Annotated in this window: 52 protein-coding genes (1 of these 52 running past the window's edge); 32 read left to right on the forward strand and 20 right to left on the reverse strand. The window is 38.0% G+C overall.

All coding sequences use genetic code 11. The annotated features are described in order from the left end of the window. Positions 1 to 1,600 (forward strand): DUF4114 domain-containing protein (locus tag H6G68_RS00005; RefSeq protein WP_190904787.1); only part of this gene is annotated, 1,600 nt, incomplete at its 5' end. Between the two features lie 60 nt (positions 1,601 to 1,660). Here H6G68_RS00005 and H6G68_RS00010 read toward each other — a convergent pair. From H6G68_RS00010 to H6G68_RS00025, 4 genes are all read right to left on the reverse strand, one after another. Then, positions 1,661 to 2,824, reverse strand: coding sequence for a hybrid sensor histidine kinase/response regulator (locus tag H6G68_RS00010; protein WP_190904788.1), 1,164 nt, complete (start codon positions 2,822 to 2,824; stop codon positions 1,661 to 1,663). A gap of 77 nt (positions 2,825 to 2,901) precedes the next feature. Next, complete coding sequence (locus tag H6G68_RS00015; protein WP_127052409.1) at positions 2,902 to 3,348, reverse strand: response regulator; 447 nt, start codon at positions 3,346 to 3,348, stop codon at positions 2,902 to 2,904. Beyond that, positions 3,302 to 5,599, reverse strand: a complete 2,298-nt coding sequence (locus H6G68_RS00020; RefSeq protein ID WP_190904789.1) for a sensor histidine kinase — start codon at positions 5,597 to 5,599, stop codon at positions 3,302 to 3,304. The genes H6G68_RS00015 and H6G68_RS00020 overlap by 47 nt, the downstream gene beginning before the upstream one ends. 400 nt (positions 5,600 to 5,999) lie before the next feature. Next, the gene (locus H6G68_RS00025) at positions 6,000 to 7,505 is read right to left on the reverse strand and encodes a dolichyl-phosphate-mannose--protein mannosyltransferase (RefSeq protein ID WP_190904790.1); all 1,506 of its coding nucleotides are present in this window, start codon (positions 7,503 to 7,505) and stop codon (positions 6,000 to 6,002) included. Positions 7,506 to 7,830: 325 nt separating this feature from the next. Here H6G68_RS00025 and H6G68_RS00030 point away from each other — a divergent pair, with 325 nt between their 5' ends. After that, positions 7,831 to 8,235: a hypothetical protein gene (locus tag H6G68_RS00030; protein ID WP_190904791.1), complete on the forward strand. Its 405-nt coding sequence runs from the start codon at positions 7,831 to 7,833 to the stop codon at positions 8,233 to 8,235. Positions 8,236 to 8,377: 142 nt separating this feature from the next. Then, positions 8,378 to 9,430 (forward strand): tellurite resistance TerB family protein, encoded by a 1,053-nt coding sequence (locus H6G68_RS00035; protein ID WP_190904792.1) that lies wholly within the window; start codon positions 8,378 to 8,380, stop codon positions 9,428 to 9,430. Positions 9,431 to 9,516: 86 nt separating this feature from the next. On the opposite strand, the gene H6G68_RS00040 is transcribed toward H6G68_RS00035, so the two are convergent. From H6G68_RS00040 to rpsB, 8 genes are all read right to left on the reverse strand, one after another. Continuing rightward, positions 9,517 to 10,383 carry an Rpn family recombination-promoting nuclease/putative transposase gene (locus H6G68_RS00040; protein ID WP_190904793.1) on the reverse strand — a complete coding sequence of 289 codons (867 nt, stop codon included), beginning with the start codon at positions 10,381 to 10,383 and terminating at the stop codon, positions 9,517 to 9,519. A 132-nt stretch (positions 10,384 to 10,515) separates the two neighbouring features. Then, complete coding sequence (locus tag H6G68_RS00045; RefSeq protein WP_190904794.1) at positions 10,516 to 11,079, reverse strand: hypothetical protein; 564 nt, start codon at positions 11,077 to 11,079, stop codon at positions 10,516 to 10,518. Further along, positions 11,079 to 12,473, reverse strand: coding sequence for an AAA family ATPase (locus tag H6G68_RS00050; RefSeq protein WP_190904795.1), 1,395 nt, complete (start codon positions 12,471 to 12,473; stop codon positions 11,079 to 11,081). Before H6G68_RS00050 ends, H6G68_RS00045 begins: the two co-directional genes overlap by 1 nt. A 109-nt stretch (positions 12,474 to 12,582) precedes the next feature. Continuing rightward, positions 12,583 to 13,194, reverse strand: a complete 612-nt coding sequence (locus H6G68_RS00055) for a Uma2 family endonuclease (protein ID WP_190904796.1) — start codon at positions 13,192 to 13,194, stop codon at positions 12,583 to 12,585. Between the two features lie 112 nt (positions 13,195 to 13,306). Further along, positions 13,307 to 15,796, reverse strand: a complete 2,490-nt coding sequence (gene recG, locus H6G68_RS00060) for an ATP-dependent DNA helicase RecG (RefSeq protein WP_190904797.1) — start codon at positions 15,794 to 15,796, stop codon at positions 13,307 to 13,309. Between the two features lie 111 nt (positions 15,797 to 15,907). Then, positions 15,908 to 16,744 carry a hypothetical protein gene (locus H6G68_RS00065; protein WP_190904798.1) on the reverse strand — a complete coding sequence of 279 codons (837 nt, stop codon included), beginning with the start codon at positions 16,742 to 16,744 and terminating at the stop codon, positions 15,908 to 15,910. Positions 16,745 to 17,255: 511 nt separating this feature from the next. Beyond that, positions 17,256 to 18,197, reverse strand: a complete 942-nt coding sequence (gene tsf / locus H6G68_RS00070; protein ID WP_190904799.1) for a translation elongation factor Ts — start codon at positions 18,195 to 18,197, stop codon at positions 17,256 to 17,258. A 150-nt stretch (positions 18,198 to 18,347) separates the two neighbouring features. Continuing rightward, complete coding sequence (rpsB, locus tag H6G68_RS00075; RefSeq protein WP_190905084.1) at positions 18,348 to 19,136, reverse strand: 30S ribosomal protein S2; 789 nt, start codon at positions 19,134 to 19,136, stop codon at positions 18,348 to 18,350. A gap of 262 nt (positions 19,137 to 19,398) precedes the next feature. Between rpsB and H6G68_RS00080 the strand changes: the two genes are divergently transcribed. Together H6G68_RS00080 and H6G68_RS00085 are read left to right on the forward strand one after the other, a co-directional pair. Further along, entirely contained in the window at positions 19,399 to 19,650 is a 252-nt protein-coding gene (locus H6G68_RS00080) for a type II toxin-antitoxin system RelN family antitoxin (protein ID WP_190904800.1), read from the forward strand. Beyond that, on the forward strand, positions 19,640 to 20,002 hold the full coding sequence (locus H6G68_RS00085; protein ID WP_190904801.1) for a type II toxin-antitoxin system RelE/ParE family toxin: 363 nt from the start codon (positions 19,640 to 19,642) through the stop codon (positions 20,000 to 20,002). The genes H6G68_RS00080 and H6G68_RS00085 overlap by 11 nt, the downstream gene beginning before the upstream one ends. A 105-nt stretch (positions 20,003 to 20,107) precedes the next feature. Here H6G68_RS00085 and H6G68_RS00090 read toward each other — a convergent pair whose 3' ends face one another. Beyond that, positions 20,108 to 21,619 carry a DNA methyltransferase gene (locus tag H6G68_RS00090; RefSeq protein ID WP_190904802.1) on the reverse strand — a complete coding sequence of 504 codons (1,512 nt, stop codon included), beginning with the start codon at positions 21,617 to 21,619 and terminating at the stop codon, positions 20,108 to 20,110. Positions 21,620 to 21,816: 197 nt separating this feature from the next. On the opposite strand from H6G68_RS00090, the gene H6G68_RS00095 reads away from it, so the two are divergent. Continuing rightward, a complete protein-coding gene (locus H6G68_RS00095; protein WP_190904803.1) occupies positions 21,817 to 23,181 on the forward strand; it encodes a helix-turn-helix domain-containing protein in 1,365 nt (454 codons plus the stop codon). Between the two features lie 9 nt (positions 23,182 to 23,190). Here the strand turns inward: H6G68_RS00095 and H6G68_RS00100 are convergent, their stop codons facing one another. Both H6G68_RS00100 and H6G68_RS00105 read right to left on the reverse strand, forming a co-directional pair. Next, on the reverse strand, positions 23,191 to 23,691 hold the full coding sequence (locus tag H6G68_RS00100; RefSeq protein WP_190904804.1) for a DUF29 domain-containing protein: 501 nt from the start codon (positions 23,689 to 23,691) through the stop codon (positions 23,191 to 23,193). Positions 23,692 to 23,887: 196 nt separating this feature from the next. Beyond that, positions 23,888 to 24,853, reverse strand: a complete 966-nt coding sequence (locus H6G68_RS00105; RefSeq protein ID WP_190904805.1) for a glycosyltransferase family 2 protein — start codon at positions 24,851 to 24,853, stop codon at positions 23,888 to 23,890. Between the two features lie 255 nt (positions 24,854 to 25,108). Between H6G68_RS00105 and H6G68_RS00110 the strand changes: the two genes are divergently transcribed. Beyond that, complete coding sequence (locus tag H6G68_RS00110) at positions 25,109 to 26,308, forward strand: argininosuccinate synthase (RefSeq protein WP_190904806.1); 1,200 nt, start codon at positions 25,109 to 25,111, stop codon at positions 26,306 to 26,308. A 123-nt stretch (positions 26,309 to 26,431) separates the two neighbouring features. On the opposite strand, the gene H6G68_RS00115 is transcribed toward H6G68_RS00110, so the two are convergent. Next, entirely contained in the window at positions 26,432 to 27,061 is a 630-nt protein-coding gene (locus H6G68_RS00115; RefSeq protein ID WP_127052395.1) for a DedA family protein, read from the reverse strand. A 669-nt stretch (positions 27,062 to 27,730) separates the two neighbouring features. Here H6G68_RS00115 and H6G68_RS00120 point away from each other — a divergent pair. Then, on the forward strand, positions 27,731 to 28,051 hold the full coding sequence (locus H6G68_RS00120; protein ID WP_190904807.1) for an STAS domain-containing protein: 321 nt from the start codon (positions 27,731 to 27,733) through the stop codon (positions 28,049 to 28,051). Between the two features lie 411 nt (positions 28,052 to 28,462). On the opposite strand, the gene H6G68_RS00125 is transcribed toward H6G68_RS00120, so the two are convergent. Both H6G68_RS00125 and rpsF read right to left on the reverse strand, forming a co-directional pair. After that, a complete protein-coding gene (locus H6G68_RS00125) occupies positions 28,463 to 29,023 on the reverse strand; it encodes an Npun_F5560 family protein (protein ID WP_127052393.1) in 561 nt (186 codons plus the stop codon). A gap of 251 nt (positions 29,024 to 29,274) precedes the next feature. Continuing rightward, positions 29,275 to 29,601: a 30S ribosomal protein S6 gene (gene rpsF / locus H6G68_RS00130; RefSeq protein ID WP_190904808.1), complete on the reverse strand. Its 327-nt coding sequence runs from the start codon at positions 29,599 to 29,601 to the stop codon at positions 29,275 to 29,277. Positions 29,602 to 29,781: 180 nt separating this feature from the next. On the opposite strand from rpsF, the gene H6G68_RS00135 reads away from it, so the two are divergent. Continuing rightward, positions 29,782 to 30,555, forward strand: coding sequence for a fumarylacetoacetate hydrolase family protein (locus H6G68_RS00135; RefSeq protein ID WP_190904809.1), 774 nt, complete (start codon positions 29,782 to 29,784; stop codon positions 30,553 to 30,555). Between the two features lie 3 nt (positions 30,556 to 30,558). On the opposite strand, the gene H6G68_RS00140 is transcribed toward H6G68_RS00135, so the two are convergent. Further along, complete coding sequence (locus tag H6G68_RS00140) at positions 30,559 to 31,035, reverse strand: Tic20 family protein (protein WP_127052390.1); 477 nt, start codon at positions 31,033 to 31,035, stop codon at positions 30,559 to 30,561. A gap of 82 nt (positions 31,036 to 31,117) precedes the next feature. Continuing rightward, complete coding sequence (locus H6G68_RS00145) at positions 31,118 to 31,315, reverse strand: hypothetical protein (RefSeq protein WP_190904810.1); 198 nt, start codon at positions 31,313 to 31,315, stop codon at positions 31,118 to 31,120. Positions 31,316 to 31,715: 400 nt separating this feature from the next. Here H6G68_RS00145 and glyA point away from each other — a divergent pair, with 400 nt between their 5' ends. From glyA to H6G68_RS00260, 23 genes are all read left to right on the forward strand, one after another. Further along, complete coding sequence (gene glyA / locus H6G68_RS00150) at positions 31,716 to 32,999, forward strand: serine hydroxymethyltransferase (RefSeq protein ID WP_190904811.1); 1,284 nt, start codon at positions 31,716 to 31,718, stop codon at positions 32,997 to 32,999. Positions 33,000 to 33,247: 248 nt separating this feature from the next. Continuing rightward, positions 33,248 to 34,498 carry a competence/damage-inducible protein A gene (locus H6G68_RS00155; protein ID WP_190904812.1) on the forward strand — a complete coding sequence of 417 codons (1,251 nt, stop codon included), beginning with the start codon at positions 33,248 to 33,250 and terminating at the stop codon, positions 34,496 to 34,498. Positions 34,499 to 35,440: 942 nt separating this feature from the next. Next, complete coding sequence (locus tag H6G68_RS00160) at positions 35,441 to 36,865, forward strand: glycosyltransferase family 4 protein (RefSeq protein WP_190905085.1); 1,425 nt, start codon at positions 35,441 to 35,443, stop codon at positions 36,863 to 36,865. Between the two features lie 192 nt (positions 36,866 to 37,057). Then, the gene (locus H6G68_RS00165) at positions 37,058 to 37,483 is read left to right on the forward strand and encodes a hypothetical protein (protein WP_190905086.1); all 426 of its coding nucleotides are present in this window, start codon (positions 37,058 to 37,060) and stop codon (positions 37,481 to 37,483) included. A 54-nt stretch (positions 37,484 to 37,537) separates the two neighbouring features. Continuing rightward, complete coding sequence (locus H6G68_RS00170; protein WP_190904813.1) at positions 37,538 to 38,374, forward strand: ABC transporter permease; 837 nt, start codon at positions 37,538 to 37,540, stop codon at positions 38,372 to 38,374. A 287-nt stretch (positions 38,375 to 38,661) separates the two neighbouring features. Beyond that, on the forward strand, positions 38,662 to 38,784 hold the full coding sequence (locus tag H6G68_RS00175) for a DUF29 family protein (protein WP_242045084.1): 123 nt from the start codon (positions 38,662 to 38,664) through the stop codon (positions 38,782 to 38,784). A 146-nt stretch (positions 38,785 to 38,930) separates the two neighbouring features. After that, positions 38,931 to 40,187: an ABC transporter ATP-binding protein gene (locus H6G68_RS00180; RefSeq protein ID WP_190904814.1), complete on the forward strand. Its 1,257-nt coding sequence runs from the start codon at positions 38,931 to 38,933 to the stop codon at positions 40,185 to 40,187. After that, a complete protein-coding gene (locus H6G68_RS00185) occupies positions 40,177 to 40,701 on the forward strand; it encodes an acyltransferase (protein WP_190904815.1) in 525 nt (174 codons plus the stop codon). The genes H6G68_RS00180 and H6G68_RS00185 overlap by 11 nt, the downstream gene beginning before the upstream one ends. Then, a complete protein-coding gene (locus tag H6G68_RS00190) occupies positions 40,686 to 41,720 on the forward strand; it encodes a glycosyltransferase family 2 protein (RefSeq protein WP_190904816.1) in 1,035 nt (344 codons plus the stop codon). Before H6G68_RS00185 ends, H6G68_RS00190 begins: the two co-directional genes overlap by 16 nt. Before the next feature lie 87 nt (positions 41,721 to 41,807). Beyond that, positions 41,808 to 42,785 carry a glycosyltransferase family 10 domain-containing protein gene (locus tag H6G68_RS00195; RefSeq protein ID WP_190904817.1) on the forward strand — a complete coding sequence of 326 codons (978 nt, stop codon included), beginning with the start codon at positions 41,808 to 41,810 and terminating at the stop codon, positions 42,783 to 42,785. A gap of 42 nt (positions 42,786 to 42,827) precedes the next feature. Next, on the forward strand, positions 42,828 to 43,823 hold the full coding sequence (locus tag H6G68_RS00200; RefSeq protein WP_190904818.1) for a polysaccharide pyruvyl transferase family protein: 996 nt from the start codon (positions 42,828 to 42,830) through the stop codon (positions 43,821 to 43,823). 7 nt (positions 43,824 to 43,830) lie between these two features. Beyond that, a complete protein-coding gene (locus H6G68_RS00205) occupies positions 43,831 to 44,733 on the forward strand; it encodes a hypothetical protein (RefSeq protein WP_190904819.1) in 903 nt (300 codons plus the stop codon). Beyond that, complete coding sequence (locus tag H6G68_RS00210) at positions 44,730 to 45,827, forward strand: glycosyltransferase (RefSeq protein ID WP_190904820.1); 1,098 nt, start codon at positions 44,730 to 44,732, stop codon at positions 45,825 to 45,827. Before H6G68_RS00205 ends, H6G68_RS00210 begins: the two co-directional genes overlap by 4 nt. Before the next feature lie 88 nt (positions 45,828 to 45,915). Further along, complete coding sequence (locus H6G68_RS00215) at positions 45,916 to 46,872, forward strand: glycosyltransferase family 2 protein (RefSeq protein WP_190904821.1); 957 nt, start codon at positions 45,916 to 45,918, stop codon at positions 46,870 to 46,872. A gap of 118 nt (positions 46,873 to 46,990) precedes the next feature. Then, positions 46,991 to 47,812: a glycosyltransferase family 2 protein gene (locus H6G68_RS00220; RefSeq protein WP_190904822.1), complete on the forward strand. Its 822-nt coding sequence runs from the start codon at positions 46,991 to 46,993 to the stop codon at positions 47,810 to 47,812. A gap of 34 nt (positions 47,813 to 47,846) precedes the next feature. Then, on the forward strand, positions 47,847 to 48,704 hold the full coding sequence (locus tag H6G68_RS00225) for a polysaccharide pyruvyl transferase family protein (RefSeq protein ID WP_190904823.1): 858 nt from the start codon (positions 47,847 to 47,849) through the stop codon (positions 48,702 to 48,704). A gap of 30 nt (positions 48,705 to 48,734) precedes the next feature. After that, positions 48,735 to 49,646: a glycosyltransferase family 2 protein gene (locus H6G68_RS00230; protein WP_190904824.1), complete on the forward strand. Its 912-nt coding sequence runs from the start codon at positions 48,735 to 48,737 to the stop codon at positions 49,644 to 49,646. A gap of 67 nt (positions 49,647 to 49,713) precedes the next feature. Beyond that, positions 49,714 to 50,607, forward strand: coding sequence for a glycosyltransferase family 2 protein (locus H6G68_RS00235; RefSeq protein WP_190904825.1), 894 nt, complete (start codon positions 49,714 to 49,716; stop codon positions 50,605 to 50,607). Positions 50,608 to 50,850: 243 nt separating this feature from the next. Then, a complete protein-coding gene (locus tag H6G68_RS00240) occupies positions 50,851 to 52,206 on the forward strand; it encodes a calcium-binding protein (RefSeq protein ID WP_190904826.1) in 1,356 nt (451 codons plus the stop codon). 652 nt (positions 52,207 to 52,858) lie between these two features. After that, on the forward strand, positions 52,859 to 54,214 hold the full coding sequence (locus H6G68_RS00245) for a calcium-binding protein (RefSeq protein WP_190904827.1): 1,356 nt from the start codon (positions 52,859 to 52,861) through the stop codon (positions 54,212 to 54,214). A gap of 124 nt (positions 54,215 to 54,338) precedes the next feature. After that, positions 54,339 to 55,565 carry a glycosyltransferase family 4 protein gene (locus H6G68_RS00250; protein ID WP_190904828.1) on the forward strand — a complete coding sequence of 409 codons (1,227 nt, stop codon included), beginning with the start codon at positions 54,339 to 54,341 and terminating at the stop codon, positions 55,563 to 55,565. A gap of 36 nt (positions 55,566 to 55,601) precedes the next feature. Further along, a complete protein-coding gene (locus tag H6G68_RS00255) occupies positions 55,602 to 56,315 on the forward strand; it encodes a class I SAM-dependent methyltransferase (RefSeq protein WP_190904829.1) in 714 nt (237 codons plus the stop codon). Between the two features lie 357 nt (positions 56,316 to 56,672). Continuing rightward, on the forward strand, positions 56,673 to 57,671 hold the 5' portion of the coding sequence (locus H6G68_RS00260) for a glycosyltransferase family 4 protein (RefSeq protein WP_190904830.1). It continues 105 nt past the right edge of the window; 999 of the gene's 1,104 nt are visible here — the first part of the coding sequence; its start codon is at positions 56,673 to 56,675; its stop codon lies off the right edge, out of view.

Consider the following 57,671-nt stretch of genomic DNA (forward strand, 5'->3'; position numbering starts at 1 on the left):
TAATGGGATTGCCGTTAGTTCTGTTAATGTAGGCATTACTGATAATGATATTGCTGGGGTGAATATTACTCAATCAGGAGGTAGCACCTACGTTACAGAAGGTGGTGTAACTGATAGTTATGCAGTTGTGCTGAAGAGTCAACCTACTGGTAATGTGACTATTGCAATTAATAAAGGCACACAACTGACAACCAACGTAATTCAATTAGTATTTACTTCTCAAAATTGGAATATTGCACAAACGGTAGCTGTTTCTGCTGTGAATGATAATGTAGCAGAAGGATATCAGAACACAACTATTCAACATACTGCTACTAGCACTGATAGCAAATATAATGGGATTGCCGTTAGTTCTGTTAATGTAGGCATTACTGATAATGATATTGCTGGGGTGAATATTACTCAATCAGGAGGTAGCACCTACGTTACAGAAGGTGGTGCAACTGATAGTTATGCAGTTGTGCTGAAGAGTCAACCTACTGGTAATGTGACTGTTGCAATTAATAAAGGCACACAACTGACAACCAACGTAACTCAATTAGTATTTACTTCTCAAAATTGGAATGTAGCGCAAACAGTGACGGTGACAGCCGTTAATGATAATGTAGCAGAAGGATATCAGAACACAACTATACAACATACCGCTACTAGCACTGATAGCAAATATAATGGGATTGCCGTTAGTTCTGTTAATGTAGGCATTACTGATAATGATATTGCTGGGGTGAATATTACTCAATCAGGAGGTAGCACCTACGTTACAGAAGGTGGTGCAACTGATAGTTATGCAGTTGTGCTGAAGAGTCAACCTACTGGTAATGTGACTGTTGCAATTAATAAAGGCACACAACTGACAACCAACGTAACTCAATTAGTATTTACTTCTCAAAATTGGAATATTGCACAAACGGTAGCTGTTTCTGCTGTGAATGATAATGTAGTAGAAGGATATCAGAACACAACTATTCAACATACTGCTACTAGCACTGATAGCAAATATAATGCGATTGCCGTTAGTGCTGTCAATGTAGGCATTACTGATAATGATACTAGTTTAGCTATTAGTCAAAGCACAAGAAGTATCGCACCTATATCTACAAGTTTGTCGGTGTTAGAACCTGTGAAAATGATTGATTTACGAGGTTTTACAAGTTCGGTAAAAGCGGAGTTTGTAGTTAACCGCGAAGCTGCTAAAAACAATTTTGTTGGTTTCTATAAAGTAACTGATGTTAATGGTGGTATTGATAAGAATAATGATGGTCAAGCAGATATTCTCCCTGGACAAGCTGGTTATATTCAAGCTGCTGTTGGTGGAAGGCTGTCAGATATTAATTTGACAGTAAATAACGGTAGTACGTCAACTTTTAGTAGTGCTTTGACTGGTGGATATATCTACGCACCATTGATGATTGTGAATGGAGAAACATCAGCTATTGATAATAATCCATCTGTTTATTTTTCGTTTTTAGGCGCTAACTCAGATAATACAGATCATGTGCGGATGTTGGGAGATAACTTTTTTGGATTTGAGGATATGCCCAATGGTGGTGATTTTGATTTCAATGATATCACTGTGCAAGTTAAGTTAACGTCGGGTTGAAAAATTGCCAAAATTTGATTATTTTAACAAATGTGCGGCTCAATTAGTGAATTATTGAGATTACATTTTAATCAAAGGTAAAGTCACAGTAAATGTTGTGCCGACACCAACTTGACTATCAACTGAGATCTCACCGCCATGCGCCTCTACACATTTTTTGACAATTGCTAAACCCATACCAGTACCAGAAATACTGCCGACATTTTCTCCCCGAATAAAGGGTTGAAATAGCCGTTTTTGGTCGTGTTTAGAAATGCCAATTCCCGAATCTTGAATCCGAAAAGTGACTACTTTCTCTTGACTAATTACTTCAAATTTGACTTTGCTGCCAGGGTGGGAATACTTAATTGCATTACTGAGCAAATTTTCTAAAATGTGCCGTAATAAGCTTTCATCCCAAAGGGTGTCTTTAAAATCACCAAAACTGGTGAACTCTATGGTAACTTGCTTATCTAGAGCAGTTAAATGTAATTCTTCTAGGGTTTGATGGCAAAAAGCTTCTAAATCTAGGTGGCTGAGTTGACTGTGTAATTTACCAGAATCAGCTTTACCGATGAAGGAAACTTCATCTAATAACTGTGCCATATTTTTGATGGCAGAGCGAATCATCCGCAAATGATTAACTTTTTTCTCTTTAGTTAATTTTTCATCACTGTTTTGTAGCAATCCAGCAGCTAAGAGAATAGTATTTAAAGGATTACGAATGTCATGAGAAAGCATGGAGACAAATTCAGATTTGAATTGATTGATTTCTTTTGCTTTTACCAGTTCAGCAGTTCGTTCTTCAACCCTATTTTCTAATGCCTGATTGACTGTACGTAATTGTTCTAAAACCTGTTTTCTTTCAATTGCATATCGGACTGCACGCACTAATACATCTGGATTTACTTGCCTTTTAACTAAATAATCTTGCGCTCCCTGTCGCACTGCCTCAATTGCGAGTTCTTCATCGTTGGTGTTTGTGAGAACAACAATTGGTGTGCTAGGAGCCTGACTTATCAACAGTGGTAAAGATGATAATCCTTGACTATCTGGTAAGGTTAAATCCAACAAAATTACATCATAGATCTGTTGACTTAGTTCAGAAAATGCGTCTCGTAATCTTTGCACATGAACTAAACTAAACTCTTTGGTTTGGGCTTGCTTGAGAAACTCTTGTAACAACCTAGCTTCTGCCAAGTTGTCCTCAATCAACAAGATTTTCACTGAGTAGCTCGCAGCCATAATTTCCTGGTTTAATCCCCCTCTAATTTCTGATTTTTGAGTTCTGAACAATAATTTTCCTCCAATGCTTTCTGGCCTTAATCTGATGGTAACGTAGCGGTAGCAAACCAAAACTCCTCAATCCCTTTGACGATTTGAAATAGTTGGCTGAGGTTACGAGATTTGGTGATGTAACAGTTCACGTGCAAGTCGTAGCTGTGGTAGATGTCATCTTCGTTTTTGGAAGTTGTTAACACTACCACAGGAATGCGTTTGAGTTTGGGGTCTGATTTAATTTCCGCTAGTACCTCTCGTCCATCTTTTCTGGGTAAGTTCAAATCTAGTAAGATCAGGTCTGGGCGTGGTGCATCTGCATATTCGCCTTCTTGACGGAGATAAGCCATAGCGTCTATGCCATCTCTAACTGTCACTACCTGATGGGGTAATGTACTAGTTTTTAATGCTTCTTGAATAAGACGGATGTCGGCTTTATTATCCTCAACTAAAAAGATTATTTTGTGTGTTTCTTCCGTTTCTACGCTCACGCTCACGTCCTCCGGCTGGAATGGTAAAGTAGAAGGTTGCGCCCTGTCCGAGTTGGGACTCAACCCAGATCCGCCCCCGATGACATTCGACAATTTTCTTACAAATTGCCAAGCCCATACCTGTGCCGGGATATTCATCCCTTGTGTGTAGGCGTTGAAAGATAATAAAAATGCGATCGCTAAATCGCGGATCTATGCCAATGCCATTATCTCGCACTGAGAATAACCATTCATCTTCTAGTCTCTCTGCACCTATATGGATTTGCGGTGGTTCTTGACTGCGGAACTTAATGGCGTTACCAATCAGGTTTAGAAATAGCTGCATTAGTTGTGTACTGTCAGCCATGACTGTGGGTAAGGGGTCATGGGTAATAATAGTACCTGTTTCGGAAATGCGTTTGCGTAGATTGCTGAGAGCGCGTTCTAAGGCTGTGTCTACTTCTGTCACTTGAAATGCGATCGCTTGGGTATCAACTTTAGAATATGCTAGTACGTCATCAATTAACGTCTGCATCAAGCTCACTCCCTCGACTGCATAATTGATAAACTCTTTCGCATCTTCATCTAGTTCTGCCTCATAGCGCATCTCTAATAGTTGCACATAATTGGCTACTTGATTGAGTGGTTCTTGCAAATCATGGGAAGCGACATATGCAAATTTTTTCAACTCTGCATTAGAACGTTCTAAATCTTGCGCCAATTGAGCTAATTCATCAGCTTGACGCAGGACAATATTCACAATTCCCTTCCGCAGTTCTAAAGCTGCTCTAATTTCTACATATTTCCAGGGTAAAGATGTTAATCTAACTGTTTCTTTCCACAATTCAAATGATTTACGTGGACACAAACGCAAATTTCCATGTGATTGACTAACTTCAAATGCCCTATTAGGATCACCACCCCAATTTACAGTTTGAATCACTTCCGGTCGGAACCACAAAACATAATTCCGCTGGGAAATAGGAATAGCTAACAAACCACTTGCGACATTTTTGAAGCTCACAGCATCTGGATATAGACTAGGAAGAGAATCTGTATAAAATACCTCGTCCTCTATATTATTCTTGAGCCATTCCACTAAAAAGTTTAAGTCTTCTTCTTTGGGAGTTTCACCAATCAAGGTGTAATTTCCCCCAAAACAAACTGCTGCTCCTTTCGCACTAGTTAAATCCAGAAGATTGGGCTGTTTTTTCACCAAGCCATCAATAAAGTTATCTTCTTGGGACATATATTCAACTAATAGTGATTGAATAGATGTCAAATTCATCCGATAGTCATAATCTTCTGTTTCTTCTCTGGCAGAAATTTCCGAAAATATCAATCTTCCCAAGAATTCGCAAGCTTTCCGCAATTCATAAGAAACATATTTGGGTGTTTGATGATGACAAGCAATCAATCCCCAAAGTTTTTGGTCTTTAATCAAAGAGATAGTCAAAGAAGCGCCCACACCCATATTATGTAAATATTCTGTATGGCAAGATGCCGCACTTCTGAGACTAGATTGTGTTAAATCAACTGGACGCTCAGTTACAGGATTATTGACAGGAACAATTTCTATAGGTTGAGAATGAGCATCCGGGATTAATCTAATTGAATTGGAAATAAATAATTTTCTGGCAGGTTTGGGAATATCTGACTCTGGAAAGTGTAAACCCAAGTAAGGTTCTAAACTTTCGATTTTTTCTTCAGCGATAACAGAACCATGTCCATCATCATCGAATTTATATAACATTATTCTGTCAAATCCCGTGACTTTGCGAACTTCCTGGACGATGATTTGACCAAACTCCCGGAGATTTTTAGTAGTTTCTAGTTGATTTATGGATGCTCTTGCTAAATGATAAAAGCTTAAAAATGGAATATTTTCTTGGGAAATAGCAGGTTCTAATTCCAGGATTAAAAACCCTTCAGTATTCCGGTGAAATACCGCATCAAATACAGTATATTCATCACCTTTTTTTCTCACCCAAATTTTGGTAGGATTAATAAAATCTAAATTCTGTTCTGATAAACCTGATTTAATTCTTTCTATTTGGAAGGGGTCTACTAAATCTTCTAATTTTTTGCCCAGCATATTTTCCGGAGAAATTCCGAAAATATTTAAGGTGTTATTGCTAACTTGCAATACTTTTAACTCTGGTTCTTCTAAAACTAACAAAATACCATGAGGTTGAATTTTGCTCGAAATATGAATTGGTGCTTCTTTCAAGCTGGTAACATTCACATTTTGCACTTGTAACGCTATATCCATCTCGATTCCCCTCTTTATATATATCTAGGTGCGTCAAGATTATAGTTAGCGATAGATTTTCTCACCTGTCAGGGTTATTTTTCTACCTACATATAACTCTCTTAGCGCTTTTAATTAAATTAATTAGCAGATGATTTCCAAAATATGCCTAAGCTGTAAGAATTGTTCTATTTGTTTAGGCAAGAAATTAAATGAGCTATTTAGCTAATTCGCCATTTCCACTAAGCTTAATTTTGTTGTCCTGCTCAATATCATTTTACTTCTAATTTGTCATTGGGTATAGTTACCCTAATCTGCCAACTGGTTACAGTGTAACAGGGAGTTTTACTGACTACTGATAAGAAATGTAAAATACAGGCGATTAAATAAACAGTTTTTATGTAGCTATGTTAAGTAAAAATTAAATCCAAGAGTTAAACCACATCCGCATTCTATAACCATCACCAGAGATGGGTAAACCCAAATAAATAGGCATCCAGAAAATAAAAGCAGCGATAATCATGAAGGTGATTGTAACACCAAGCGCACGCAAACCTCGATAATAACTAAGAAGACATTGATCAACAAACCAAGCGATGGCTATAAACACAAATCCCACCGCACACATATAATGATAAATAAACACGCAGCGATTTACCTTCACCCAAGGTAAAAAATTAGCTGCATAATTAATAACTAAATATAAAGCAATCCAAGTATCAACACCCAGATTTTTAGGAACAAAAACACGTTTTTGCTGTATCCCTGGTAAAACCATTTTTACAAACAGCATTCCTATTAAAAATACAATTGCTGCCAAGCCAAACCACCATAAAAAAGGATTACCCATGGCATGGACATCATAAACTACTTTCCCAGCACCAGCAGGTAAAGGAGGACCAAATACAGGGAGGGGATCTTTAATACTTTGAGTAGTTTGGTAATAATAAGCCATTGGTCGAGTCAATAATGGCCATTTGTACCAAGCTGCACAATAAGGATGTACACTAGCGCTATTACCACCCAACTGAAGATGAAACTTCAAAATCTGTTGATGAACCGCTATAAATCCATACCTTGTATCTAGTTGGAGGTGAGGAATCCAAATTAGACTGTAGATGATGGCGGGGATAATTCCTAAATAGGATATCATCTGGAGAATATTAATTTGAGTGAGATTTTGCAGTGGAGTTTGAATAGTCACATCGTCTGTTTTTACTTGAGATTCAACAGTAGAATTTAAGAGATACAAATAAGAGAATAAGGGAACGCGGGGTGAGGGTGAAAAAGATTGCAGCCAACGAATTATCCAAGCTGCTATCCACATTCCATAAGCACCTGCAAGAAACCATAAGCCATTCCACTTAGTACCGACTGACGCACCAAAACTAACTCCCGTCAGAACTAACCACAACCAACGCTGTTGTTTCTGTTTTTCTAATGCTAATAATAAAAACCATTGCCCTAGTAAACCAAAGATAACTATATAGATATTACTGAGAGCATAGCGAGATTCTACCAAAAATAAGCCGTCACAAGCTGTAAATAAACCTGCGAATAAAGAAAAGCTACGGCGATAACTTAATTGATAAGTAAGTAAAACAACTATTAAAGGAATAAATGAACCTGTAAACGCATTTGCCCAACGATAACTCCAAGGGGATAATAAAGAACCTGTCAACCCATTGACTGTATCGTGCCAAAAGGGTATATGATTACCAATCCAAATACCAATACCAATGATATATTGACTTAGGGGTGGGTGAGCATTAAAAAATGGGGTATGAGTAAGATAGTTATTTCCGAATTGGGCAAAGTAAACTTCATCAAATACCAAAGTGTTAAATCGATTCAGTCCCCAAAAACGTAAGGCAACTGAGAGGATAAAAATCCCTGCCATTCCCATTCTGAATAATTTTTTGGTCATTAGTCATTAGTAATTAGTCATTGGTGATTTTATCAGAAATAAACGGGTTTAATACTCCTACCCTAGGGTAATGCCAAAGGCATACAGCAGAATTCAGGAGTCAGGAGTCAGGAGTCAGGAGTCAGGAGTCAGGAGTCAGGAGTAAAACTGGCTTTGTGTATAGGTTTCAATTTAGATTTTGTACCTCCTAACTAGGCAACCTGCTGTATGTCAACAAGTAGCTTGTGTTAACCAATTCAGAACTGTTTAACTTTTTGCTTCTTTAAGAAAAATTAACAATTATTCGGGATAATAGCTGTACAAAGAATAGTGAATCCCATACACCATGTCACAAATAGAACGATTGCAAAAAATGGCAGAAGATGAGCTAACTGAGTACAGCACCGATGCCCGGAAGATGGAAAAAATGCGGCGGAAAATCGGTTTATCAGTCTCATTAGCAGAACAGCGGCAAATTAAAGCAGAATTATTGGCTACTATGCCATCTAGTAAAATTGCAGAAATAGTGGAGGAACAAAGACAAGCAGCAGCTTTACCTTTTTGGGGAATTGCTGGATTGGGTTTGTTATTTGGGATTTCTCTCAATCAACCGATATGCTTATTAGCCGCCATACTGGGAACTGTGGCAGCTTTTAGAATTCAGAAATGGGGTTGGCAATTGCAAGCAACTCGTCTACTGTTACGCACATTGGAAGATATTGAAGCGCTTATTTCTCAACCAAATAAGTAATTAAACAGATACATACCTGATTTAGTTTGCAAAAAAAATAAGTCAACCTGATCTGGAGAATGTCCCGTGGGTTGCTAAACTAACAATTGTTACTTGTGCGTTATCGGTTATTACTAAAAAGCCATTGGTGGAGATAGAAATTATGACAAAGTATGATCAGGTGTTTAGCTCAAAAGAAACCACAGAAGAATCACTAAGTCCAGAAGAGGCAGTAGCAGCGATCGCAGTTATTACCGCTATAGTTGATTCTTCCATTGAAGATATAGATGCAGACAGTTTAGCAGATATTCTCTGGGAATTCGAGGTTTTTGACGAATACTCAGAAGAGGATATGACAGAGTTAGTTGATAGACTAATAGCGATCGCAGCAGCAGAAGGACTCGGACCTCTGTTTAATACCGCTAATGCTAGTCTGGCAGATGATGTAGTGCTGGATGGCTTTGCTGCTGGGGTAATTATGCTGTTAGACGAGGATCTGAGTATCCCCACACAAAAACAGCCTTACCTGAAAAAACTACAGATAGCTTTAGAGATGGAAGATGAAGAAGCGGAGGAAATTACCAAAGAGGTTATAGCCGCTATTCAAGAAGCCGAAGAAGATGAAGAATACGCAGAAGACGAATATCAAACAATCATAGTTGATGACCTGGGTCAGCAGGTGTATGAGTCTCCTTTGGGTAATTTTATCGTTCCCATACCGGTTAATCCAGAGCAAGGGGGAAAAATTCAAAGTCAAGAAGGAATAGTTGGCTTTTCTGATGATGTCGGAACTTTGCTGAGAATTGATTATTATCCTCTCCCTTCAGAATATGTAGAGGAAATCGAGTCTAAAGGACAGGAAAAATATTTGCACTCAATTCTTGTAGATAAGTATTTACCCCAGGCGATTTTTGCCAATGTCCCAGGTGCTAAGGTCAAGTATACCGAATATTTGCAAGATATTGCGGAGGGGTCTTACTATACCTTAGTCGATATGCCTAAAGGTTCCACGATTTCTAAACAAGAAAATAACGGAAATGCCATCAGATTAGATGCTTATCGAGGAATTTTAGCCTTTGTCAATGGGGAATTTTTGTATATAGTTAGCAGCCAGCGCAGCTTTTTTAATGGCGACACTCCCGGTTCTGTTGAGGAGGAAGCTGAGGACATCAAGCAGCATATTTTAGTGTTTTTGGATACTATCGAGTTTAGTTAAGGGGAATTTTTGCGGTTGTAATTAGGGGTGATGTCTGTGGACAAAACCCTTTTTTAATTTTTTTCAGTGATCCAAATACAGTATCTTTAATCTTTAACCGCTGCTAACCAACCCTGTAAATCAGCCAAACTAGTAAAATCTAACAGTGCTTCGCTCAAATTTTCTAGCACAGGTAATGGTAAAGCAGAAATTGAAGCGCGTATTTCGACCGATAATTCTCCAAACCGTTTAGTCAACTGTCGGATAACCAGATTAACTGTTGCTTGTTCTACCCCTTCTTCCCGTCCTTCTTCCCGTCCTTCTTCTTTGATTTCCCGGTAAACTCGCGTTTCCTTGAGTGTAATTCCTAGCATAGATTCTACCTCCCTGCGGCTGAGTTGTTCAAACTTGTACACCATTATCGTCGTGATCATCTCTATTATGGCGCGACTTGATGGTGATGGTATTTCCTGATTAGTTCTTGTTAACAAATACCTAGCTTCTTCTGGTGCTTGGCTTTCTTCTAAGGTAGTTAGTACCATCAATGCTACCCATACAGGTAATTGCCGAATATCTCCCAATTCATCTAAATATATTCGATGTACTTGGTCACTGTTGAGAAATCCCCGATGAGGATAAATATCGCTTTGTTCTGTATTGCGAGATGGATAAATTATAACTGCCTGCCAATCGCTAAATCTGGCACGGTTGCAGTAGAAATATAGTGCAGATTCGGCAAATACTCTTTCATAAAGTATTTCATCTTTCTGAAATTGTACCTCACAGAAATATACAATTCCTGCACCTTCTGTTTCTGGTGGTAAAAATACGCCGTCAATTTCAAATTTGGGTTCTTTGACTGCTACGGAATCAAATCGGTAAGCATCTGCATTTATTGGAGGATTTGTCAATAGTTCAAATAGCAGGGATGGGTATAGTTGGAATAATTTATAGAAGATTGAGTCTCGACGCATAAAGGATTTTATTTATTTTAAAATTCGTTGATATATTTAATCACACATCCCTTGAAAATTGGATTTTCTGTATATTATTTTCTCAGAACTTGCGTAAAGTAAATTGGAAAAGTCTTTATGCAGCGATCTTTTCTATTTACCTCCAATCAAACGATTAAATTGAAGACCCTTAGGAGAGCTAATTTTTAGCATCCTTTCGGGACTGTCATGAGTAACCGTTTTTTCCTCACGCGTTGGTCTCTTATGAATGTTGATATTTCTGATAGTGACGAAGCGATAAACATAACTGTCAAGGAATGTCGGTTGCTCCCAAAACTCTTTGCCAATTTTCTGACAATAGGCGGCAAAACACTTTGCACCCTTAAGTTGCTCAATAATTTTCTTCTCTGTGGTTGTCGTTGTCTTCGCCTTCATCTCAATGCAGAGAATGACCTGTTGCGTGTCAGTATCGGCGATGATGACAAAATCGGCACGCTTACACTCACCTTTTGAGCCAATAAACACTGTATCTGGTGACTTAAACTTATCTGCCTTGATGATAATGACATCATTATTATGGGGCATTCCATGAATTGTTATGAAACAGTCGGGGAGATCAGGCTCTATAAGCGTAACCATATTTTTGCCATTTTTCTCTTCTAATGGAACTGTAGCATCTTCCTTAATCATCTGTTTGAGGATAGCGATATCAGACATTAATCCTCACCCCAAACAATTGCTTCCTGAATCCGATTCATTGTTTCAATAGTTTTATCAAAACTGCGGGCTTCAATACCCAATTCCGGGCTGATGTCGGCTGGTATCAGAGTTTGTCCTTTAGTTCTTTTTGTCTTTCCCCCTACTGTTGTTCCTGTTGTATATGCTTCTTCTGCAATGTAGACTTTAATTTTTTCAGAAGAAATCAGTTCTTCTTGACGATAACCTTCTTGTTCAGCAATTCGCTGAAGATGAGGTTTATCATGATTTAGCATGATCAACGTATTCAGTTCTTTGATGATGTAATCACTGTGGGTAGTAATAAAAACCTTAATACCCAATTTAACCAGTCGAGCAAAAAGCCGTGCAACGCGGCGCATTATTTCAGGGTGTAGGTTCAGTTCAGGTTCATCTACCATCAACAAATCACCATATTGGGCTTCGTGTTTGAGGTAAAAGCCGATATCTAGTAAAGAACGCACGGCACTAGAACTTTCATCCATAGAAAGCTTAACCCGTTTACCCTTTGGCTGATAATAAAGTTCATCATTGCGAGTTACTGTGTACTCACCTCCTATAATGTCAGCGAAATCTGCCAGTACATCGGGGTGGTTCTCAGCAATGAAACTACTTTTTTTGACAATACTTTCAAGTTGCCGGATAAAATCTACATTTGTTTTTATTGGCAGGGCATAATCTCCATAATCTTTAAGTAGAAGTTCCATTCGATCAATATTTTGTCCAGCCTGACCTATTTCTTCAAACAAGCGATTGCGGTCAAAATTCAAGTCTTTACGAAAAATGGCTGCACCGGTTCGCTCACTACTGGCGATGAAAGGGCGAGGGAAAAGCGGAGCGAAAATGATATCTTTGAGAGCGTCGCCAATAATGCGCTTAAGAATTTCGGTGGGTATTTTTACTTTCTCTTTCTCAATAAGCAAAGTTGCAACTAATTCTGTGCTTTCTTCACTTTTAGTAATAGAGAACAGTGATACTTCACCAGAGCCAATTTCCAGATCAAATCTCTTTGATAAACGTATATTTTTTGTGTCCAGGCTTACTTGAAATTCTGATTCCTTGAATCGTTCAGCCGATGCAGCAAAAATCTTTGGTAATTCCTGGGTATATGCCTGACAACCTTGAGTCACAATCTGCTCAACCTGATTAACATATTCTTGTATATCAAGACGAATTACACCGTCAGCAAGCAGTTGCTCAATCTTGTCGTCGTTGATTTTAATCGAAAACATCTTGCGCCAAGTATATAAAAAGCCGAACAGCGCGTAAGTTGCGTAAGTTTTTCCAGTATTGTTGTATCCACAAATGATCGTTAGGTCGCCAAGTGTGAATTCGGCTTGTTTTAAAGCACCAAGATTTTTGACTTTAATTTTCATTGGCTTATAAGTAATTTATCTACGTTACAAAATGTAATTTTTAGCATTTGATTCCCTGATATACAGTATTTATTATAGTTAACATCTTAATAATCTGATTTTTATGCCCTTAAAATTTAATCCGGCGATAAATTTCATTCATCGGAATTTCTACATTTAAACTATGCAGACGAACTGACTTTTGAATCTGATCATAAACTTGCAATTGCCAAAGATTATTATTTTGCTCTTCCTGTTTATAATAATGCTCAATATAAGGTTCAGTTTGACTGACAAGCACATATTCACAAAAGCTAGAAAGAGAGCGATATTTTCTAAATTTCTCTCCTCTGTCATAACCTTCCGTAGAAGGAGAAAGAACTTCAATAATCAGTAAAGGATTGAGAATTTCATCAGTACGATTGCCGTTAAATTCCGGTTCACCATTAATCACCAGAACATCTGCATAAGTTCCATGATTAAAATCAGGAATCCAAACCCGCAAATCACTATTATAAAAACGAAAATCAGTATCTCTGAGTAAAAATCCCAAATAAATTAATATGTTACTAGCTATCGCACTATGAACTTCTGAACCTCCAGGCATAACAATAATTTCTCCATTACAATATTCATGGCGTTCTTCTGCGGTTTCCTCCATCGCTCGATACTCATCTGGAGTGAAGTCAGTTTTTGTCACCTCTTTTGTAAGGTTTGGCGGGTTGGTTTGAGAAATAACCACAATCACACCTCCTAGAATGATTAGACCTAGAACGATTATCACCTAGATAGAAAAAATTAACCCAACAGAAAGGCGATCTCTAATCCAAAAAAAGCCAATATCATCAATATTTTTACGTTAAAATCGCTCCACCCATTAACCGCGCATACCTATACTTCAACTCATCCTGCATCAACGGCCAACGCTCTAAATCCACATCCATATCAATCACTTTCTCTGCTGCTTGTCGCGCTAACAGCAAAACTTCCTCATCTTCCACCAAACTAGCTAAAGTAAAATCTGCTACACCTGATTGACGAGTTCCCATCACTTCTCCAGGCCCCCGAAAACGCATATCCATTTCCGAGATAAAAAACCCATCCTGAGACTGTTCCAACACCTTCAACCGTTGTTGAGCATCAGGACTTCTCGAACTGCTCATTAATAAACAATAAGACTGCGCTGCACCCCGTCCAACACGTCCCCGTAATTGGTGTAGTTGCGATAAACCAAATCTTTCCGCGTGTTCAATTAGCATCACCGTAGCATTAGGAACGTCTACACCGACTTCAACCACAGTAGTAGAAACTAAAATCTGCGTTTCATTATCGCGGAATTTGGTAATAGCTTCGTCTTTCTCTGCTGAATTCATGCGACCATGTAATAACCCAACTTGAAAGTCAGGAAAAATGCTTTCTTTTAACTTTTGATGTTCATCTACAGCAGAACGTAAATCTAATTTTTCTGATTCTTCCACCAACGGTAAAACCACATATATTTGTCTACCTTGGGCAACTTCTCGGCGCATCAAATCATAAGCTTGAGGTCGTTGTTGACCACTTAATAAAGTAGTTTTAATTTGTTGTCTTCCCGGTGGTAATTCATCAATTTGACTGACATCTAAATCTCCATGTACAGTTAACGCCAACGTCCGAGGAATGGGAGTTGCCGTCATTGTTAATACATGAGGTTGTTCGCCTTTTTGTTGTAACTTTGCTCGTTGTTCTACCCCAAAACGATGCTGTTCATCAATGACAACTAAACCTAAACGTTGAAAATTGACTTTATCTTGAATTAAGGCATGAGTTCCCACTAACAAAGGTAATTCACCTGTTTCTAATTGAGAGTGAATTTCTCGTCTTTTTGCTATTTTTGTCGAACCTGTTAATAATTCTACGGGCAAATGTAGCAAGTTAAACCAACTAACTAATTTGCGATAATGTTGTTCTGCTAATACTTCCGTCGGAGCCATTAACGCCGCTTGATAACCTGATTGAATTGCTGCCACAATAGCCACAACCGCAACCACTGTTTTACCTGAACCTACATCACCCTGTACTAACCGATTCATGGGTGTAGATTTTTGCAAGTCGTTGAGAATATCGTTGATAACTCTTTGCTGTGCGCCGGTAAGTTGAAAAGGAAGAATTTTGTGGAAATTTTCTAATAGTTGTCCTTTGGGGGCAAGAATGGCGCTGGTTTGAATTTCTTTAGCTTTTTTCTGACGTTGCAGTAAACCCAGTTGCAGATAGAAAAATTCATCAAATACTAAGCGGCGACGGGCTATTCTTAAAGCATCGCTATCTTCAGGGAAATGAATATTAGCGATCGCATCCTTCAATTCCATCAAACCATACTTTTCCCGCAAACCACCAGGTAAGGGGTCTTTCAAATTAACCGCAGCAGGTAAAGCCGTAATCACCGCTTGACGTACCGTATTCGCCACCACTCCTTCAGTCAAAGCATAAATCGGCACAACCCGCCCAATAGTCAGGGAATCAATGGTATCCCCTGGATTTGCCAAAACCTCTAATTCTGGGTTATCCAGCGTTAACCCATATTTACCTCCCTTTACCAACCCACAAGCCGCAATTACACTACCTACCGGATAGCGGCGTTTTAAACCTTCTTGCCAACCACGACTGCTAAAACGCGCCCCTGCATAAAAACGGCTAACTTTAATTTGACCTGTATTATCTTTAAGGATTAATTCTAAAATTGATAATTTCTTATTTTTAGGGCTAGTAAAAAAATTGCACCGTTTTACCGTCGCTATTATCGTTACTGTTTCACCCCCCTGCAACTCTTGAATATTCACTTGACGCGCATAATCAATATGGTCACGGGGATAGTAAAACAATAAATCACGCACAGTATGTAAATCCAACCGCCCTAAATTTTCAGCATTTTTGATGCCTATTTCTGGCAATTCACTGAGTTTTTGCTCAATTTTTGGAGCTAATCGCCGACTCACTTCGGCCACAATTGGGGTTGTGAGATTTATGGTTTTACTTGGATATATTCTCCCCTGCTCCTCTGCTCCCCTCCTTCCCTGCTCCCGCTCCTCCAGTTCTTGCTGTAGTTGGTAGAGATATCTTCGGACTTCGGCAATTAAGTGTTGTCTTGCTTCCACTCCCAAATTTGGATAACTGGCAAATTGCATCGCTATTTCGTGCCAGCGAGAGCGTTCTTTGGGGGGCAAAGCTTGGGGGAATTTCCCAAAAGTCAAACTCAGAAATTCACTGAAGCGGTATTGCTTACCCACCAAATCCACAAAGCGATATTCAGCCTCTACCGCCAAGGCTTTATGCAATCTTATCCAATCGGGTGTGTCATTAGTCATTGGTCTTTGGTCATTGGTCTTTGGTCATTGGTCATTGGTCTTTGGTCTTTGGTCATTAAAGTTAATTGATTTTTATCTACACTCAGTACTCAGTACTCGGTACTCGGTACTCTATTCAAACCAACTAGCACGCCATGCAGCTTCAGCTTCAGAAATTTTGAGTTCTCGCTGCTTCTTTTGATAATCTCGTCCTAGCTTGTTGAGGTTTACCAAAATATTCCGAATTTGCTTGCGCCCTGACAAAAGTGTGGTATCAGCAAATTCAATTTCGCCTAGTCGCAAGTTAATAGTTATGATCTGCGTCAGGCTAGAATCTTCTGATTCTTGATCATTGCTAATTTCAATTACTATGTTCAATAAATTCGGTGGCCCTGGCATAACCTCCGCAGACGCTTCAGAGGCCGCTGCTGCCGCTGCTAAAATTGGTTCTGGTAATTTTTTGGGTAAAATCCCAGCTTTTTGGAGCAAAAAATTAGCATCATGGGAAACTTTTTTTAGTGTTTCCACAATCGCTTCCTCTAAATCTTGCTGCCATTCTGCCAATTCTATCGGGTTAGATGGATCTAAGTATTTGGGATTTTGGGTTTTGGATTTTGGATTGTTATCACTCTCGTTAACTTCCTCAACTTCCTCAACTTCCTCAACTTTCTCAACTTCCTCAACTTCTTCACCGTGAAGATAATTGAGCAACTGTACAGCAGCTTTTTGACCTAATTTGCGGATGCCTTGTTGCAATTGCTGCCGCTGATTCAGTGACAACCTCAGAAAGTTTTCCGCATATCCCTGAGTACAGAGGTGGTAACTTGCCAAAATCAACTGTTTCTGTAAGGCTGCTCCTAAAATAGTTAAATAACTGACATAAGCACTGTGAAGTTCTCTAGCGATCGCACTAATCGCCTCTTTCTGCATTGCAATATCCCGCTCTATTCGCTCAATTGCTCTGGCCATATCTTCTCGTTATTTTCCATCTGAACCTTATTATGGTACAAATGTACGACATTTGGGGCAAATGATTATTTATAGCAGTCAGCAGTCAGCTTTTTCAAACTCTTGTCTGACAAAGATTCCAGAATTTAAGATTGTCCTCAGCTACCTGGCAACTGCTATAGATAATTAAAAATTATAGATTATGTCAAGTCCGGCTAATTGCTTATCAAAAAAGCTCTCCGCGTCTGTGCGCGGTTCCCTCATGCTAAGTTTTCAACCGGACACCATATTACCTCGATTGTACTGAATGCCAATAAAATACAGGCCAGCAAAGCTTGCTAGACCTGTTATTTAACGGCTAACAGCCAACAGTTATCAGTTTCATTGCTGGGCAAAAACCATACCATAAAGCCTCAGGACTGTCTACTGTGTAGTGATTTAAGTATTTATCAGTCATAAGTCCATAATCAATAGTCACTAGTTAATTATATATTTTTAACAACTGACTACTGACCATTGACTAATGACTAAATTACTTAACGCCCATTTGAGCAGCGACTTCCTCAGCAAAGCTAATTTCGTTCTTTTCAATGCCTTCGCCTAGGACATAACGCACAAAGCGATTGACTTGAACTTCTTCACCTATTTTAGATTTAACTTGTTTCACCAAGTCTTCTACCGAGATACTTTGATCACGAATGTAAGGTTGATCCAGCAAAGTCATTTCTTTAAGGCGTTTGTCAATTCGTCCTTGAACAATCTTTTCTTTGATGTTCTCTGGCTTATTGGCTAAGTCATCCTTGCCCATTTCGATCTCTTTTTCTTTTTTGGCAAGTTCGGCAGGAATTTGATCTATGCTGACATACTCGACATTAGGACAAGCCGCAACTTGCATAGCTGCGTTTTTAGCCAAGTTTTGGAATTCTTCATTACTGGATGCTTCCTTGGTTTGGGTGTTCAGTTGAACCAAAACACCAACTCGGCCACCAGTGTGAATGTAGCTATCTACTACTCCTGGTGTGTCACCAAGATCAAAATTGACAAAGCGCCGCACCTGAATATTTTCTCCCAGGGTAGCAATAACTTGCTTAATGGCTTCGTCTACGGTAACGTTGGCATCTTCAACATAGGGTTGAGCTAGTAAAGACTCCACACTATCAGCAGTTGCGGCTTGCTTGGCTAGGCTCTTAACTAAAGCTTTAAAAGCATCGTTACGGGCAACAAAGTCTGTTTGACAGTTGACTTCTATCAGTACACCCACCTGGCCACCTGGCTGAATGTAGGTGTCTACTAGACCTTCTGCCGCAATGCGATCGCTTTTTTTACCCGCAGAAGCGATGCCTTTTTGCCGCAACCAATCCCCGGCTTTTTCTATGTCGCCATCAGTTTCTTTCAGCGCTTTTTTGCAGTCCATCATGCCGGCACCAGTTTTTTGGCGTAGCTCTTGGACGAGTTTTGCAGATATTTCCGCCATGTTGCCTCAATTCCTAACTTGACAAGAAGATTTGTAATCGCTCACGGTGTTGAGTATTTCTATCTTACTCACGACAATACAAAGTATGAGCCATGAATTATGAATTATGAAGGATGAAATCAGTTTTTTCATCCTGCATCCTTTCTTGACTTATGCTTCCTCTTCTTCGTCGGGAACCACTGCGTCAGCGTACTCACTTTCGTCGTAGTCGTAGTCTTCTTCAGAGTAATCTTCGTAATCCTCTTCCGCTTCCAGTTGACCGTGACGGCCTTCGTAAATAGCATCCGCTAATTTGCCGACAATCAGCTTAATCGACCTGATTGCATCATCATTGGCTGGAATGGGAATATCTACTACATCTGGATCACAGTTTGTATCCAACATCGATACAATGGGAATACTCAATTTTTGGCATTCTTGAACTGCGTTATACTCCCGGCGTTGGTCAACAATGATCACAACATCGGGTACTTTTCGCATATTTTTAATACCGCCCAAGTACTTTTGCAGCTTTGTCATTTCCCGACGCAGCATGGAAGCTTCTTTTTTCGGCAACAAATCTAACGCGCCCGTTTCTTCACGGCGTTCTAAATCTTTCAGCCTGTCTGCTCTGGTTTTGATTGTCGCCCAGTTGGTGAGCATTCCACCCAACCAACGTTGGTTAATGTAGTGAGAACCACAACGAGCAGCTTCTTGAGCAATAATTCCTGCGGCTTGGCGCTTTGTCCCAACGAACAGGAATTTTTTACCCTGCTCTGATTGGGTTCGCATATAGTTGTATGCATTATCCATCAACTGTGCTGTCTGCACCAAGTCGATGATATGTACACCATTACGAGAGGTGTAGATGTACGGAGACATCTTTGGATTCCAACGTCGGGTTTGGTGTCCAAAGTGAACCCCAGACTCCATCATTTGAGCCAATGAAACAACGGGCATTTTTGTAACTCCTATTCGGGTTAAACCTCCATCCAGGCGCATTTCCATTAAGGAAACACCCGAATCCCCGGATGTGCGGAATTTTAGTCAACTGTTCTAGGGTAGCACAATTGTGGCTAATGTGAAGGAAAGTTTATATTTTTTTTATTGCATCTACGCAACTAAAAAGTAAATGGAAATGCGAAAAGCAGCAATTGAAGCCAGGTTTTTAATATTTATTTATCTTGCTATAATTGTAACCATATCTATTTGAGGTCAAGTAATGAAAGCTTTTGAAGTCATGGGAAAAGTTGATGAAAAAGGTCAATTATTTTTAGATAAACCTTTAGAAATTCCTACATCTAGTCAAGTCAGAGTGATTATCCTTGTATCAGATGAAGATGAAACTGAATCTGATCCTGATGATACTCCGGTAGGGGAAATAAAAGAGAGTTTAAAAAGAGCATTGCAAGAAGCAAAAGGAGGAAAAAGAATACCTTTAGAAAAAATGTGGGAAGGAATTGATGCAGAATGATTCTTTTTTAATTAATATTGATTTAACTCCTGAATATCAAAGAAATTTAAAATCTTTAGCTAAAAAATACCGGAATATTCGTTCTGATACTCAGTCTTTCATTACAGAATTGCAAAAAGGAAATTTATTAGGAGATAGGTTAACTGGTTTTAGTAAAGATATTTATATTTATAAAGCTAGAGTCAAAAATAGTAATATTCAAAAAGGTAAAAGTGCTGGTTATCGGGTAATTTATTTACTGGAATCGGAAACCAGCATTTTATTGTTAACAATTTACAGTAAATCTGAACAAGAAGATATTACTGATCATGATATTAATTCTATTTTAGAGGAGTTTTATAGAGATGAATAAAAAAAGCCACTAAGAGAAATATAATAAATATTGGGTTATGGCTAACGCCACGCTCCGCGAACGTTACCTCAACCCAACCTCCTTAAAAGTTATTTGTTAAAGTTATCAAATATCTAAATCCATGTTTATTTGCACTCCCACTTCTTTTTGTTTCTCAGCACTTTTAACAACTTTATAACTTAAGGGAATATTTAACTTTTGTTTATTTTCAATAATATCTTGAACTGTGACAATCTGAATTTTATCACAACTATAATTACTATAATATTTACTCTGATAAAAGCCAGCAGATTTTGCAGTTTTCAGCATCTCTTTAGTGGGATTTTCTAAAGTTATGAATATCGCTACAGTTGCATTTTCTAGCGTCATTGTCCCTAATAAATCTCGGATATCTCCTGATTTGACCTTACCAGATTTTACTTGAAAAATCATCTTTTTGGGTTCATTTTTATCACCTTCAAAATAAACAATACCATCTATACCTTTATCTGCACCTTTTTTAGTATTAATAACTGCTTGGTTATTACTATAAGTTAAGATTGCCCATTTTTCAAATTCTTTACGAGTGCGGTCATCTGCTTTATTTGCTAATGCTTTTGCACTTTCTATATCTTTAGGAATACCATGAATTTTTATAGTATCTAAAACCCCTTCACCAAAGGTATCTTCTAATCTTTGTAAGATTAAACTAATACTTTGATAAGTAATATCAATTCCTATCCATTGTCTGTCTAATTTTTGGCAAACTGCAACAGTTGTACCACATCCACAGTAAGCATCTAATACTATATCATTTTCATTAGAACTTGCTTTAATTATTCTTTCTAGTAATGATTCTGGTTTCTGCGTTGGATAACCTAGTCGTTCTTTTGCAGAAGGATTAAGTGCTTGAATATCTATCCACCAATCATTAGGTAAAACACCTTTATCTAAATAGTATCTGTATTCTTTACCGTTTTTAATATTTCTTTGGTATTTATTGCCATACTCATCTTCTAAAACAGGTTCGTGCATACTGGAAGTATCTCTTTTCAGTCTAACTAAATTATCATTAAATAGCCTGTTTTTCGATTTACAATAATAAAATATTGTATCGTGTTTTCTAGGATAAAAATTATTTGATCTTCCACCAGTTTCATAACACCAAATTATTTCATTAATTGAATCTCCACCCTGAGAACAGAAAACAGCATCTAATATTAGCTTCAAATAATGACTAGCACTAGGATCACAATGTAAATAAAAACTTCCTGTAGGTTTTAAAACTCTGTGAATTTCTGTTATTCTTAAAGTCATACTCACTAAATAAGCAAGTAAACTTCCTTTTCCTAAAACATTACTTAAACCTGTAATTAAAGCAATACATTGTTGAGTAAATAGACCATGATAGTTAGTAGTAATTTCATCTATTCCATGAATAGCGTGATCATCCCATTCCCAAGTATCAATAAATGCTTGAGCTTGTGCTTTATCTTCTGAACCAATATTATTATAAATTTGATTGTAATTGCGTTTAGAATTAAAAGGAGGATCAATATAACACAAGTCAACAGACTCATCTTTAATGTAACGTCTTAAAACCTCTAAATTATCGCCATAATAAAGTTGATTAACCATTGTATTCTTCAAATTATTTTGCTTAAATAAACCCTGGTTAATCATTTTTATACTAAATTACCTTTTTGTCATACCAGAAAAGATTTGATATTACCTTATGCTTTATTAAGAAGAATTAAGAGAATACCTGAAAAACCCTGATAATCTGGAAACAGATTGAGTTATAATGGCTAAAACTATTAACTAATATAATTTTTATGACTGTTACAGAAATTTTACAATTTGTAGATAATTTAGTATTTACTAAGACTGATAAACATTTGGATGATCTCCAACAAAAGATAATTGAGGAACTATTTAAGGGTAAAACTTATAAGCAAATTGCAAATATTTATGATTATGATGAGGGTTATATTGGTGATGAAAGTAGGAATTTATTTAAAATTTTATCTGAAGGTTTAGGTCAAAATGTTAATAAATCTAATTTTTGTTGGACTATAGAAAGGATTACAAATTCAAAATTAGTTAATTCGTTAAATAATAATATTAATTGCATTCCTAATAATCAAACATCAAATCATTATCAACAACAGAATAATAATACAGAACAATCTAAATCTTCTTACCATGATTTAACTGTATCCCCTAAAATTACTCGTTTTTATGGACGAAAAAAAGAGTTGGAATGTTTATCTAATTGGATATTAAATCAAAACACTCATTTAATCTCTGTTTTAGGATTATCTGGAATTGGTAAAACTACCCTTGTGAAAAGATTTGTTGATCTCAACTTACAACAATTTGAAGTAATTATTTGGAGAAGTTTAAAATTCCCTAAATCCCTAGATTTACTTATTGATGATTTATTGAATGTTTGTAAACAAGAAGTCAAAAAAACTATAAATGATAAATTAAACCAATTATTTAATATATTGAGAAATAAAAAATGCTTAATTATTTTAGATGAGTTAGAAAATATCTTTATTAATTGCCAATTTGCCGGACAATATAAACCTGAACATCAAGATTATAAAACATTCCTGCAAATGATCACAGAAATTGAACACCAAAGTTGTTTAATTCTCATTAGTCCAGAAAAATGTCAAGAAATGATATCCTTAGACAGTGAACTTTACCCAATTCATTCTTTAGAATTATCCGGATTAGGTGATGCAGCTACAGAGAATTTAAAAAATCAAGGATTAAAAAATCAAGGATTAAAAAATCAAGAAACTTGGTTAGAATTAATTAACTTATATGAAAGTCATCCTAAATATTTACAGTATATCAGCATCTTAATTAAAGAAGTATTTCAGAGTGAAGTGTCAGAATTTATCAAAGAAAATAGTTTAATCTTAACAGAAGACTTTAAATCTCTGTTTGACTCAATATGGATAAGATTATCAGATGTTGAAAAAGAGATATTATTAAAAATAAGTCAAAATGATCACCCCATATCTAGAGATGAGATAAAACAGTCTTTATCATTGTCATCAATAGATGTAATTAACGGTTTACAATCATTAAACAGACGGTTTTTATTAACCAAATCAGAAACTGATGAAAAATCATTTAAGCTCTCCTCTGTTTTTAGAGAGTATCTAAAAATTTATCATCAGTAACTATAATTCTTACAATCCCATTAAATCATCACTTGCAGGTATACCCGGATAAAAACTATCGCTGATAATTTCTTCGTATAAATATAAACACTTATTAGGAAACGTCGAAAAAGGTAGATTAGTTTCTCCTGCTGCTAAATCTCTACCATTTTGATATGCTTCTGTAATTGCTTCTACTAAATAAGATTGTAAACTAGGATTCTCATTTAGTAACTTTAAAATATCCCGTCTTTGTATTCTAATAGTTGCTAACCAACTCCGACTGCGTTTATCTGGTTGATATTCCCACTTCAATAAATGAGCAAGTAAAATCCCAAGACGATTTCTCAATTCTTGACGTTCCCTTCTCCCCAAAGATGAAATCTCCTCAACCAAATTTATAATATCAAGCTGACTCCATTGTTGATTAAGCAACACATTAACCTGTTGTTGAGTCCAAGCGTAAAAATCACATTCATAGAGATTTTCACCCTCTTCTAACTGCGCTTCTTTAACTTGCGGTGTTTGCATAATCAAACCCTACTAATTTGTCTGATTTTATTATATCCTCAAAATGCCTTAATCTTTTGATTCTATACGTAGGGGTTTAGCACTGCTAAACCCCTACATATCTAGAGTTTTTCGTAATCTTATAAAAGTTCAAATCTCACCCGTTTTGGGTATATCCTTCTTACTCTCTGTGTCTCTGCGTCTCTGCGTGAGAAAATCATTTATTCTGAGATGCAGAATAAGCCGCATAAACCCCTTTCACATTATACCAATTCAAGAAAATCCGTGCAATTTCCAACGCCAATTGCGGTTTACCCAAATCAATCAACCATTGCAAAAACGGAGCCATCGTTCTTTCATTTAAAGCCCCATTTAAAGAAAGAATCCCCCACAGTAAACGATGAAGCCAAGTCATTTGAATCATCATCTTTACTTCCCAAGTAGGATGCTTTTGATAAAACAAAACTCCCATGCGTCCCCGTTGAATTTCTTGATCAATTAACTTAGGAATTTGCTTTAAACTAAAAGGTGGATGCCAATGATAACCAACAGCTTCAGGACATTTAATTAATTGCAAACCTAATTTTTTTAACCTTACGCCTAATTCTAAATCTTCCCAACCATAAAGTTGAAAACCAGTATCAAACAAACCTGCTTCTTCTAACCAATGTTTGGGAATAGCCACATTACCCGTAGCAAAGAAAGCAGCAGAAAAATCTGTGATTTTATATGGTTCAGCGGTGGGATTTTCAAAATTACAAGTATTAATTACAGCACCGTAAGTAAAAAAGTTGTCGCTTCCTAATTTCTCCCTTCCCTGTACTAAAGCATTTGTATGAGCTTGCAGGAAATTCGGCAAAACCACTAAATCACTATCAATAAAAATAATTGTGTCACCTTGTGCTTTTTCTACCCCCAAATTTCGTGCCGCAGCAGGCCCAGCATGATCTTGTTCAAAACAGCGCACATGGGGAAACTCATCTTTGTGTGTTGCTAACCAGTCCAAAGTTCCATCAGTAGAACCATCATCTACCAACACAACCTCATAACCTTGTATATGATTTTCGTCGATAAACACCTGTCCCTCCAAAGCACGGAGGCACTTTTGCAAAATTGGCAAGCGATTATAAGTTGGAATGACAATACTAAAAAACATAGTTTTACCCATATCACTATTATTCATATTTAGAATATGACAAAGAGAACATAGTTACGGTTTCTTGAAAAAACATCTGTATAAGTACATCAACTTGAATTTGAAGATACCATATTTGTACGTATAATCCAGCCCCTAAATCAATAAAAAGCTTATATGGTAGGGTTTTTTAACTTTTAATTTTTAATTTTTAATTGGATAGCTGTTGCATTAAGAAAATATACGCTGGTTAAGTCAGATATAATAATGACTCATTCTTTGTTTTCCTAAGTGGAGAAACTAATGGGTCGCGCCAAAAAGGTTGTTCTAGCATATTCTGGTGGAGTAGATACTTCTGTTTGCATTCCCTACTTAAAGCAAGAGTGGGGTGTAGAAGAGGTAATTACCCTAGCAGCAGATTTAGGTCAGGGAGATGAATTAGAACCAGTTCGAGAAAAAGCCCTGAAATCGGGTGCAAGTGAATCTCTGGTAGCAGATGTTAAAGATATCTTCATTAAAGATTACGCATTTCCCGCGATTCAAGCCAACGCCCTCTATGAAAATCGTTATCCTCTAGGAACAGCCCTAGCTCGGCCGTTGATTGCTAAAATTCTAGTAGAAGCAGCTGCAAAATATGGTGCTGATGCGATCGCTCACGGTTGTACTGGCAAAGGTAATGACCAAGTACGCTTTGATGTCTCCTGTACAGCCCTCAACCCTAATCTGAAGATCCTCGCACCAGCGAGAGAATGGGGAATGAGTCGGGAAGAAACCATAGCCTATGGTGAGCGATGTGGTATTCCTGCACCAGTAAAAAAATCTTCTCCCTTTAGTATAGATAAAAACTTACTGGGTCGTAGCATCGAAGCTGGTACGTTGGAAGATCCAGCCAACGAACCACCAGAAGAAATCTATGAAATGACCAAGGCCATAGTCGATACTCCCAACGAGCCGGAATATCTAGAAATTGGCTTCCAAAAAGGGCTTCCTACCACAATCAACGGTACATCTAAAAACCCAGTTGAGTTAATCGAACAACTCAATCAGATAGTAGGAAATCACGGTATTGGGCGGATTGACATGATTGAAAACCGCTTAGTAGGCATCAAATCGCGGGAAATCTACGAATCACCAGCAATGGTAGTTCTCATTAACGCCCATCGTGATTTAGAAAGCCTAACTTTAACAGCCGATGTCAGTCAATACAAGCGGGGTATTGAAGAAACCTACACCAAATTGGTATACAACGGACTTTGGTACAGCCCACTTAAAGCCGCATTAGATGCCTTTATTCAACAAACACAAGAACGAGTTTCTGGTGTAGTGCGGTTAAAACTTTTCAAAGGTAACGCCACCATTGTTGGTCGTTGGAGTGATAATTCCCTCTATACTCCCGACTTAGCAACCTACGGAGCCGAAGACCAATTTGATCACAAAGCCGCAGAAGGCTTTATCTACGTCTGGGGACTCCCAACTCGCATTTGGGCGCAGAGAGACAGGTAATAGGGGCAGGGAGCAGGGGAGCAGGGGAGCAGGGGAGGCAGGGGAGAGAATTATTTATAACCTCTTCCCAATTACGAATTACGAATTACGAATTACGAATTACGAATTACCAGTCCCCAATCCCTATTCCCCAGTTTCCTGTTTGATTTGGCGAGATTCCCACCAAATAGGCACAACAATCACAACAACCAAGATTAATAACGCCAAAATTGCAAATTTGCTCACCCAAGCAACTAATTGCTCTAGGGAAATAATTTTGCCTGCAAAGAAAGCTAAAGTCACCATCACACTAGCCCAGGCAGATGCCCCGGCTAAGTTGTATACCAAGAATTTCCCGAAGGACATTTCGGCGATACCCGCAAGTGGTGCAGCAAAAATTCGTAGCAAAGCAAAAAAGCGACCAAAAAATACAGCTTTAGCAGCGTTTTCACTAAATTGTTCTTTAATACTCAGCAGTCGCGCTTCAGATATGCGGAATATCTTCCCCACTTGTAGCAAGAAAGGCCAACCACCAACCCTACCAATCCAATAGCCGCAATTACCGCCAATTACAGCACCTGCAACAGCGTCACCGAGAACCAGCCAGTAATTCAGTTCATCACTGCCAGCTAGAAAACCGCCTACTAAAGTCACGGTTTCACCAGGAAGAGGAATGCCCAAATTCTCTAGCAAAATTCCTAAAAAAATTGCCCAATAACCGTAATTACGAGCAATTTCTTGGATGTTTTCTAGTGAAATTAGCTCAAGAGACATCCAACACCGCCGACTTTACAAATTTTTACTTTTACTATATCTTTGCTTGTTTTTGGTTAGGGTGTCAATGAAAACGCTACAAGAAGTCATGGGTTTTGAGTTTGATTCGCCTTCAGCGGTAGGTTGAGGGCAGAGGGCAGAAGGAAATCTTGAAGAAGAATTCAGGAGTCAGAATTCAGGAGTCAGAATGCAATCAGTGCAGGATTCAGACCCGCCACTGATTGTTCGCCCTTGGCGTTCCCGAAGGGTAGACCACCAAATTTTCAATTTGGAGGGGGTTTTAAACCCGTTTATTCATGCGCCAGTCGGACAAAATACCCAACTGAATTCTGACTCCTGACTCCTGAATTCTGTTCGATAAATTTTTAGATCAGCCTACCTGGCTTCAAAAATATTGTTCCCGTTTACTTATAAAAAAAATTATAACAATTCTTACTTTTTATAAAAATTTCGTAACAGATAAATTTGCTACCGAAATTCCCAGGATATTATGCTTATATTGAGAGAATCTATCATAAATTATACGAGATAAATACTGTATCAACTTAGATCGACTATAATTGCGGTAAGTCCCGAACAATCGTTTTAAATCAGTATATTTACTGTTGACAAAAACAGTATTAATACAAACTCCTCTTTTCATAGCGTTTCAACTACACACTTAAATTCATGACTATTACACAAGAACGTCAAGTGATTTTGTTTAAACCCCAAGGAAGTATAGACTTAGAGGGTGGTACAGCCTTAAGCGAACAGATGGCTAGAGTCAATCCCCAGTCTCAGCAACTCTGGGTTATCGATCTAGCAGAAGTGGATTTCATGGATAGTTGTGGGTTAGTTCCCCTTGTCAAAGGGCTGAAAGCTGTGCGTGAGACTGGTTGTCGCTTAGTTCTTTGCAACGTGCAAGCCCCTGTACGGTTAATTTTGGAACTCACTCACTTAGATTCGGTGTTTGAGATATTTAACAGTTACGAAGATATATTTGTCTAGCGTCAAGGGTTAAGTCTGGTATTACCTGACTGAATCTCAATGTTCTTCAGAAACGAAGATCAGGATTTGACACTCTCCGGGCTAAAGCCACGGAGATTATTTTTGGTTCAAGGAAATAAGGTTTTCTCTCTTGGTATTAGTTTAGCTTCCTGGCTTTGACTCATCAGTGAGGTGCTTATTTACCCTAAAGCGAAGCCTTGCCCATTCACGGATAGTTCTATAGGCAGGGGCTACGGCGTTTAATTCTGATATGCGTTTTATACCAATTTAATATGAGCTTGCATAGAATCATGAAACCCATTAACTCATGTGTATTTATCTGCGTGCATCTGTGGTAGTTGTCCTTGAAACCTTATTCTATACAGCTTCAGATTAAATTGGTGTTACTGGAATGGTGTTAAAGAGAATACATTATGCATTCTGGGGAGCGGACATATTACTTTGTCCAGATATAGTACTAGAGAAATTTGGTAAATCAATACCACTGTGACTTGCGTGACGAGTTTTTAGTGCTAACCTGTAACTCACACTTTGCAGTTCTGCCTGTAGTTGCCTATTTTCTCGTTGGAGAATTGCTACCTTATCTCTCACCGGAGCCATGCGTTCCTCAAATTTACGACGGTAAATTTGGGGCAATTCTTGCACAACTTGCTCTAACATTCGACTACGATCAGTTAGTTCTTGGACTGACTGTCGCAATTGGTGAATTTCGGTATCACGAGATGTAATTTGCTCTTGGTAGAACGTCACCTGTTGTTCAACAGCTTGGAGTTGCTCTCTTAACGCCTCTAATTGACTCAAATCGCACTCAGACTCAGACCGTTGAGGGATAAAATTGGTATTTCCCTTGACTAGCCGGAATAATTCTTGAGATAGCTGTTGCACTAATTGATCTCGAAGTTGCAACTCTTGGTGCAACTGGGATATTTCAGTAGATAAAGCTTGGGTGTTGGGTGTGTCAGATTGGCTCACAGTGGCTTACATCTTTTAGGTATAACTGCGATAATACTACTCTATACTTTGTATGTATGGGAAAAACAGTTCCCGCATTAATTTACGAAAAACATATCGCACTTAAGAGAAATTGACAACTGTTAAAATACACAAATTTCCCTAAAAGTGAATTACAAGATAGGACAGGTGTTTTGCCTGTCCTATAAAGAATAGATATTCTTTAGCGTTTTCGAGGGAAAATCCTGGAGGACTTATCCTCATGGACAAGTTTAAGCTGCAACAGTCTCCGTAGCTGATTCTTCTTCCTTGATGTCCTGCTTAATAGTCAGATAGCGAATGACTTCTTCACTCAATCGCATAGCGCGTTCCAGGGGAGCGATCGCAGTTGCAGGCGCTGTGTAGTTAAATTGGATGTAGATGCCGTCACGATGCCTGTTGATTTCATAAGCAAGACGGCGCTTACCACGATTCTGAATTTCGATCTTCTCAGCACCTTGTTCAGTCAGCAAGTTCTGGTATTTAGTAACTGCTTGATCTACCTGCTCATCTCCCAAATCAGGACGTAGGATGTACATTGTCTCGTAAACTGTCGTCATCTATTTTTGCTCACCTTATGGACAAAAAGGCCGCTAATGATATTTTTATACAAACATATTAAAAATGCCACTGATAAAAATAAACATAAGCAACAAGGAACTATAATCTTACCAGTTTTCAATTTAAATCATTAGCCAAATCTGCCGAATTTTGGATCTCTAAGGATAATAATCAAGGTTATGGCGCAGCGCTATGTGCGAGTTAAAAGTCAAGAAGGACAAATTTATTATGGGTTGTTGCAATTGTCCTTCAATGTGGAGGTTCTAGACGCTCCACCTTGGTTGGATGGTCAACCCACGGATTTAATCTTGGAGCCGGACAAATACCAAATCCTAGCTCCCTGTGCGCCTTCAAAAATTGTGGCCGTAGGCAAGAATTATGCAGACCATGCAGCCGAAATGGGAACTACCGTACCGGTTGAACCGCTGATTTTCTTCAAGCCGCCTACATCTATCATCGCTTCGGAAATAGAAATTAAGTATCCTCACCAGTCGCAACGGGTAGACTATGAAGGCGAGTTGGCTTTAGTGATTGGCGATCGCATTTGTGACTGTACACCAGAACAAGCACAAACTAAGATTTGGGGTTACACCATCGCCAATGATGTTACAGCCAGGGATTTACAAAAAAAAGATGCCCAATGGACAAGAGCCAAAGGTTTTGATACTTTTTGTCCTCTTGGTCCTTGGATTGTCCGCGAATTAAACCCAGGCGCTAAATTACAGACGTTTTTGAATGATAATCCTCATCCAGTCCAATCTGCCTGTATTGATCAGATGGTTTTTTCCCCAGATTTTTTAGTGTCTTATATCAGTCAAGTGATGACGCTCTTACCAGGGGATATCGTGCTAACAGGTACGCCCTTTGGGGTTGGACCCTTAAATATAGGCGATCGCATCCGTGTTGAAATAGAAGGTATTGGTCGCCTAGAAAATACCGTCATAGCCCGATAATCCCTAGCGCACTTGCATATGAACCGCGTCAGAAATGGCGGGAATTTCCGCATAGCGCCCCATCAGAGACTGGAATACAGAATAAGCCACTGCTGCAACTATCCCCATAAAAATGGTTGTATACAGTGTTTGCATAGCAAATCCACTACCGGGAAATAATCTCACCATATCAGTCACGATGCTACATAAAAATATAACAATATCCAAAATGATGGCTTGCATAGTGTTGAAACGAATAAAATGGCTGATTTTTTCATTTCTCACCACTAACAGCCATAAAGCAAAGAAAATAATTAGCCCAGCATAGCGGACACCATAGTAAATCCTTAACAATGGCAGCAGAGGTAAAAAGATGATTCCTAAGAATGGAAAATCTTTCAACAAAAACTGACCGAAGGCAAATACCTCAATCAGAGGCAGTAAATAAGGTAAAGAAGCGAAAATTCGATCAGGAACAGTTGTAGACCCGCGCCAAGACATATTGCGTTCTCCTGTGGCTTAAATTTCAATAGCTATTTGAGCCTAGGATAACGCAGTTGGTTAATATTGCTAGATAATTAGATTATTTTATATTGGCAATCCTAAAACCCATCACACACTCATACTGCTCTGGGTGCTGTTCAGTAAATTGGCGAATCGCTTGACCACAACGCAATTGACCCCCACCCCAGCGGGGTTTTCCGCTGCTGTTAGCAAGCAAACAAGACTGGCAAACTTGCTCAGGGGCAAGGATTTGCTCATCCATTAAAATTACTAACATCTCAATCCCTCCTGTAAATCCTCATTGCTACCCACATTTAACTTCGGGGAGGGTCAACTTTGTAGATACTTAAAGGGTGATGTGCAACAGACCCGCCAAAGTCTACACATTTTACATTTTGATGATTCTCTCTGGTGGAAAATGCCAACCGAGCCACCTAAATCACTCTTTTAGGCACAACATGGATGTGGACAATAGCAAAAAGTTGCTCACCGCATCCTACTTTATTGTATATTATCTATCCTAGAGATTTAGTTTTTTAGTAAAAAGTAATACACCAATTCTAATATCAACGTTGATTCGTGCCAAATGATTTAGGATTGCTATATTCAGACTGTTACTTCGATGTTGCTACCAACCAACATCTAGAATTTCACCAATTTGGACAAGGATATTTAACGTGAATAAGACTAACTCAGACTTGCTTAAATTTTCAGATTCGACAATTAGCGAGTTAATTAACCAAGAACTCCAGCGTCAACGTGACCACTTAGAATTAATCGCCAGTGAAAACTTTACCTCTGCGGCTGTATTAGCGGCTCAAGGTTCTGTTCTCACCAATAAATATGCGGAAGGCTTGCCAGGTAAACGTTATTATGGCGGTTGTGAATTTGTTGACAAAATTGAACAAATAGCAATTGACCGTGCCAAACAGCTATTTGGTGCTGCTCATGCCAATGTACAACCCCATTCGGGCGCACAAGCCAATTTTGCAGTTTTCCTGACCCTACTAGAACCAGGGGACACAATCATGGGGATGGATTTGTCTCACGGGGGACATCTCACCCACGGTTCACCGGTGAATGTGTCGGGTAAGTGGTTCCAAGTGCGTCACTATGGTGTGAGTCAACAAACAGAACAATTAGACTATGACCAAATCCGCGACTTGGCTTTGAAAGAACGTCCTAAACTGCTGATTTGTGGTTATTCTGCTTATCCCCGCGTGATTGATTTTGAAAAATTCCGCAGCATTGCTGATGAAGTCGGTGCTTACCTATTAGCAGATATTGCTCACATTGCTGGTTTAGTTGCCACTGGTCATCATCCTAATCCCCTACCTTATTGTGATGTAGTGACAACTACTACCCACAAAACTTTGCGTGGTCCAAGAGGTGGTTTAATCTTAACCCGTGATGCAGAACTTGGTAAAAAACTCGATAAATCAGTTTTCCCTGGAACTCAAGGCGGACCACTAGAACACGTAATTGCTGGTAAAGCAGTAGCTTTTGGTGAAGCATTGAAGCCAGAGTTTACAACCTATTCTGGTCAAGTAATTGAAAATGCTGGTGCTTTGGCTACTCAATTACAAAAGCGAGGATTTAAACTAGTATCTAATGGGACAGACAATCATTTAATGTTAGTAGATTTGCAGTCTATAGGCATGACAGGTAAAAAAGCAGATCAACTAGTTAGTGGTGTAAATATTACCGCTAACAAAAATACAGTTCCTTTTGATCCACAATCACCTTTTGTTACCAGTGGTCTAAGGCTAGGTTCTCCGGCAATGACTACAAGGGGCTTGGGTGTGGCAGAATTTACGGAAATTGGAGATATTATTAGCGATCGCTTACTGTCTCCAGATTCTGAGATAGTAGCCCAAGATTGTCGCCAGAGAGTGGCAGCATTGTGCGATCGCTTCCCATTGTATCCACATCTAGAAATTCCTGTCCCAATTCTAGCCTAAGCAATTTTGGATTTTGGATTTTGGATTTTCATCTAAAAACGTAAGTTGCTAGTTAGGGAAAAGGTGAGTCAGTGCGGTCTTGGGGAGCCAGTCCGTAGGGGTTTCTCCTTGGCGTAGGAGGTGACTATTGACCGGAAGACAACAGAGTTTAATCAGCAATTTTACCAATTACCTTTTTCCCTGCCTAAACTAGATAACTAGCAACTTGGGTTAAAATCTAAAATCTAAAATCTAAAATCTAAAATTCCATGAGTGCAGAAATTATTTGTGTTGGTACTGAATTATTGCTAGGTGATATCCTCAACAGTAATGCACAATACCTAGCCCAGCAGTTAGCAAAATTAGGCATTCCCCATTATTACCAAACTGTGGTTGGAGATAATCCGGAAAGACTCAAGCAAGTGATAGAAATTGCCGCTGCTAGGGTGCAAATTCTGATTTTCACCGGTGGACTTGGTCCCACACCTGATGACCTTACTTGTGAAACCATCGCTGATTTTTTTGGCGTTCCGTTGGTAGAAGATCCAGAAATTATTGAAGATATAACTGAGAAATTTGCTCAACGTGGCCGGGTGATGTCATTGAGCAATCGCAAACAAGCTTTAATTCCCCAAGGTGCAAAAGTTTTACCCAATCCCACAGGCACAGCACCAGGAATTATTTGGCAACCCCATCCAGGGTTAACTATTTTTACTTTCCCCGGTGTTCCTAGTGAACTTTACCCAATGTGGCAAGAAACAGCCGTACCTTTTCTCAAAAGTCAGGGTTGGGGTGAGGAAATTATTCATAGCCGCAGTTTACGATTTTGGGGAATTGGTGAATCAACTTTAGCGGAAAAAGTCTCTGACTATTTGAATTTACTTAACCCAACAGTAGCAACCTATGCAGGTAAGGGAGAAGTGAGATTGCGAGTTTCGGCAAAAGCAAGTTCAGAAACTGCTGCGGAGGCTTTAATTGCACCAATTGAGCAGAAACTGATAGAGATTGCTGGCTTAGATTATTATGGTGCTGATGATGACAACTTAGCTTCTGTGGTGGGTAAGTTATTGCGAAAGTCCAGGGAAACTCTCTCAGTAGCAGAATCTTGCACCGGTGGGGGGTTGGGACAAATGTTGACGGATATTTCTGGTAGTTCTGATTACTTTTGGGGTGGGGTAATTTCTTATGATAATTCGGTCAAGGTTGGGCTTTTGGGGGTCAACCCAGAAGATTTAGATAAATTTGGTGCGGTGAGTGCAACTGTAGCAGAACAAATGGCTATTGGGGTGAAAAATCGCTTAGGTACTACTTGGGGTTTAAGTATTACGGGAATTGCAGGTCCGACTGGGGGAACTAATGAGAAGCCAGTGGGTTTGGTGTATATAGGTTTAGCCGGACCAGGATCTGATGTGACAAGTTTTGAGTATCGGTTTGGGACTATTCGTGGTCGGTCTTTAATTCGTCATGTGAGTGCAAATGCCGCGTTGGATAATTTACGGCGCAAGTTGTTGACGAGGTAGGGGAAGCTTGAGGGCGATTTTGCAAGGTGTGCGATAAGTTCCATATTGAGTGAATCCTAGAGATAATTTGTATGAGGAGTCAGACCAGGCACAAATAATACGCGGGAACTTTTATATATATTTGAGTTCTTGTATATATAAGATCAGGAATTTATGAAGATTAGATGAAGATTTTTTTTAGATCCGCTTATTCCTTCAGTGTTTTTTTATCATTACCTTTTATGTGTTGTACTCAAGATAACATTTTAGTGCATACTAGTTTAAATTAATCACAACTAAGAAGATGTCTGAAAAGTTTTCGGTAAATTGTATTCGCTACTACACAAACAAAGTCCGCCTGCTCGGACTTACGGAAAATCAAGAATTTTCAACCCACCCAGTTGGTCTTCCCTCCGGGAAGCCGCTACGCGTTTAACCTGTGTAGCTGCGTAATGCTAAACCGTGTTTTTTGTCTGTTGCAAAGACACTAGGCGTTGGTGCAGACTCGCCTTTGGCGATAGAGAGCAGCTACGAAGACAGCGTAGCGAAAGCATCTTTTCAATCGCCTGCGACTCGGATGAAATTAGACTATTCAGATATCCTCAGAGGATTTGTAAAAAAGGAGCTTTAATTTAATATGAAACCTAACTCGCGATCTTCAGCTTTAAACACAATAGATAGATATTTGCACTATAAATAACTTGTTGTCATATATAATGCAATTGCTTGATAACAGGTACTAAAAATTCAATAATTAACAGATCGGGATTTCAAAAATTTTTTCCGAATAATCACTGTCAATCCTCAGGAGGAAGGCAATACCCATCTGTGTTTAGTTTTGTAAATTGGCTGAGACTTATGCAAAATATGGACTGGAGTCAGGTTTACACATCTTCACATGGCTTGGTTTTTCATAGCCGACTTACCTGTGAGCATAAAAATTTTCTACGGGAAACTACACTTATGGCATTCTGGCCGAAAAAGTCAACTACTTCTAATCCAAATACATCCCACAATCAAAATTTTAAAAATGATAGAGATTTACTGACAAGAAAAACAGCAGATATTGACATCAAGCGAGTTTACAACGACAAGAGTGGGACTACATCAGCATTATCTCCGGCAGAGCTATCTGACCCTAGCGAAATAAGGGAAAACTTGTATGATAAATTACTTAATATATCTGTAACTTCTGAGTTTTTCCCACCTGACTACGCTGCTACCGGACAGCTAATTGAAGAACTGGTAAAACAGCTAGAGCAGCAAGGTGTAAATATTGAAGTATTTACAGGACAACCAGGGTATGCATTTTCAACTGATAAGGCTCCGGCAGTTGAACACTCAGGTGCTATACGTATTCAACGATCACGCTCTACCCAAGTCTGGTCTGGAAGGATTCGTGGGAAAGCCTTCAATGGTGTCCTCTTCACCTTACGTGCTTTTATCCACTTAGTCAAAAATTTCCGTCGGCATAACGTATTTTTGCTAACTTCTGCACCTCCTTTTTTACCCATTGCCGGATATCTAGCTAACCTTTGTTTTAGAGTGTCTTACGTTTGCTTACTCTATGATCTTTATCCAGATATTGCGATCGCACTGGGAGTAGTATCTAGAAATCACCCTCTTACAGGATTTTGGCGGGAACTGAATCGTAAAATTTGGCGAAAATCAAAAGGGATTGTGGTTCTGAGTCCTGATATGAAAGAGAGAGTAATAGCAATCTGTCCAGAGGTGGCGGATAAAGTCTCTGTGATTCATAGTTGGGGAGATCCTGACTTAATTGTGCCAATGGCAAAAGAAAATAATTGGTTTGCCAAAAAACATAATTTAGTCAATAAATTCACAGTCCTCTATTCTGGTAATATGGGCAGGTGTCACGACATAGACACTATTCTAGAGACTGCCAAACAACTGCAAGATGAACCTATTCAATTTGTTTGTATTGGCGACGGAGCAAAACGAGAACGTTTGATCCAAGAGGTCAATCAATTAGGACTAACTAATTTCCTATTTTTACCCTATCAGGATAAACAAGTACTACCGTACTCTCTGACAGCTTGCGATCTTTCTCTAGTGAGTGTCGAAGCCGGGATGGAAAGCCTCGTTGCCCCAAGCAAGCTTTACCCGGCTTTAGCCGCCGGAAGACCAGTAGCAGTGATTTGTTCAAAGTACTCTTATTTGCGACAACTAATTGCTGATGGTAAATGTGGTAAAGCTGTTGAGAATGGAGACAGTTTGGCTCTAGCCGAGTTTATTCGTCGGCTAAATAGCGATCGCAAACTAGCAGAACGCATGGGCAAAGCATCTCGGCAGTATTTGCAGTCAAACTTTACACCGCAAATCATCGCTAAACAATATCTCAGCGTCCTACAACAGTCTAATTTGTAATCAGTTAGCTGCACTATTTATTAGTAATCACCGTTCATGTGCTAAGATGTCACACTGACAAAGCTTGGCTTTGAAAATTGAATAACCCAACTTTTGAATTAGGAGTTGGACTTTGATGGTCTTTTTGATCTCAGTCCCTCCAATGCAACCTTCTTATGATATTTTTGTATCAAATTGATGCGGGAGGCCAAAGTGCAGAGAAGGTGTGACCGAAATCGGAATCGATCTAAGCGTCGAGCTATCTACTGTCCGGTACATGGCTGCTATATGAATAGCATGAGTCAAAAATATGGGCTGTTTGCTGAACGAGCAGGACAACTACAGCAAAGAGGGATGAGACGAAAAGAAGCTCTGATGTTAGTAGCAGCAAAAACCGCAGTTCCTATAGAAGGAGAGTGGTTAGAGGCTTTTTGGTGTGAGGACTGCCAAGAAACTAAGTGGTATCACGTTCGTAAGCATGAATCCACTTATAGCTTGTCATTAGCACCTGCTGAACTTTGGCAGCAGGCAACAGGAGTAATTAATCCACATAGAAATCCTTCTGTAGGAGAGTTTACCTTCAGGAACTCCCATCTTGTGGGTGGCAATAATATAAAAGATTTTTGGGTGATTAACTGAGGTAATTTTCAGGTATTTGCATCCGTGTATTTAGATTAGCCTAAATGTTTCGATATGAAAGACACCATTTCCCCACCAGAATTACTGATAAAAGCCGGACGGACAGAACAACAATATTGGAGAGACCTCTGGCGCTATAGGGAACTATTTTATTTCCTAGCATGGCGAGATATTTTGGTGCGGTACAAGCAAACAGCAATCGGCATGGCATGGGCTTTGATTCGTCCATTTCTGACGATGGTGGTGTTTACAGTCGTGTTTGGGCAGTTAGCAAAATTGCCATCTCAGGGTGTACCTTATCCTATTCTTGTCTTTTCCGGGATGTTACCCTGGCAGTTTTTCGGCAATTCCCTCACGGAGTGCAGCAATAGTTTGATTAGCAATTCAAACTTAATTTCCAAAGTCTATTTTCCTCGCTTGATAGTTCCTACAAGTGCAGTGGTAGTAAGCTTTGTAGATTTTTTGATTTCAGGAATGATCTTATTGGCGCTAATGGCATGGTACAACTTCGTCCCTAGTTGGCGCATTTTGACTCTACCCGTATTTATTAGTATTGCTTTTGCCGCTTCCATGGGAGCAGGCTTATGGTTGGCTTCTTTGAATGTCCAGTATCGAGATTTTCGGTACATAGTGCCGTTTATTGTGCAGTTTGGTCTATATATCTCACCAGTAGGCTTTAGTAGCAGCCTGGTTCCCGAAAAGTGGCGATTTATCTACTCATTAAACCCAATGGTTGGGGTAATTGATGGTTTCCGCTGGGCAATTTTAGGCGGGGAGTCGCATTTATATTTACCAGGGTTTCTTCTATCCTTTGCACTAGTAATCTCACTATTATTCAGTGGTATTTGGTATTTCCGCAAAATGGAAAGGAAGTTCGCCGATGTAATTTAGATTAGCTGATAGACTCAAAAAGTCATGATATCTAATCCTAGATTTCTGAGTTATATCTCTAATAACAAGATTTTTTGGCTGGATTATCAGCAATCAGCCTTAGTTAAATAAACTGTAGGCGCGATTGAGAGCCACAAATTAAATCAAATCCCTGTGTGATTTAGACCAGTTGTTTGCTAAAATTTTGCTAAACAATATTGTTGTTACTTTCTGATCTCATTTGAATAGTATGCTTTATAAGCAAGACTTTGATAATTGGGCGCATCAGCAATCAAACCTGTTACCTCTTGGGTTGGCCACATTTGATTGAAGAGTTGGAAGGTTTGGGAAATCGTCACTATGATAAGTTAGAGTCTCGATTGACACAACTTGTAGCTGTAGCCCATTTACTAAAATGGCAGGTACAGTAATGCAACTGAGTGAATCATCATGAAACCTCCAACAGAAATTCTCAATCCTGAATGGTTGCCCTGATGAAATTTCAGTTTTTCAATGAGGCTTCTTATAGTATCGAAACTTTAAAAATACTAAAAACTAGATTAAAACCAGATTAATAATGACTGATACCGTTATTCGCGTTGAAAACCTAAGTAAAAAATATATTATTGGACACCAAAAACAAGAACGCCATACAGCCTTGCGGGATGTAATCGCTAATCAGGTTAAGTCTCTTGGTAGTTTAATAAATCCCAAAGCAAAAACCGAAAACCCTGAATTAGAAGAATTTTGGGCGCTGAATGATGTTGGGTTTGAGGTTAACCAGGGTGATAGAGTTGGGATTATTGGTCGTAATGGGGCAGGAAAATCAACGCTTTTGAAGATTTTAAGCCGGATTACTGAACCCACCCAAGGAAGCATCAAAATTAAGGGAAGAGTTGCTAGTTTATTGGAGGTAGGTACTGGTTTTCATGGTGAGTTAACTGGAAGAGAGAATATCTTTCTCAACGGTGCAATTCTGGGCATGAGTAAGGTAGAAATTACGCGTAAATTTGATGAAATTGTAGATTTTGCAGAGGTAGAAAAGTTTCTGGATACTCCGGTGAAGCGTTACTCTTCGGGGATGTATGTAAGACTGGCATTTGCAGTGGCTGCACATTTAGAACCAGAAATATTAATCATAGATGAAGTACTTGCTGTTGGAGATTCCGCCTTTCAGCAAAAGTGTCTGGGGAAAATGGAAGAAGTTGGGCAACAAGGCAGAACAGTCCTGTTTGTCAGCCATAATATGGCTACTGTAAAACAACTATGTACTAGGGCATTATTATTATTTCAAGGTACATTAGTTTTTCAAGGAAATCCCACTGAGACCATATCTCAGTATATGCAAAAAATCACCCAAGAGAAATCTGAGTCTGATGCAAAAACCTATAGACACATTAAAGGTGATGCTAGGGCAGAAATCCAAAAAATTATAGTAAATGATATTAACAATTCTGATATAGTAGTATCCATTTTTGAAAAACTAAAAGTTTCTATTGAATATACAATTAACGAGCCAATAGATGAACTAGATTTTTTTGTGCTTATCTACAATTTAGAAGATGGAGAAGTACAAGCTAGTTTATTTCAGAGAGATTTTGGTAGTAATACCCAACCATCCTCGAATATAGGTAGAATAAATGTGGAATTTATTAACCCTTTAATGCCAGGTAAATATACAATATCTGCTGGTATTTTTGATAAAAATAAACGCTTTGTTGATTGGGTAGAATTTGCTGAGTCATTTTATGTAGAACCAGCTTTTATAAATGGCAAAAAATACGACCAGCGTTTAGGTAAGATGAGTATTCAAGGCACTTGGTATGTTGAGTAAGAAAATTAGGGAGATGATCATACCAATTAGAGTAAAGTTTTTCCAGAAAATTAATGAATATCTTCTGGAAAGCCAAAAACATACTCTAATGCAGCAATTGAAAAGCTACGGTGACGAATGCCATTTCTATGTTCCATTATATATCAGTAAACCTAGTAATCTTGAGATCGGTAACGCCGTTTCAATTGGAACTTATGTACATATGTGGTGTCAAGGTGGAATCAAAATTGGTAACCGCGTATTAATTGGTTCTCACACAGCCATTACTTCAGTTACTCATGACTATGAGCAAGAGGATATGCGGAAAAACACTATTCTACAACAAGTAGTTATAGAAGATGATGTTTGGATCGGTACACATTCTGTAATTTTACCTGGTGTAAACATTGGCAAAGGCTCTGTTATAGGAGCTAATTCTGTAGTTACCAAAGATATTGAACCATATTCAATAGTTTTTGGTAGTCCTGCAAAACACTACAAGTATCGAGATAGCAAAGAATGCAACCAAATTTAAAAGAGCTACCTCCACCTATATCTAATCAATTAGGTTTGTATTGGAATGAACAGGAGTATTCTTTATCAGCCAAAATATTATTAAATGTTGCTGATTTACCTCGAATTAGTATTATTACACCCAGTTATAATCAAGGGCATTTCATTGAACAAACTATCCGCTCAATATTATTACAAGGGTATCCCAATTTAGAATATATAATTATTGACGGTGGTAGCACAGATAATACAGTAGAGATTATCAAAAAATATGAACCCTGGATATCCTATTGGATCAGTGAGCCAGATAATGGTCAAGCTCATGCTATTAATAAAGGTATTACCAAAGCAACGGGTGAAATCATAGCTTATATAAACAGCGATGACTATTATCTACCAGGAACACTGTTTAAAGTTGCTGAATATTTTCGCCAATTTCCTAACACTGACTTACTGCATGGAATTTGTCGTTATGTAAATGAGGAAGGGGAAAAAATTGGTGAACAATTTGCAAATATACAAACTCTAGCAGAGATTTTAGATGTATGGGATGTATGGTGGAAAAAACGCCAGTTTGTACAGCCAGAAGTTTTCTGGACAAGACGCATTACAGAAAAAGTTGGCTTCTTTAAAGAAGACCTAAACTATGTGATGGATTATGAATACTGGTGTAGGATTTTGCAAGAAAATAGTGTCGTTGGCAAAATTGATAGTGAATTATCTTGCTTTAGATTTACTAGTAATCAAAAATCAACTCATAAAACAAAAGTTGCTCAGGAATTACTCAAGGTTGTATTTCCTCAGATTTGGAGTGACTCCAAAAAATTAAAAATCAAAAGTCGTATGACTTTACAAGGCAAATGGTTGTATCATATCGTTCTCGATCAAGAAGTTCAAAAATCATTGAATGCAGGGGATACAAAATATTTCCGATTCATAAAAATGTTAATTCTCGTCTTCAGAAATCCCCAAATTTTATTAGTATCAAATCTTCAAGATAGAATTAAAAGATTTCTATTTCAGTCGAATTTAGCGCAATGAAAGTACTGACTGAGGAGTCAAATATCCTGTAAGTTTAAATCTAGAAGCCATTAAAAACTCAAGTTCATAAAATAAATTTAGTAATCCATGCGTATAAAAGTAACTGTTGGCTATCCAAATTGGATAGGAATACGCCAGACACCTAATTCTCAGGGAATTTGGGGAGACTGCGAATTTATCATTAATCAAGAATGTGATTCCTGCGATGCTTGGGTGGTATTGCAAAGTTCAAAAGGGTTGCTTAAACAAGAAACTACGCTTTGTCCATCAGAGAATCTGATTTTGATTACCCGTGAACCACCTGAAATGATGTCATGGGAAACCAACTATATTAAACAGTTCAATGTTGTAGTTACTTGTCATTCTGATATCAAACATCATAATAAAATTATTTCCCAGCATGGTCAAACTTGGCATCTTGGTGACAGCCATTCCTTTGATAAATTGGTCAACATAGAACCCCCACAGAAGCAGAAATTATTATCTGTTATTTGTTCTAACAAAACTTTTACTTCTGGTCATCGTGCGAGACTCAAACTGCTGGAGGCACTCAAGAACCATTTTAAAGAACTAGAATTTTTCGGCAGACCAATTAGGCCAATTGAAGATAAATGGGATGCTATTTTTCCTTATAAATACAATATTGTATTAGAGAATGGCAGCGTACCCCATTACTGGACGGAAAAATTGACAGATGCATATTTGGGATATGCTTTGCCTCTGTACTATGGCTGTCCCAATATAACTGATTACTTCTCTCCAGATGCATTTCTGCCTATTGATACGGAAAGAATTGATTGGACAATTCATACAATTGAACAAGCAATTAGTAATAATTTGTATGAAAAGTCTCTGCCAGCAATCATTGAGGCTCGTCATCAGGTACTATATCGCTACAACTTATTTCCTATGTTAGCTGAACTGTGTAGTCAGTTAACTGGTAGCGCAAAACAAAAAATCACACTTCGTCCAGATTTCGAGTTTAAAACTGAATCTAAAATCCCCTTACTAGCTAAAACTAATCAAGTATTGCGCTCGGTTGTGAGGAGTTTTATTAAAAACTAATTTAATGTTAATGTGTATCTTTTTAAAATTGTTTTATAACTCATGAAAATTGCGATTTTTGGATATTATAATGCCCTGAATGCTGGAGATGACCGCATTCAATACTGCATTACTAAATTACTTCAAGGTAACAATATTGTTTTTCTACCTCATTATCTATCTCCACCGCAAGAATACCTACAAAGCTTCGACTGGATATTAATTGGTGGTGGTGGACTGGTATTTGAAAGAGTAGGAATATGGGTTAATATAAAGCAATGGATTACAAAATGTAAAGCTAAAATTGGTGTCTTTGGATTAGGAGTCAATCGAGTTTCTCAAGATTTACTGCCAGAATTACTGGATTTAATCGAAAAAGCTGATTTTTTTTATGTGAGAGATGAAATAAGTAAGTCATTGCTCAACGAGCATCCTAAAGTAGAAGTGCATCCAGATTTAACTTGGTGTTTTCCTTTTCCACCAGTTGAACCAAATACCTCTAGTAGCAGCAATAAAATTGCTATTAATTTAGCACCATGTCACTGGAAAGATTTTGAGCCGGAAATGTGGATAAAAGCATTATCTCAATTTCAACTTAATCCTTTTCCTCTGAATTTTAATGTAAATAGAGATTTTGATTTACTAGAAAAATACTTAGGGAAAATACATTTTCAAGAATTTTCATTGCAACCACTAATAGATAGTGAAATACTCGTTGCTTGTAGATTTCATGCCATCATTTTTGCTATGCAAATGGGAAAACCTTTTCTAGCTATCAATTATGATGATAAGGTAGAAAGATTACTAAAAGAAAGTAATCTTTCAGAATGTTGCTTAGAAACTACAGAATATGCTGTTTTAGTAGAAAAAATCAATTTTATCCGCGAAAATCAGGTAGAAATTCAGAAAAAAATTAATGCATTTGCAGCTTTACAACAAGAACGGTCAATATACTTAAAACAATCTATTCAAAATCATCTTGTAAATAAAGAAAAAAGCGAAAGTAATTCATTTGCTACTTTGAAAGCAAGCGTCAAAAAAATCCTGATGAGGAGTTGAAAGAGTTATGTCTATTGGTTCAATAATTTATCAGATCCGCAAAAAGTATGAGCATGGTTTGCCCACAGCTTACTATAGGGATTCAGTTAGAAAAAGTATATTAGGTTCCAAACCAATTACTAACACTTCTGATATTAGTTGTGAAATTCATGTTTTTACTTCTGCCAATGATTGGCTAAATTTAGTCTGGGCTTTAAAGTCTTTTTATCATTTTTCTCAGCGTCATTATGCTTTGTGTATTCATGATGATGGAACTCTGACTGATGAAAATCGAGAAACTTTGCGGCATCACTTTCCCAATGCTCGCATTATTGACAAAAAACAGGCTGATGAAAAGGTTTTAGCATCTCTGGCATCCTATCCTCGCTGTTTGGAGTTTCGCAAAACAAATCTCCTCTCCCCTAAGGTGTTTGACTTTGCTCTATATTTGCAGTGCGATCGCTTATTACTGTTAGACAGCGATATCCTGTTTTTTGCAGCACCTACAGAACTTCTGAACCGCATCGACAATCCAGATTATCAACTAAATACACTCAACGCTGATGTGGAGAGTTCCTACACAGTTGAAGCGGATGTAGTGAAAAATCATCTGGGCTTTGATTTGTCTGGGCGAGTAAATTCAGGATTGGGACTAATTCACAAGCGATCGCTTAATTTAGATTGGATAGAAGAATTTCTGGCGCTACCAAATATTATTGGACATTTTTGGCGGATTGAGCAAACTATCTATGCCTTATGTAGCTCCAAGTTTGGAGTAGAACTGTTACCACCTGCTTATGACGTACATTTAGACGGAAGTATCAACGGTTCCCCATCTCGTCACTATGTCGGCAAAATTCGACACTTAATGTATAGCGAAGGAATCCGTCATTTAGTGCAGAATGGATTCCTCAAGGAGTTGCAGCGATGAATTTGGGTAATACTCCTAATGAAACCTTGAGGGTTTTAATGATGCCAGATTACCGCATTGATAACCCCTATCAAACACTGTTATCTAAAGCCTTAGAGAATCAAGGAGTGGAAGTCTTATTTCCTCGTGGTTATCGGCGAATATTTCCGATATTCAGAGCCGTTAAAACTAGTACCAATAAAATACATATTTTACATTTACACTGGACAACTCCCTATACCAAGGGAGCAAATATAGTAATTAGATTAGGCTATACAATCAAATTATTAGTTGACATTTTGTTAGCTAAATTAGCAGGTGTGAAAGTAGTTTGGACAAATCATGATCACATCGCTCATGATTCTAAGTTTCCATTTCTAGAACAGTGGCTTAAACAAAATTTGCTCAAACTAGCAGATAAAATTATTGTTCACCAGGCTTCATCTGTTCAGGATATTGAGCAAACCTATCAGGTAGAAAGTGGCAAATTTGAGGTTATTCCTCACGGACACTATCGAGAAGTTTATAGTAAAGCAATTTCTCAAGTTCAAGCCAGAAAAGCTTTAGAAATCCCACTATCTGGACGTGTTTACCTTAACTTGGGTATGTTACGCCCGTATAAGGGAATTGAACGCTTACTAAAAGTTTTTGAGGGAAAGCAGGAATTTCTAAAAGAAAGTATCCTATTAATAGCAGGAAAAGCATTAGATCAAGCCTATGGTAAAAAACTCAAAGAACAAGCTGCTAAAATACAGGGAGTTTTCCTTCATGATCAGTTTGTAGAAGATAGCAAAATACATCTTTTTTTTAGTGCAGCTGATGTTGTAGTTCTGCCTTTTAAAAGTATTTTAACTTCAGGTAGTCTGATTCTCGCCATGTCATACAATAAACCGATTATTGCTCCTCGCACTAAAAGTATTATAGAAACATTGGGTGGAGCAGATTGGTTGCTATATGATCCAGAAGATGAGCAGGGATTATTACAGGCTTTAAAAGTTAGTACTCAGGTTGATTTACACAAATTGGGTGATTTAGTTCAGGAGTCATGCGATCGCTTGGGTTGGGACTATATAGGAAGACAAACTCAAAAATTATATCAAAACTTAATAAGCTAATTGATTAATAGCTAAAAGTTTACATATTAAAATTAAATGTATCTATTCCATCAATTTTAATTGAATTTAATTAAAACAAAATCAAATTATGCTACCAAAAGTTAGTATTTTAATTCCCTGCTACAATGCAGAACAATGGATTGCACAAGCTATAGAAAGCTGTTTAAATCAGAGCTATCCTCACAAAGAAGTAATTGTTGTTGATGATGGCTCAACAGATGGAAGTTTAGAAAAAATTAAAAGTTTTGGTAATTCCATTCACTGGGAAACAGGAGAAAATCGCGGGGGGAACGTTGCTCGTAATCGTTTATTAGAACTAAGTACAGGAGAATGGTTACAATATCTAGACGCAGATGATTACTTACTTCCGAGCAAGATTGAACAACAAGTCAAATTTACGGCTCAGGTTCCCAGTGTAGATATAATTTACAGTCCCAGTATTTTTGAATATTGGGAAAGAGATATATCTAGACAAGAAATTTTACCTATTCCTGAACCTCACGATCATTGGATTTTACTAGCTCGTTGGTACTTACCTCAAACAGGTAGTCCCCTTTGGAGAAAGCAGGCTCTTTTAGATGTGGGAGGGTGGAAAGCTAGTCAATCTTGCTGTCAAGAACATGAATTGTATTTACGACTGTTAAAAGCAGGGAAACAATTTGAGTATTTTGCAGAATCTGGTTCAGTTTATAGACAATGGAGTGAGTCAACAGTTTGCAAAAAAGATAAATCAAAAAATTATCGTGAACGCTTAGATATTACAGATAAACTAGAAGAATTTCTCGAATCTATTGGTGAATTAACAGAGTCAAGACAACTAGCAATTAATCAAGCAAGGTTTGAGTGCGCTCGAATTATTTGGTTATCTAATCCAGATTGGGCAAATAAACTTATTCACCAAATTAAGATGAAGCAAAAAAACTTTATACCTCAAGGTAATTATGCTCCTCAAACTTATAGGTTAACTTACAAAATCTTTGGCTTTTCTCTAGCCGAAGAAATGGCTGCTTGGAAAAGAAGATTTCAAACCAAATTTATGACATGATGACTAACTGTGAGAACTTACATATTTCATCAAAAAATTAAAAGCTTGGCTACCATCCGTTTTGTCTTGGTGCCAAATGTGAGGTAAATAAAAAATCAGCATATTTAATGGAGAACTTATGTCAAATAATGAATTTAAAATTCACTCAATTTGTTTAGTTAAAAACGAAGTTGATATTATTGGATACTGCTTAGAACAAGCTTCTCAGTGGTCTGATTATATCTACGTTTATGATGGTGCAAGCACAGACGGTACCTGGGAAAAAGTCCTGTCTATGCAAAGCGAGAAAATTATTCCCTGGAAACAAGATGGTAAAGTGTTTCAGGAATCTTTACGAGGCGAAGTATTCAATGCTTTTAAGCATCAAGCCAAACCAGGTGATTGGTGGTGTCATCTCGATGCTGATGAATTTTACGTACAATCTCCCCGTGAATTTCTCTCGAAAATTAGTCAGTTTAATCACGTTTTATGGGGAATTGCTATCGAATACTATCTAACAAATAAAGATATAGATTTAATAGATTTCAATCAACCCATATCTGAAATATTATCATCCCTCAAGTTTTACCAAATAGAAAATTCCGAACCAAGATTTTTCCGGCATCGTGATGGATTAATTTGGGATAATGGTTCATGGCCACAGCACATGGGCGTAGTTAATAAAGAACGGATTTTGTATAAACACTACAAGTACAGAACTCCTGAACAAATTCAGAAAAGACTAGATACTCGTCGTCTTGCCAGAGAACGAGGCTTTCCCGGATGGGATCATGCTGTAGAAAAAGATTGGCGAGAAAAAATTACCAATCCTGATACATTAAATTACGATGCTCAAGATGGAAATTATATTATCCATACAGATAATCTCCCTAATCATTTAGAATCTTTACCTCGCAGAATTATGAAAAGATTCATGCATGGTGTTGGTATCTGGACTTAGTTATCATTTTCAACTTTATAACTGTGGAATAAAAATGAAATTATACTATGCCAACAAAACCAGAAGTTATGTTCCCTTTGCTAACTTTGGTGACGATCTAAATGGCTGGCTTTGGCCAAAACTTTTACCTGGAGTCTTTAATGATAGTGCTTCTGAAGCAGCATTTGTCGGATTTGGCACGTTGCTAAATGAAAATTTGCCTAAATTCAAGCAAACTATTATTTTTGGTACAGGCCATGGATTTGGTAATCTTCCCCAGATAGATGATACATGGACAATATATTGCGTGAGAGGACCTCTAACTGCTGCCGCTTTAAACATCTCACCAGCATTGGGAATTGCTGATACTGCTATTTTAGTCAACCGAGTTTATCGTCCCACTGATACGAAGAAAAAGTATAAATTGGCTTTTATTCCCTATGCATGGGAGATGGAAAGTAGCCCGGAAATATTTTTAGAAGTTTGTCAGCAATTAGATTACATTTGTATTGATCCACGCTGGGAGGTGGAAAAAGTTCTTCAGGAAATTAGCAAATCCGAACTTGTCGTCAGTGCAGCCATGCATGGTGCAATAGTCGCTGACGCACTACGTGTACCTTGGATTTCTCTAAAATCTAATGCGGGTATCCCTGATTTTAAATGGACTGACTTCTGTCAATCATTAAGTCTGGAGTACAAAGTCAATCGGTTTTATCGATTTAATAGTATTAGTCAGAAAATTCCCGGTTTAAAATTTATTGAAATCAAACGCATGGTTTCTTTTATTCGCCAACTTGTTCACAAAGCTCAGTTTCAGTTAAGTAAAGATAATATTATGGAGAATAAATTGGATCAATTAGATGAAAAACTGGATCAGTTTAAACAAGACTTGAAAGCTGGAAAATTTCAATAATTTCAATAATTGATATTAACTTAATTAAATATGGTATTCTTCTCCGTTGTTATTCCTGTTTTCAATAGAGTGAATATTATCAAGGCAACAATTGACTCTATATTTAACCAAGATTTTGATGATTATGAAGTGATTGTTGTCGATGATGGTTCCACAGACAATACTATTGATGTATTAGCACAGTATGGACAAAATATAAAAATTCTCCAACAGAAAAATCAAGGCCCAGGAAAAGCCAGAAATATGGCTATTCAAATTGCTCAAGGAGAATATATTGCCTTTCTTGATAGCGACGATATCTGGTTTCCCTGGACTTTAGGAGTGTACGCAGCAATCATTAGAGAAACAAATAAGCCTGCTTTTTTGGCAGGTAAAGCTATATTTTTTAGTAATGAAAATGAGATAAATTTTGATCAAGTTTCACAACTAAACTATACTGCCTATAAAGATTTGTATGCATCCAATAAAAATGCTAATTCATTTCTCACTAGTTCCGTTACCATTCGGCGGGATATTCTCCAACAAGTAGGTAGTTTTACAGATAAATGGATTAATTCTGAAGACAATGATTTGTGGTTGAGATTGGGAACAGCAAAGGGATTTATTTACATTAATTCTCCTTCTGTTCTAGCCTATCGTCAGCATTCTAATAGTGCAATTGCCATCACCACCAAAACTTATGAAGGAACTTGCTACCTCATACAACAAGAAAAAATCAGTCAATATCCAGGTGGTAAAATACGAGAGAGAGAAAGACTGGAAATATTGACAAGGCATATTAGACCTGTAAGTTTAGAGTGTCTACGTGAAGGTGAAATTAAAAAAGGTTGGGAATTATATCAAGAAACATTCAAATGGCATCTTGGGTTAGGGCGTTTTCGTTATTTAATCGGGTTTTTATGGCTGTTTTTACTAGCAAGACTGAGTGATAGCCGTAAATAAAATTAGCTAAGTTCCACTCCTCAAATCCTGACAGGATATTTGTCATAAATGATTAACAATTAATATAATGAATACTTGTAAAATTAGTGTAATAATTCCCACGTATAATCGCTTATCCCAACTCTTAGAAACAGTGGAGAAAATTTTAGAATGTAATCCTTGTCCCAATGAAATCATTATTCATATCGATGGTAATGACATCACAACTGAGCCAGGACTCAAAAACTTAAATTTGCCGTCTATCAAAATTATTAAGAGTTCTGTTCAAGTTGGTCCAGGTGGTGGGAGGAATATAGCCATTGTTCATGCAAATAACCCAATTATAGCTAGTTTTGATGATGATTCTTATCCTCTAGATACAGACTACTTTGAACGCTTAACAAATCTTTTTAATTCTTTCCCCACAGCAGCAGTTATAGCAGCTAGTATATTCCATATTAATGAAACAATTACACCAGCACAATTGACTGGTACATGGGTATCTAATTTCATCGGCTGTGGATGCGCTTATCGGAAAGAAGTATTTCAACAAACTACTGGATATGTTAATTTGCCAGTTGCTTATGGAATGGAAGAAGTTGATCTATCGCTGCGGCTTCATGATATGGGGTGGAGTATTCTCGAAAGTTCATGGCTGAGAGTATTTCATAACACCCAATTAGAACACCACAACAACCCACGCATTACTGCCGCAAGCATAGCTAATCAGATTTTATTAGCTTATTTGCGGTATCCTATCCTCTTTTGTTGGTTAGGCATTGGACAGTGTATGAGCCGTATTTTCTGGTTAATCAGGCACGGAAGAACGTCTGGCATTGTAGAAGGTTTGTTTCTTATCCCTAAACTGATTAGACAATATCATCAACAACGTCAACCGATTTCCGCCAAATCATTAGTTTCTTATCTCTATTTACGTAGAAATACTCTTCCTGTATCATCAGAGAAGATTTTACTATCCTGAAATTATTACCTCAAATAATTCCCATGAATTTCAATAATCATACGTTATACTCAATCAACAAAGTCAGTAGTTTAAGTAGACATTGGTAGATTTTTTGCAACTTTGCCGATGTGTAGTTTATACTGAATGAGTCTTAGCTAACAAGTTAAAATTCTGGTGGGGATATTTTTTTAGATCCTGACCAAAGACTAGCAAAATTGAGTTAAGTTCCAGACCTGGATAACAAAAGGAGTCTCTCGAAATATGGCAAATTTCATTATCTATAACGGCTATTACACTGTAGATGGAGTTGAAGTTGCTAATCCTACTAATGCAACGATTATCGGTACAGGCGCTAACGATGTCTTTGTTACTTCTACTCCCGCTGTCACTAACGTCAAAATCCGAGCCGGAGCCGGAGATGACATTTTAAAAGGAACAACAGATGGCAGACTCGACGGTGAAGCCGGCAATGACACTTTTGATCTCACCGCTACTTCAGGTGTTTATATAGGCGGTGCAGGCGACGATTTTTACAAAGTTTATGATTTTGCCTACACAAATCTGTCTATCAACGAAATCGGTGGTGGAACAGATACTATTTTTTCACAGCAGAACTTTTCGTTGTCAACAGGTGCCACTGGAGTAAATTTAAACACCAGTAGTATTGAGAACCTGACTTTTGACGCTCTCAGCGCCGCGATTGTAGGTGAAGGCAATAACCTTAACAACCAGATTATCGGCAATCAGCAAGATAATATCTTAATCGGATTAGCTGGTGCTGATACTATTTTTGGCGGTTCCGGCAACGATCTCATTTTAGGCGATGCTGATAATGATCAATTATTCGGTAATCAGGGAAATGATCTCTTAATTGCTGGAACAGGCACAGATACATTGACTGGTGGAGTTGGTAATGATAAGTACATTATTGATTCTGCTGACACTGTAGTAGAGCTTGCAGGCGAAGGCATTGATTCCGTTGACGTTACCGTTCTTACTGCTGGTGGTACTTGGGTTACAAATGCAGAGGTTCAATTCATTAATATCGGTGGCACTAACGCTGCCAATGTTACACAAAACAACGCTGATGGGTCCCTTATACTAGGAAACTCCGCTGCTAACACTCTTACAGGTGGCGCTGGCAATGACACCCTGAATGGAAAATCGGGAAATGATACTCTCATTGGCGGATCTGGCGCTGATGTTTTTGAATTTGGTGGTAATGCTTTAGCTGTAAATCCAGTCACAGGCTACTTAGAAGAAATAGGTGTAACTTTAGGGTTAACAGGAACAGCAACTAATACCATCGGCAAGGATACAATTACGGACTTTGTGTCTGGAATAGATGGTATTGATCTGGATGTTAGCACCTTTACAGCTGTAGCTGGTTCTGTGGGGTCTGATTTATCAGCAGTTGCTAATGGTTTTATCTCAGTCAACCAAGCTACCAATGCTGGTATTGATACTCAAAATGCGTTCTTTGTTTACAATCAAGGAACTGGAGACTTGTTCTACAATGTGAACTTGTCGGCTTTTGGTTCTGGAGGAGGCGGAATCTTCGCTAACTTGGGAGCCGGTACCACATTAGTCGCGACAGACGTATTCCTCATCTCTTAATAGCCATGCTTGACTTATAGTTAAGCGTCTTTTAAAAGAAAAAGTTGATATTTACTATTTAGATCCCCAATTTCTTTGAGAAGTTGGGGATCTTATTATTAGACATCTCCAATAAAGATTGTAGAGCCGAGAATCTCTACCCAGGTCACGTCTCTACAATGCCTCTAGGATAAGCATATTTAAATTCAGGTCGATGTCTAATAACCTCTGATTGCAAAAGATGAAATGAAGAATAGCCCCAGATGTGAGAAAATGTGTAAAATTTTTTAGGCGAATAGAATAGAGTCTATGATAAATTACCTATAAATAGCTTTTCGCATAATTACGCTAATACAAAAAACCTATACGAAGCCTTCCCCTTCCTGTAGCTTCTCCGATTCAGAGAAGGATAGTTCACCTAACCTAAATAAAAAAGTTATGCTTAAACTCGTATATATAAAGCTATTTTATATAAATGCTATTTAGTGTATCTAATGTTAGCTATTTAAATTTGTCAAACAACAAGTATGGTACACTCTCATATGTAAAACCGAATCAGTACTCCAACAGGATTTGAAATTCAAATCAAGCTAGGGATATTTTTCTATCCTGAGCATGAGTACCAAAGTCGAATTAAGTTTTACACCTAGATAACAAAAGGATTCTTCCGAATATGGCAATATTCAATATTTTTGACGGATTTTACACTGTCGATGGTACTGTAGTTCCCAATCCTAGCAATGCAACGGTGATCGGTACAGGCAGTAAGGATCTGTTTGCCAGTTTTACCACTAACACCAAAGTCAAAGCTGGAGCAGGGGATGATATTTTAAGAGGAGCCGAGGGTGCAAGACTTGAAGGGGAAGCCGGCAATGACAATTTTGATCTTACTGGTCCATCAGGTGTCTATATAGGCGGTGCAGGAGACGACTATTATCAAGTTTATGATGTTATTACCTATACAGCCTTGAATATCAACGAATCAGGTGGTGGAAACGATACTGTTTTTTCTACCCGTGACTTTTCTTTGTCAACTGGTGCGGCTGGAGTCACATTGATAAGTGGAACTCAGATTGAGTACCTGACTCTTGGTGGAAGCGCTGTAGTCGGTCAAGGCAATAACTTGGCCAATGAGATTAATGGCAACGGCAGCGACAATATCTTAAGTGGATTAGCTGGTGTTGATAGGATTAATGGCGGTTTGGGCAACGATATCATTGATGGAGGTGCTGATAATGATCAATTATTCGGTAATCAGGGAGATGACATTTTAATTGCTGGAACAGGCGCAGATCTCGTCAGTGGTGGACTCGGTGATGATAGCTACATCATTGATTCTCTTGATAATGTCATAGAGAATGGTGGTGAAGGCATCGATAGTGTTGACGTTAACGTCCTTGGCACTGGCAATACTTGGACTAATATTGCTAGTGAAGTTGAATTTATCAATATCTCTGGAGCTAATGTAGCCAATGTCAGACAGAACAGCAGTGTTGATACTACCATAATAGGAAATTCTGCTGCTAATATTCTCACTGGTGGCGCAGGCGATGACACCCTGGCGGGAAAGGCGGGTAATGATACTCTCATTGGTGGTAGTGGCGCTGATATTTTTGAATTTGGTGGTCAAGCTCTAGCTGTAGATCCAGTAACAGGGTTGTTAGAAGAAACAGGTAATACTTTAGGGTTCAGCGGACTTACAAGTACTACCGTCGGTAAGGATAAAATTACAGGCTTCGTCTCTGGAATAGATGGAATTGATTTGCAGGTTGACACCTTTGCAGCTTTAGCGGCAGCGGCTTCTGTGGGGTTAGATTTGTCAGCGGTTGCTAATGGTTTTATCTCAGTCAACCAAGCTAACAACTCTGGTCTTGATACTCAAGATGCGTACATTGTTTATAATCGAGGCACGGGAGACTTGTTCTACAATGAAAACTTGTCGGCTTTTGGAACTGGAGCCGGTGGAGTATTCGCTAACTTGGGAGCCGGTACCGTATTAGCAGCGACAGACTTATTTCTCATCGGTTAATAGCCATGCTTGACTTATAGTTAAGCATCTTTCAAAAGTAAAAGTTAATATTCAGTTTTTAGATCCTCGACTTCTTTAAGAAGTGGAGGATCTCATTTTAGAATTAGAAATAGATTTCTCATCCATGCCTACAGCACCTTATAATTGGATATCTTGCCAGATTGGCGCGCGTGAACATTACACCATACCCAGAGCTTTACAACAGCAGGGACAGCTTGCTCACTTAATTACAGATGCTTGGGTATCTCCTCAGTCTCCACTAAATTTTTTACCTAAATCTGTCTTAGCTAATTTACGGGAAAGATACCACCCAGACTTAAGTCAAGCATCTGTTCACGCTTTCAATAGTTCTTTAATTAGATTTGAATTAACTCAACGTCTGCAAAAAAAGACAGGATGGGATCGAGTTATTGCTCGTAATCAATGGTTTCAACAACAGACAATCAAGACTTTAGCAGGGCTATCTGACCAGATTACACATCCTCCCATACTATTTTCTTACAGCTATGCCGCTTTAGAGATTTTTCGATTTGCAAAACAACAGGAATGGTATACAATACTAGGTCAAATTGACCCAGGTTTGTGGGAAGAAAAAATGGTTACTCAAGAGTATGAACGATACCCCCAATATCGTGCAGATTGGCAACCAGCACCTCCTGAATATTGGCAAAGCTGGAGAGAAGAATGTACTCTAGCTGATGCTATTGTGGTCAATTCCAATTGGTCGCTTCAACTCTTAGAAAAAACAGGTGTTGAGCCTAAAAAAATCCATATCGTTCCCTTAGTATATACTCCACCACAAGCAGCTAGTAACTTTGTCCGCACTTCTCCAGAATTATTTTCTCAAGAGCGTCCTTTAAGGGTATTATTTTTGGGACAGGTAATTTTGCGAAAAGGGATTGCGGCTGTATTAGATGCAGTTCAATTACTTGAGGGATATCCTGTTGAGTTCTGGATTGTCGGCTCTGTGCAAATTGAGATTCCATCTCGTTTGCAAAACCATCCGCAAATTCGTTGGTTAGGCCATGTTAACAGGAGTGAAACAGCACAATATTACCAGATGGCAGATGTGTTTTTGTTCCCGACTATTTCCGATGGGTTTGGATTAACTCAACTGGAAGCGCAAGCATGGAAATTACCTATTATTGCTTCTCGTTCCTGTGGTGAAGTGGTTGTAGATGGTGAGAATGGTTGGATTTTGGAGGAAGTTAGTGGTAATAAAATTGCTGATTTGATACAGTCTATTTTGAGAGATACAGCACAATTACGATATTTGTCTAATGGTTTAGCTTCACAATTGAAATTTAGTCTTGAAAATTTATTTCAGTCATTAAAAACTTCCATTCTCTAAAGAGTTAGCCTCTATGACTACATAAGGTACAAATCGATGAAAAATAACTCTGAAGAAATCTTGAAAGATTATTACAGCAAAAAAGCTAATGATTATGATAAGTTGCAGCTTCATGAAAATGATGAACATCATAATGCTCTAAAACTACTCCTTGGTTTAATCATTAATGAAGATTTTCGTACTGTTCTAGATGTTGGAACCGGAACTGGTCGCGCACTTCTATATCTCAAGAATTTTTTACCAGATATCAATTATAGAGGAATTGAATTTATTCCTGAACTTCGAGAAATTAGTATATCAAAAGGACTTTCGTCTGAAAAAATTGATTTGGGTGACGCTAGGGAATTACCATATCCAAACAACTCTTTTGAATTAGTTACCGCATTTGGTGTTCTTCATCATGTAGCTAATCCCCTACTTGTAATTGATGAAATGTTAAGAGTTTCATCACGTGCTATTTACATCTCAGATCATAATATTTATGGTTGGGGATCTACAATTACTAAAACAGCAAAACAATTACTTCGCACAGCTTTTGGTCAAAAGGGAAGTGGTCTTATATTGACTGGATTTCGTGGATATTATATAACTGATTATGATGGAGTATTTTACCCATTTTCTTTATGCGACTATCTACCTAAACTCCAGCAGCATTCTAATATAGAGTTCTTATTTAGTACTAAAGGTCATACAACGAATTTGTATACTCAAGCATCGCACTTGGCTGTATTGGCAACTAAAAAAACCTGATTTATTGAGAGCATCTCTCCATTTATGTCAAATTGTATTCAAAGTTTTGACACTATTATTCTGTAGATATTTTAGAAGGTGAAGAATATGGATTTAGATACTTATTATAATAAATGGAATCATACAGATATTCATCCATATAGCCAAAACATTCTAGTAAATGCGGCAAAATCTGTACTCTATCACCAGCCAAAACGAATCTAAGATATTGTTTGTGGTAATGGATATGTATGCAGTTTACTTTCAGAAAATGGGGTTGAATGTGTAGGAATTGAATGATGTTAAATAAATTTACATAAAAAACTCCCTCTCATTTAAAATAATGATTATTTTTTATTAAATGTAAAAACGGAAGCTATGAAATATGCTCATGTTCAAAAAAAAATTAGTGTCATTTTCTATTCTATACTGCCATCTCCATATCAAAGAGATTTATTCTACGCCATATCTCAACATCCTGATATAAACTTGAAAATTTTCTACTTAGAACCAGCTTGTGCCGATTCTCCTTGGCCTGAAAAACCCTTACAACCTTATGAACACATATTACCAGGGTTTCATTTAGCTTGGGGTTTATCCCGATTTCATTTTAACTGGCATTTTCCATCAACGACTGAAACTGATGTGGTGGTGCTAAATGGCTATATGAATGTAACTACTCAGTTGTTACTGAGATTGCAAGCTCAAAAAATTCCTTGTATTTTTTGGGGTGAAAAAATGGTGGGTAGTTCACAGGGAATTAAAGGAAAATTACAAAAATACTTAGCCGATAGTTTAAAATATTGTCGAGCGATCGCAGCCATTGGCACTAAAGCACAACAGGACTATCAACAACGTTTTCCTGATAAACCTATTTTTAATATTCCCTACTATTGTGATTTAACTAATTTTAGCCAAGATTTACCCCAGCGTCCACGCAATCCCATTACTATTCTATTTTGTGGTCAGATGATTGCGCGGAAAGGAGTGGATGTTCTGATTCAAGCATTTGATCATCTGATTCAAGCTGGTTTAAATGCTCGTTTACTGCTGGTGGGAAGAGAAGCAGAACTTCCTCAATTGTTAGAATTATTACCCATTATGACTCGGCAAAAAATTGAATATGCAGGGTTTCAATCTCCTGAAAATTTGCCGCATTTTTTTCGAGAAGCTGATATATTTGTCTTACCTAGTCGATATGATGGCTGGGGAGTAGTTGTTAATCAAGCTCTTGGGGCTGGATTACCTATTATTTGTTCTGATACGGTTGGTGCTGCTTATGATTTAGTTGAACCAGGTAAAAATGGCTTTCTATTTCCATCAGGTGATGTTGTTAGTCTAACTGAAATTTTAATAAATTATTTAAACAATCCAGAA

Source organism: Anabaena catenula FACHB-362, assembly GCF_014698735.1.
Lineage (GTDB): Bacteria > Cyanobacteriota > Cyanobacteriia > Cyanobacteriales > Nostocaceae > Anabaena > Anabaena variabilis_A.

What these genes read in the sequence shown, in the direction of transcription:
- H6G68_RS00010 (WP_190904788.1), bottom strand. Translation starts at nt 2,824, where the DNA reads ATGGCTGCGAGCTACTCAGTGAAAATCTTGTTGATTGAGGACAACTTG.
- H6G68_RS00020 (WP_190904789.1), bottom strand. Translation starts at nt 5,599, where the DNA reads ATGGATATAGCGTTACAAGTGCAAAATGTGAATGTTACCAGCTTGAAA.
- H6G68_RS00025 (WP_190904790.1), bottom strand. Translation starts at nt 7,505, where the DNA reads ATGACCAAAAAATTATTCAGAATGGGAATGGCAGGGATTTTTATCCTC.
- H6G68_RS00030 (WP_190904791.1), top strand. Translation starts at nt 7,831, where the DNA reads ATGTCACAAATAGAACGATTGCAAAAAATGGCAGAAGATGAGCTAACT.
- H6G68_RS00035 (WP_190904792.1), top strand. Translation starts at nt 8,378, where the DNA reads ATGACAAAGTATGATCAGGTGTTTAGCTCAAAAGAAACCACAGAAGAA.
- H6G68_RS00040 (WP_190904793.1), bottom strand. Translation starts at nt 10,383, where the DNA reads ATGCGTCGAGACTCAATCTTCTATAAATTATTCCAACTATACCCATCC.
- H6G68_RS00045 (WP_190904794.1), bottom strand. Translation starts at nt 11,079, where the DNA reads ATGTCTGATATCGCTATCCTCAAACAGATGATTAAGGAAGATGCTACA.
- H6G68_RS00050 (WP_190904795.1), bottom strand. Translation starts at nt 12,473, where the DNA reads ATGAAAATTAAAGTCAAAAATCTTGGTGCTTTAAAACAAGCCGAATTC.
- recG (WP_190904797.1), bottom strand. Translation starts at nt 15,796, where the DNA reads ATGACTAATGACACACCCGATTGGATAAGATTGCATAAAGCCTTGGCG.
- H6G68_RS00065 (WP_190904798.1), bottom strand. Translation starts at nt 16,744, where the DNA reads ATGGCCAGAGCAATTGAGCGAATAGAGCGGGATATTGCAATGCAGAAA.
- tsf (WP_190904799.1), bottom strand. Translation starts at nt 18,197, where the DNA reads ATGGCGGAAATATCTGCAAAACTCGTCCAAGAGCTACGCCAAAAAACT.
- rpsB (WP_190905084.1), bottom strand. Translation starts at nt 19,136, where the DNA reads ATGCCCGTTGTTTCATTGGCTCAAATGATGGAGTCTGGGGTTCACTTT.
- H6G68_RS00080 (WP_190904800.1), top strand. Translation starts at nt 19,399, where the DNA reads ATGAAAGCTTTTGAAGTCATGGGAAAAGTTGATGAAAAAGGTCAATTA.
- H6G68_RS00085 (WP_190904801.1), top strand. Translation starts at nt 19,640, where the DNA reads ATGCAGAATGATTCTTTTTTAATTAATATTGATTTAACTCCTGAATAT.
- H6G68_RS00090 (WP_190904802.1), bottom strand. Translation starts at nt 21,619, where the DNA reads ATGGTTAATCAACTTTATTATGGCGATAATTTAGAGGTTTTAAGACGT.
- H6G68_RS00095 (WP_190904803.1), top strand. Translation starts at nt 21,817, where the DNA reads ATGACTGTTACAGAAATTTTACAATTTGTAGATAATTTAGTATTTACT.
- H6G68_RS00100 (WP_190904804.1), bottom strand. Translation starts at nt 23,691, where the DNA reads ATGCAAACACCGCAAGTTAAAGAAGCGCAGTTAGAAGAGGGTGAAAAT.
- H6G68_RS00105 (WP_190904805.1), bottom strand. Translation starts at nt 24,853, where the DNA reads ATGAATAATAGTGATATGGGTAAAACTATGTTTTTTAGTATTGTCATT.
- H6G68_RS00110 (WP_190904806.1), top strand. Translation starts at nt 25,109, where the DNA reads ATGGGTCGCGCCAAAAAGGTTGTTCTAGCATATTCTGGTGGAGTAGAT.
- H6G68_RS00115 (WP_127052395.1), bottom strand. Translation starts at nt 27,061, where the DNA reads ATGTCTCTTGAGCTAATTTCACTAGAAAACATCCAAGAAATTGCTCGT.
- H6G68_RS00120 (WP_190904807.1), top strand. Translation starts at nt 27,731, where the DNA reads ATGACTATTACACAAGAACGTCAAGTGATTTTGTTTAAACCCCAAGGA.
- rpsF (WP_190904808.1), bottom strand. Translation starts at nt 29,601, where the DNA reads ATGACGACAGTTTACGAGACAATGTACATCCTACGTCCTGATTTGGGA.
- H6G68_RS00135 (WP_190904809.1), top strand. Translation starts at nt 29,782, where the DNA reads ATGGCGCAGCGCTATGTGCGAGTTAAAAGTCAAGAAGGACAAATTTAT.
- H6G68_RS00140 (WP_127052390.1), bottom strand. Translation starts at nt 31,035, where the DNA reads ATGTCTTGGCGCGGGTCTACAACTGTTCCTGATCGAATTTTCGCTTCT.
- H6G68_RS00145 (WP_190904810.1), bottom strand. Translation starts at nt 31,315, where the DNA reads ATGTTAGTAATTTTAATGGATGAGCAAATCCTTGCCCCTGAGCAAGTT.
- H6G68_RS00155 (WP_190904812.1), top strand. Translation starts at nt 33,248, where the DNA reads ATGAGTGCAGAAATTATTTGTGTTGGTACTGAATTATTGCTAGGTGAT.
- H6G68_RS00160 (WP_190905085.1), top strand. Translation starts at nt 35,441, where the DNA reads ATGGCATTCTGGCCGAAAAAGTCAACTACTTCTAATCCAAATACATCC.
- H6G68_RS00170 (WP_190904813.1), top strand. Translation starts at nt 37,538, where the DNA reads ATGAAAGACACCATTTCCCCACCAGAATTACTGATAAAAGCCGGACGG.
- H6G68_RS00180 (WP_190904814.1), top strand. Translation starts at nt 38,931, where the DNA reads ATGACTGATACCGTTATTCGCGTTGAAAACCTAAGTAAAAAATATATT.
- H6G68_RS00185 (WP_190904815.1), top strand. Translation starts at nt 40,177, where the DNA reads ATGTTGAGTAAGAAAATTAGGGAGATGATCATACCAATTAGAGTAAAG.
- H6G68_RS00190 (WP_190904816.1), top strand. Translation starts at nt 40,686, where the DNA reads ATGCAACCAAATTTAAAAGAGCTACCTCCACCTATATCTAATCAATTA.
- H6G68_RS00195 (WP_190904817.1), top strand. Translation starts at nt 41,808, where the DNA reads ATGCGTATAAAAGTAACTGTTGGCTATCCAAATTGGATAGGAATACGC.
- H6G68_RS00200 (WP_190904818.1), top strand. Translation starts at nt 42,828, where the DNA reads ATGAAAATTGCGATTTTTGGATATTATAATGCCCTGAATGCTGGAGAT.
- H6G68_RS00205 (WP_190904819.1), top strand. Translation starts at nt 43,831, where the DNA reads ATGTCTATTGGTTCAATAATTTATCAGATCCGCAAAAAGTATGAGCAT.
- H6G68_RS00210 (WP_190904820.1), top strand. Translation starts at nt 44,730, where the DNA reads ATGAATTTGGGTAATACTCCTAATGAAACCTTGAGGGTTTTAATGATG.
- H6G68_RS00215 (WP_190904821.1), top strand. Translation starts at nt 45,916, where the DNA reads ATGCTACCAAAAGTTAGTATTTTAATTCCCTGCTACAATGCAGAACAA.
- H6G68_RS00220 (WP_190904822.1), top strand. Translation starts at nt 46,991, where the DNA reads ATGTCAAATAATGAATTTAAAATTCACTCAATTTGTTTAGTTAAAAAC.
- H6G68_RS00225 (WP_190904823.1), top strand. Translation starts at nt 47,847, where the DNA reads ATGAAATTATACTATGCCAACAAAACCAGAAGTTATGTTCCCTTTGCT.
- H6G68_RS00230 (WP_190904824.1), top strand. Translation starts at nt 48,735, where the DNA reads ATGGTATTCTTCTCCGTTGTTATTCCTGTTTTCAATAGAGTGAATATT.
- H6G68_RS00235 (WP_190904825.1), top strand. Translation starts at nt 49,714, where the DNA reads ATGAATACTTGTAAAATTAGTGTAATAATTCCCACGTATAATCGCTTA.
- H6G68_RS00240 (WP_190904826.1), top strand. Translation starts at nt 50,851, where the DNA reads ATGGCAAATTTCATTATCTATAACGGCTATTACACTGTAGATGGAGTT.
- H6G68_RS00245 (WP_190904827.1), top strand. Translation starts at nt 52,859, where the DNA reads ATGGCAATATTCAATATTTTTGACGGATTTTACACTGTCGATGGTACT.
- H6G68_RS00250 (WP_190904828.1), top strand. Translation starts at nt 54,339, where the DNA reads ATGCCTACAGCACCTTATAATTGGATATCTTGCCAGATTGGCGCGCGT.
- H6G68_RS00255 (WP_190904829.1), top strand. Translation starts at nt 55,602, where the DNA reads ATGAAAAATAACTCTGAAGAAATCTTGAAAGATTATTACAGCAAAAAA.